Annotated in this window: 49 protein-coding genes, 1 tRNA gene and 3 pseudogenes; 25 read left to right on the top strand and 28 right to left on the bottom strand. The window is 35.4% G+C overall.

Annotated features, from left to right (window positions below):
* Positions 1-154: 154 nt before the first annotated feature.
* From purH to ACFEL3_RS05975, 5 genes are all read right to left on the bottom strand, one after another.
* Positions 155-1,666: a bifunctional phosphoribosylaminoimidazolecarboxamide formyltransferase/IMP cyclohydrolase gene (gene purH / locus ACFEL3_RS05995; protein ID WP_010082407.1), complete on the bottom strand. Its 1,512-nt coding sequence runs from the start codon at positions 1,664-1,666 to the stop codon at positions 155-157.
* 80 nt (positions 1,667-1,746) lie between these two features.
* Complete coding sequence (fmt, locus tag ACFEL3_RS05990) at positions 1,747-2,646, bottom strand: methionyl-tRNA formyltransferase (protein ID WP_010962892.1); 900 nt, start codon at positions 2,644-2,646, stop codon at positions 1,747-1,749.
* Positions 2,647-2,658: 12 nt separating this feature from the next.
* Positions 2,659-3,024 carry a 50S ribosomal protein L20 gene (rplT, locus tag ACFEL3_RS05985; protein ID WP_006279340.1) on the bottom strand — a complete coding sequence of 122 codons (366 nt, stop codon included), beginning with the start codon at positions 3,022-3,024 and terminating at the stop codon, positions 2,659-2,661.
* Between the two features lie 20 nt (positions 3,025-3,044).
* On the bottom strand, positions 3,045-3,251 hold the full coding sequence (rpmI, locus tag ACFEL3_RS05980; protein WP_007548610.1) for a 50S ribosomal protein L35: 207 nt from the start codon (positions 3,249-3,251) through the stop codon (positions 3,045-3,047).
* A 98-nt stretch (positions 3,252-3,349) separates the two neighbouring features.
* Positions 3,350-3,793: a PAS domain-containing protein gene (locus ACFEL3_RS05975; RefSeq protein WP_010962890.1), complete on the bottom strand. Its 444-nt coding sequence runs from the start codon at positions 3,791-3,793 to the stop codon at positions 3,350-3,352.
* Positions 3,794-3,958: 165 nt separating this feature from the next.
* Here ACFEL3_RS05975 and alaS point away from each other — a divergent pair, with 165 nt between their 5' ends.
* Positions 3,959-6,592 carry an alanine--tRNA ligase gene (gene alaS, locus ACFEL3_RS05970; RefSeq protein WP_265039583.1) on the top strand — a complete coding sequence of 878 codons (2,634 nt, stop codon included), beginning with the start codon at positions 3,959-3,961 and terminating at the stop codon, positions 6,590-6,592.
* A gap of 186 nt (positions 6,593-6,778) precedes the next feature.
* Entirely contained in the window at positions 6,779-6,922 is a 144-nt protein-coding gene (locus ACFEL3_RS05965; RefSeq protein WP_153801319.1) for a hypothetical protein, read from the top strand.
* A gap of 731 nt (positions 6,923-7,653) precedes the next feature.
* On the opposite strand, the gene ACFEL3_RS05955 is transcribed toward ACFEL3_RS05965, so the two are convergent.
* Entirely contained in the window at positions 7,654-9,189 is a 1,536-nt protein-coding gene (locus ACFEL3_RS05955) for a lysine--tRNA ligase (RefSeq protein WP_010082403.1), read from the bottom strand.
* Positions 9,190-9,297: 108 nt separating this feature from the next.
* Here ACFEL3_RS05955 and ACFEL3_RS05950 point away from each other — a divergent pair, with 108 nt between their 5' ends.
* From ACFEL3_RS05950 to rsmD, 8 genes are all read left to right on the top strand, one after another.
* The gene (locus tag ACFEL3_RS05950; protein ID WP_007548615.1) at positions 9,298-9,594 is read left to right on the top strand and encodes a type IV secretion system protein VirB3; all 297 of its coding nucleotides are present in this window, start codon (positions 9,298-9,300) and stop codon (positions 9,592-9,594) included.
* A gap of 9 nt (positions 9,595-9,603) precedes the next feature.
* Positions 9,604-12,009, top strand: coding sequence for a VirB4 family type IV secretion/conjugal transfer ATPase (locus ACFEL3_RS05945; RefSeq protein ID WP_010962886.1), 2,406 nt, complete (start codon positions 9,604-9,606; stop codon positions 12,007-12,009).
* Entirely contained in the window at positions 12,002-14,566 is a 2,565-nt protein-coding gene (locus ACFEL3_RS05940) for a type IV secretion system protein (protein WP_265017987.1), read from the top strand. The genes ACFEL3_RS05945 and ACFEL3_RS05940 overlap by 8 nt, the downstream gene beginning before the upstream one ends.
* Before the next feature lie 9 nt (positions 14,567-14,575).
* On the top strand, positions 14,576-16,963 hold the full coding sequence (locus ACFEL3_RS05935; RefSeq protein ID WP_375316755.1) for a type IV secretion system protein: 2,388 nt from the start codon (positions 14,576-14,578) through the stop codon (positions 16,961-16,963).
* Entirely contained in the window at positions 16,960-19,938 is a 2,979-nt protein-coding gene (locus ACFEL3_RS05930) for a type IV secretion system protein (RefSeq protein ID WP_208571614.1), read from the top strand. Before ACFEL3_RS05935 ends, ACFEL3_RS05930 begins: the two co-directional genes overlap by 4 nt.
* A gap of 89 nt (positions 19,939-20,027) precedes the next feature.
* Positions 20,028-23,756: a type IV secretion system protein gene (locus ACFEL3_RS05925; RefSeq protein ID WP_095742764.1), complete on the top strand. Its 3,729-nt coding sequence runs from the start codon at positions 20,028-20,030 to the stop codon at positions 23,754-23,756.
* Positions 23,746-24,378 (top strand): hypothetical protein, encoded by a 633-nt coding sequence (locus tag ACFEL3_RS05920; RefSeq protein ID WP_010082417.1) that lies wholly within the window; start codon positions 23,746-23,748, stop codon positions 24,376-24,378. The genes ACFEL3_RS05925 and ACFEL3_RS05920 overlap by 11 nt, the downstream gene beginning before the upstream one ends.
* A gap of 122 nt (positions 24,379-24,500) precedes the next feature.
* On the top strand, positions 24,501-25,049 hold the full coding sequence (rsmD, locus tag ACFEL3_RS05915; RefSeq protein ID WP_010082416.1) for a 16S rRNA (guanine(966)-N(2))-methyltransferase RsmD: 549 nt from the start codon (positions 24,501-24,503) through the stop codon (positions 25,047-25,049).
* Here the strand turns inward: rsmD and ACFEL3_RS05910 are convergent.
* From ACFEL3_RS05910 to ACFEL3_RS05895, 4 genes are all read right to left on the bottom strand, one after another.
* Positions 25,046-25,339, bottom strand: a complete 294-nt coding sequence (locus tag ACFEL3_RS05910; protein WP_010082415.1) for a hypothetical protein — start codon at positions 25,337-25,339, stop codon at positions 25,046-25,048. The genes rsmD and ACFEL3_RS05910 overlap by 4 nt on opposite strands.
* A 4-nt stretch (positions 25,340-25,343) precedes the next feature.
* Positions 25,344-25,934, bottom strand: a complete 591-nt coding sequence (locus ACFEL3_RS05905; protein WP_010082414.1) for a COQ9 family protein — start codon at positions 25,932-25,934, stop codon at positions 25,344-25,346.
* A gap of 6 nt (positions 25,935-25,940) precedes the next feature.
* Positions 25,941-27,494 (bottom strand): Mur ligase family protein, encoded by a 1,554-nt coding sequence (locus ACFEL3_RS05900; RefSeq protein ID WP_007549232.1) that lies wholly within the window; start codon positions 27,492-27,494, stop codon positions 25,941-25,943.
* A gap of 708 nt (positions 27,495-28,202) precedes the next feature.
* Positions 28,203-28,340, bottom strand: a complete 138-nt coding sequence (locus ACFEL3_RS05895) for a hypothetical protein (RefSeq protein ID WP_010962879.1) — start codon at positions 28,338-28,340, stop codon at positions 28,203-28,205.
* Between the two features lie 136 nt (positions 28,341-28,476).
* Here ACFEL3_RS05895 and ACFEL3_RS05890 point away from each other — a divergent pair, with 136 nt between their 5' ends.
* The 3 genes from ACFEL3_RS05890 to ACFEL3_RS05880 are packed head-to-tail and all read left to right on the top strand — an operon-like array spanning position 28,477 to position 30,240.
* Entirely contained in the window at positions 28,477-28,836 is a 360-nt protein-coding gene (locus ACFEL3_RS05890) for a ferredoxin family 2Fe-2S iron-sulfur cluster binding protein (protein WP_265017985.1), read from the top strand.
* A gap of 2 nt (positions 28,837-28,838) precedes the next feature.
* Positions 28,839-29,879, top strand: a complete 1,041-nt coding sequence (locus ACFEL3_RS05885) for a hypothetical protein (RefSeq protein WP_010962877.1) — start codon at positions 28,839-28,841, stop codon at positions 29,877-29,879.
* A complete protein-coding gene (locus tag ACFEL3_RS05880) occupies positions 29,863-30,240 on the top strand; it encodes a cytochrome c-type biogenesis protein CcmH (RefSeq protein WP_010962876.1) in 378 nt (125 codons plus the stop codon). The genes ACFEL3_RS05885 and ACFEL3_RS05880 overlap by 17 nt, the downstream gene beginning before the upstream one ends.
* 344 nt (positions 30,241-30,584) lie before the next feature.
* Here ACFEL3_RS05880 and ACFEL3_RS05875 read toward each other — a convergent pair whose 3' ends face one another.
* The 5 genes and pseudogenes from ACFEL3_RS05875 to ACFEL3_RS05855 form a co-directional block, all read right to left on the bottom strand.
* Entirely contained in the window at positions 30,585-30,803 is a 219-nt protein-coding gene (locus tag ACFEL3_RS05875; protein ID WP_182321042.1) for a transposase, read from the bottom strand.
* Between the two features lie 41 nt (positions 30,804-30,844).
* The gene (locus tag ACFEL3_RS05870; RefSeq protein ID WP_369408987.1) at positions 30,845-30,997 is read right to left on the bottom strand and encodes a transposase; all 153 of its coding nucleotides are present in this window, start codon (positions 30,995-30,997) and stop codon (positions 30,845-30,847) included.
* A pseudogene (locus tag ACFEL3_RS05865) lies at positions 30,974-31,155 on the bottom strand (transposase); the annotation flags it as partial. The gene ACFEL3_RS05870 and the pseudogene ACFEL3_RS05865, both read right to left, overlap by 24 nt.
* A 5-nt stretch (positions 31,156-31,160) precedes the next feature.
* A complete protein-coding gene (locus ACFEL3_RS05860) occupies positions 31,161-31,316 on the bottom strand; it encodes a transposase (protein ID WP_369408983.1) in 156 nt (51 codons plus the stop codon).
* A gap of 167 nt (positions 31,317-31,483) precedes the next feature.
* Positions 31,484-31,657: a hypothetical protein gene (locus ACFEL3_RS05855; RefSeq protein WP_010082315.1), complete on the bottom strand. Its 174-nt coding sequence runs from the start codon at positions 31,655-31,657 to the stop codon at positions 31,484-31,486.
* A 133-nt stretch (positions 31,658-31,790) separates the two neighbouring features.
* On the opposite strand from ACFEL3_RS05855, the pseudogene ACFEL3_RS05850 reads away from it, so the two are divergent.
* A pseudogene (locus tag ACFEL3_RS05850) lies at positions 31,791-32,063 on the top strand (transposase); the annotation flags it as partial.
* Between the two features lie 394 nt (positions 32,064-32,457).
* A complete protein-coding gene (gene uvrB, locus ACFEL3_RS05845) occupies positions 32,458-34,365 on the top strand; it encodes an excinuclease ABC subunit UvrB (RefSeq protein WP_265039582.1) in 1,908 nt (635 codons plus the stop codon).
* 201 nt (positions 34,366-34,566) lie between these two features.
* On the opposite strand, the gene ACFEL3_RS05840 is transcribed toward uvrB, so the two are convergent.
* The 8 genes and pseudogenes from ACFEL3_RS05840 to ACFEL3_RS05805 form a co-directional block, all read right to left on the bottom strand.
* A complete protein-coding gene (locus ACFEL3_RS05840; protein WP_375316754.1) occupies positions 34,567-37,026 on the bottom strand; it encodes a hypothetical protein in 2,460 nt (819 codons plus the stop codon).
* A 33-nt stretch (positions 37,027-37,059) separates the two neighbouring features.
* Positions 37,060-37,254, bottom strand: coding sequence for a hypothetical protein (locus ACFEL3_RS05835; protein WP_010962871.1), 195 nt, complete (start codon positions 37,252-37,254; stop codon positions 37,060-37,062).
* Positions 37,255-37,487: 233 nt separating this feature from the next.
* Complete coding sequence (locus tag ACFEL3_RS05830; protein ID WP_264374439.1) at positions 37,488-38,915, bottom strand: gas vesicle protein GvpG; 1,428 nt, start codon at positions 38,913-38,915, stop codon at positions 37,488-37,490.
* 382 nt (positions 38,916-39,297) lie between these two features.
* Positions 39,298-40,027, bottom strand: a pseudogene (locus ACFEL3_RS05825) (hypothetical protein); the annotation flags it as partial.
* Positions 40,028-40,143: 116 nt separating this feature from the next.
* A complete protein-coding gene (locus tag ACFEL3_RS05820) occupies positions 40,144-41,637 on the bottom strand; it encodes a DegQ family serine endoprotease (protein WP_265039580.1) in 1,494 nt (497 codons plus the stop codon).
* Positions 41,638-41,640: 3 nt separating this feature from the next.
* Positions 41,641-42,513, bottom strand: coding sequence for a protease modulator HflC (gene hflC / locus ACFEL3_RS05815; protein ID WP_010962867.1), 873 nt, complete (start codon positions 42,511-42,513; stop codon positions 41,641-41,643).
* Positions 42,514-42,515: 2 nt separating this feature from the next.
* The gene (gene hflK, locus ACFEL3_RS05810) at positions 42,516-43,550 is read right to left on the bottom strand and encodes an FtsH protease activity modulator HflK (RefSeq protein ID WP_010962866.1); all 1,035 of its coding nucleotides are present in this window, start codon (positions 43,548-43,550) and stop codon (positions 42,516-42,518) included.
* A gap of 82 nt (positions 43,551-43,632) precedes the next feature.
* Complete coding sequence (locus ACFEL3_RS05805) at positions 43,633-43,848, bottom strand: hypothetical protein (RefSeq protein WP_006279848.1); 216 nt, start codon at positions 43,846-43,848, stop codon at positions 43,633-43,635.
* Between the two features lie 155 nt (positions 43,849-44,003).
* Between ACFEL3_RS05805 and walE1 the strand changes: the two genes are divergently transcribed.
* From walE1 to ACFEL3_RS05785, 4 genes are all read left to right on the top strand, one after another.
* Positions 44,004-45,527 (top strand): actin bundler, encoded by a 1,524-nt coding sequence (walE1, locus tag ACFEL3_RS05800; protein WP_010082451.1) that lies wholly within the window; start codon positions 44,004-44,006, stop codon positions 45,525-45,527.
* Between the two features lie 441 nt (positions 45,528-45,968).
* Positions 45,969-46,304 carry a divalent-cation tolerance protein CutA gene (cutA, locus tag ACFEL3_RS05795; protein WP_006279213.1) on the top strand — a complete coding sequence of 112 codons (336 nt, stop codon included), beginning with the start codon at positions 45,969-45,971 and terminating at the stop codon, positions 46,302-46,304.
* Positions 46,295-46,369 (top strand) — tRNA-Gln (locus ACFEL3_RS05790). The genes cutA and ACFEL3_RS05790 overlap by 10 nt, the downstream gene beginning before the upstream one ends.
* 18 nt (positions 46,370-46,387) lie before the next feature.
* Entirely contained in the window at positions 46,388-46,963 is a 576-nt protein-coding gene (locus ACFEL3_RS05785) for a hypothetical protein (protein ID WP_010962863.1), read from the top strand.
* Positions 46,964-46,978: 15 nt separating this feature from the next.
* Here ACFEL3_RS05785 and ACFEL3_RS05780 read toward each other — a convergent pair whose 3' ends face one another.
* The 3 genes from ACFEL3_RS05780 to recG form a co-directional block, all read right to left on the bottom strand.
* Complete coding sequence (locus ACFEL3_RS05780; RefSeq protein WP_010962862.1) at positions 46,979-47,266, bottom strand: hypothetical protein; 288 nt, start codon at positions 47,264-47,266, stop codon at positions 46,979-46,981.
* A gap of 270 nt (positions 47,267-47,536) precedes the next feature.
* Entirely contained in the window at positions 47,537-47,737 is a 201-nt protein-coding gene (locus ACFEL3_RS05775; protein ID WP_010962861.1) for a hypothetical protein, read from the bottom strand.
* Between the two features lie 595 nt (positions 47,738-48,332).
* On the bottom strand, positions 48,333-50,354 hold the full coding sequence (recG, locus tag ACFEL3_RS05770; protein WP_038199133.1) for an ATP-dependent DNA helicase RecG: 2,022 nt from the start codon (positions 50,352-50,354) through the stop codon (positions 48,333-48,335).
* Positions 50,355-50,650: 296 nt separating this feature from the next.
* Here recG and ACFEL3_RS05765 point away from each other — a divergent pair, with 296 nt between their 5' ends.
* The gene (locus ACFEL3_RS05765) at positions 50,651-51,478 is read left to right on the top strand and encodes a hypothetical protein (protein WP_038199131.1); all 828 of its coding nucleotides are present in this window, start codon (positions 50,651-50,653) and stop codon (positions 51,476-51,478) included.
* 3 nt (positions 51,479-51,481) lie between these two features.
* Here ACFEL3_RS05765 and miaA read toward each other — a convergent pair whose 3' ends face one another.
* Positions 51,482-52,375, bottom strand: coding sequence for a tRNA (adenosine(37)-N6)-dimethylallyltransferase MiaA (gene miaA, locus ACFEL3_RS05760; RefSeq protein ID WP_010082478.1), 894 nt, complete (start codon positions 52,373-52,375; stop codon positions 51,482-51,484).
* Between the two features lie 75 nt (positions 52,376-52,450).
* Between miaA and ACFEL3_RS05755 the strand changes: the two genes are divergently transcribed.
* From ACFEL3_RS05755 to ACFEL3_RS05735, 5 genes are all read left to right on the top strand, one after another.
* Entirely contained in the window at positions 52,451-52,921 is a 471-nt protein-coding gene (locus ACFEL3_RS05755) for a hypothetical protein (RefSeq protein WP_010082479.1), read from the top strand.
* A 118-nt stretch (positions 52,922-53,039) separates the two neighbouring features.
* The gene (locus ACFEL3_RS05750; protein ID WP_006280292.1) at positions 53,040-53,627 is read left to right on the top strand and encodes an L-threonylcarbamoyladenylate synthase; all 588 of its coding nucleotides are present in this window, start codon (positions 53,040-53,042) and stop codon (positions 53,625-53,627) included.
* A 17-nt stretch (positions 53,628-53,644) separates the two neighbouring features.
* Positions 53,645-54,466 carry an AAA family ATPase gene (locus ACFEL3_RS05745; RefSeq protein ID WP_038199127.1) on the top strand — a complete coding sequence of 274 codons (822 nt, stop codon included), beginning with the start codon at positions 53,645-53,647 and terminating at the stop codon, positions 54,464-54,466.
* Positions 54,467-54,539: 73 nt separating this feature from the next.
* Positions 54,540-55,334 carry a hypothetical protein gene (locus ACFEL3_RS05740; protein ID WP_022626354.1) on the top strand — a complete coding sequence of 265 codons (795 nt, stop codon included), beginning with the start codon at positions 54,540-54,542 and terminating at the stop codon, positions 55,332-55,334.
* A gap of 68 nt (positions 55,335-55,402) precedes the next feature.
* Positions 55,403-56,065: a hypothetical protein gene (locus ACFEL3_RS05735; RefSeq protein ID WP_010082435.1), complete on the top strand. Its 663-nt coding sequence runs from the start codon at positions 55,403-55,405 to the stop codon at positions 56,063-56,065.
* Here ACFEL3_RS05735 and ACFEL3_RS05730 read toward each other — a convergent pair.
* Positions 56,062-57,558 (bottom strand): proton-conducting transporter membrane subunit, encoded by a 1,497-nt coding sequence (locus ACFEL3_RS05730; RefSeq protein ID WP_010962853.1) that lies wholly within the window; start codon positions 57,556-57,558, stop codon positions 56,062-56,064. The genes ACFEL3_RS05735 and ACFEL3_RS05730 overlap by 4 nt on opposite strands.
* Positions 57,559-57,671 lie beyond the last annotated feature (113 nt).

Here is a 57,671-nt window from a genome sequence, read left to right as displayed (position 1 = left end):
CGATAAGCTCGTCATCCCGCTACGTGTTAGCGGGATCTCTTGTTAGCGCCGCGGCGGTATATTTGTCATCCCGCTAGCGGGATCTATGTTGAGAGATACCGCGAATGAATCGCGGTATGACGGTTTGTGGCGGTATGACGATAAGACACAAAGCCTAATGGAAAAAACTGCGAACGCCAGTGAAAAACATAGCAATTTTATTTTCATTTGCAGCTTTTATCACATCTTGATCTTTCAGCGAGCCGCCGGGCTGAATTATAGCTGTAATCTCATGTTTTGCACTTTCTACTATGCTATCTGGGAATGGAAAAAATGCATCTGAAGCAAGCACTGCACCTTTACATTTTTCACCTGCTTTTTTCACTGCAATGTTCACACTATCTATTCTGCTTGTTTGCCCTGCACCGATGCCAATAGCACAACCATCTTTTGCTATAACTATTGCGTTGGATTTCACATGCTTACATATTTTCCAGGCAAAAATAAGATCTTTTTTTTCTTTGTCTGTTGCAGTGCATTCTGTTACTTGTTCTGCTTTTATTGTGTGGTCATTATTTTCTTGCACCAAAAACCCACCAACAACATTTTTAGTTTGGTATTTCACATTTTGTTGAAAAGATTTATGAATAATCACTCTTAAATTTTTCTTTCTTTGTAAAATTTTTAGTGCCTCATTGTTTACCGATGGTGCTATCACTACTTCCAAAAATATCTCGTTTAATTTTTCTGCTAGCTTTAAATCTATCTCCCGGTTTAAGGCAACTATACCACCAAAACTGCTTACTTCATCGCACGATAGAGCTTTTTCATATGCCTCCAAAGCATTATTACCAATAGCAGCGCCACATGGGTTATTATGCTTGATTATCACTGCTGCAGGTTCTTCGAATTCAGAAGTTATGTTAAGTGCGGATTCTATATCTACTATATTATTATAACTCAACTCTTTTCCATGTAGTTTTTCCAACGGATATTCTGTAAATTGATTACTATAAAATGCAGCTTTTTGATGGGGATTTTCACCATACCTGAGTTCTTGTACTTTATGCCCGTATAGAGCAAAAAACTCTGGTAACTCATTATTTTTACTCTGGGATAAAAACCAACTGTGAATATTAGAATCGTAGTGTGCAGTGAGAGCAAATGCTTTGGTTGCTAAGTGTTTTCTATATTCCAATGTTGTTTTATTGTTATTTTCTATCATCTCAGCTTTCAGTGCTTCATAGTCTTGAATGCTAGAAATAACTGAAGTAAAACGAAAGTTTTTTGCTGCAGCTCTAATTAACGCCACTCCGCCGATATCAATTTGTTCTATAATTTGCTCTTCATTTGAGCCGCTACTTACTGTCTCCCAAAATGGGTATAGGTTAGTTATAAGCAGTTCTATTGGCTCAATACCTAGATTTTGTATTTCCGTTTTGTGTTTTTCTCTATTGCAAAGTATGCCTCCATGAATTTTAGGGTGTAAAGTTTTTACTCTACCACCCAGTATCTCTGGAAATTGTGTGTAATCTGAGACCTCTTGTGTTTTTATTCCTGCACTAGATAGCACTTTATAAGTATTGCCCGTTGAAAGAATTTCTATTTGTTGCTGCGTTAAAAACGATGCAAGATCAATTATATTCGTTTTATCGTATACTGATATTAAAGCTCTTTTTATTTTCATTTTTATATGGAAAGTTTTTTAAGATTATATCTAAGAAAAGGAAATTTAGCTATTACATTTCTACACTAATTTAAAGCAGCCTATTCTATAAATTTTTTTACCATGCTTGATTTCAAGCCACGAATAAAATCTTCAATACTGCAAGGATTTCTCCCTTCCATTTGTACAACTTTAGGAATTAAAGTGCCACCTTTTAAACTTATGTGCATATTATCGTTAACAATCTTACCTTGTTCTGAAGCGAGAGCTTCAAAGTCAGCATCAAGTATCCTGATACGTTTATTTTCTATCTTAATGAATGCTTTTGGGTAAAACGCTTTAACTTTTCTATAAGCAACTTCACAAGCATCACTTGCATAAATTTTATAGTCTTCCACTTTGTCAGCGTAACATGCATCGTTATCGTTCTGTTTTAAGGGAAGCTGTTTTTCAATTTCGTTTAGCACTTTCAGCAGTAAATCACTGCCTAGCTTAGATAATTTATCATGCAATGTCTTGTAATTATCGTTCTTTTCGATAAGAAATTTTTCCTGTTTTAAAATAGTGCCGGAATCTAATCCTTCATCCAATTGCATAATGCTAACCCCGGTTTCTTGATCTCCTGCTAAAATTGTGTGCTGTATCGGGGCTGCACCACGCCACCTTGGTAGTAATGAAGGATGAATATTAATACAACCATATTTAGGAATATTCAAAATTTCTCTTGGAAGTATCAATCCATACGCGGCAACAACCGCAACGTCTGGCTTGAAATTTCTAAATTTTTCTTGCTCTGCCGAGAACTTTAGAGAGATAGGAGTACATACCTCTATGTTACTTTCTTCAGCGATAACATGTACTGGAGATTTCGTTGGCTTCTGTCCACGCCCCGAAGGTTTTGGAGCCTTGGTGTATACTGCCACCACTTCGCTCTTTGATTTCAGTAACAAGCTCAGAGAATTAACAGCAAATCCTGGTGATCCCATGAAAATAATTCTCATGGTGTTTTTGCTTTAAGAATTCTCCGCTAATTTACCACTTACAGTTTCTACTAATTTGGCAAAATCATCCTTATAATTAACTGCCATCTCAGCAAGAATTTTTCTATTTAAATCAATGCCGGCAAGTGTAAGACCATGCATAAACCTACCATAAGTAAGCCCATGCTCTCTTGCTGCTGCATTAATACGTATTATCCATAAGCTACGGAAATCACGTTTACGGGTTCTTCTGTCTCTGTAAGCATATTGCAGTGCTTTTTCAACTCTTTGTAATGCAATTCTATAACAGCTTTTTGCACGCCCTCTATAACCCTTTGCCAGTTTCAATATTTTTTTATGACGAGCGTGAGTAGTGACTCCACGTTTTACCCGAGCCATTTTATTTTACCTCCATTTTGTTAAATACCGTAAGGCATATGAAGCTTAACTATACGCGAGTCAGATTTACCAAGAATCGTTGTACCGCGCTGATTACGAATATTAGATTTACTTCTCTTTACCATGCCATGCCTTTTGCCTGACTGAGTAGAAATAACTTTACCCTTAGCTGTAAGGTGAAAGCGCTTTTTCACAGAAGATTTGGTTTTTAATTTTATTTTCTTCATATTCCAAATAAATTTACAAGCACTACTATTGAGTTCTTTAATAGTAATTAAGCATTAGTATAAATAATTTTATTAAAGAATCAAATTAAAATTGTATATTAAAGGAGTTTAAAAGTAATTACGCCCAATATGTGTGTTATACCTTCTTTATTCCCAAGTGGCAACAATACTTGCCTCATTTTAACACTTTCACTTTCTTCCTCTTCATTGATCGGGCATTTACTCTCTATTACAGTATCAAGTTTATCAATAACTGCATCTATTTTATATAGTCGCAAAAATGGTGCATCAATTGCATACTTATTATCAATGCGCGTCTTTTTCTCAAAACCATAGAATTCAACAGCCTTTTCTCCTGCATTTTCACAAATATAACCTTGATCCTTGACTTCAATGACAAAACAATGCTGCCATGATTCCATTATTTCTGCAGTGTCTATTTCATGCCTTTCTGGCCAATCTCTGTCTGATCCTTTTATGTCATTCCAGTGTTGAGTCACCACATTTGCTATTCTTTTTTCTTTGCCTACATAAATTTCCATTCCAATTTCCACATATAAAACACAGATATGAGGTAAATTTATCGTGAATATATTGATTTTTTCTTACCACAAGGTGCATGTCACTAGAAGTTCTGAGATCTAGAGAGTGGTATTGATTTTATTTCCATTACAACTTATTATTTATAGATAACCTCAATAAAAACGATGAAGCTAAACGAAATCAGAGAAAGATTTATAAAATTTTTTGTAAATAATGACCACGAGCAGGTTTCTTCTTCTCCTTTGATTCCAGAACATGACCCAACGCTCATGTTCACAAATGCTGGTATGGTGCAGTTTAAAAATATTTTTACTGGTGCTCAAAAAACTGAAATGAAACGTGCTGTCTCAAGTCAAAAGTGCCTAAGAGCAGGCGGTAAACACAATGATCTGGAAAATGTTGGCTATACAACTCGGCATCACACATTTTTTGAAATGCTCGGAAATTTTAGCTTCGGTGATTACTTTAAGGAAACTGCGATAGAATTTGCGTGGGAATTTATCACTAAAGAGTTATCTCTTGATAAAAACAGACTATCCATAACCGTCTACCATACTGATGATGAGGCGTACGAGATTTGGCGTAAGATAAGTGGCTTTTCAAGTGATAAAATCATAAGAATTACAACGGATGATAACTTTTGGAGTATGGGAAGCACTGGTCCGTGCGGTCCATGTTCTGAAATTTTTTATGACCATGGGAGTCCTAATTTACAAGAGGGCGATAGAATTGTTGAAATCTGGAATCTGGTATTCATGGAGTTTAACAAAGATGAAGAAGGTAATTTACACAAATTGCCAAAAAAATGCATCGATACTGGAATGGGCCTTGAAAGAATAGCGGCTGTTATGCAAAACGTCCATGATAACTATGATATTGATCTATTTTCTGCTCTGATAAGTAAATCACAAGAGTACTGTGGAAGAACGGAAAATAAAATAGCGCATAAGATCATAGCAGATCATCTTCGCGCGGCTGCATTTCTCATCGCAGAAGGAGTGCTTCCTGGAAATGAGGGCAGGAATTACGTATTACGCAGATTAATTAGGAGAGCCACACGTTATATTCACCTGCTTGGATATAATGATTCCCTACTCCATCGTATTTTTCCAGTGTTGATAGATAGCACGAGTTCGGCTTATATGGGAGCTGAATTAGTCAGAGCTAAAAGCTTAATAGAAACGACGTTAAAATCAGAGGAAGAAAACTTTAAAGACACTTTGATGAAAGGTATCAATCTCCTGGAGAAATTCACTACAGATTTAAAATCGGGCGATACTTTGCCTGGAGAATCAGCGTTTAAGCTATATGACACCTACGGATTTCCTTTGGATATTACACTTGATATTTTAAAAGAGAAAAAAATAAATTTTGACCAGAAGGGTTTTGATGATGCAATGGGAGAACAAAAAGAGAGAGCACGTGCTAAATGGGCTGGATCTGGTGAAAAATCTGTTGAGCAAGTATGGTTTGATTTGATCAATAAATTTGGCAAAACAAAATTTGTTGGTTATGAGTTCAATGAAGTAAGTGATGCGAAAATACTAGCTATAGTTTCCTCTAAAAATGAAGTAATTGATTCTGCAAAGGAGGGAGAAAAGATAACCATTATACTTGATAAAACACCTTTTTATGGCGAGTCAGGTGGACAAGTGGGAGATACTGGCAGTCTGATCAAATCTGATAGAAGTATTATTATAGTCGAGAATACCAATAAGGTTAATGACCTATATTTGCACAGATGCATAGTTAAGTTCGGTTCAATTTGTAAAGGTAACACAGTTGCAGCAAGCATTGACAAGGAAAGAAGGCAAACCTTAAGAAGAAATCATTCAGCTACACATCTTCTGCACTTTACACTCAGAAAAATTCTAGGTGATCATGTCACTCAAAAAGGTTCCCTAGTTGCACCAGATAGACTGAGATTCGACTTCAGCCATAACACTCAAATGACTCAAGATCAGTTGTTTTGGGTAGAGGATATGGTAAACTCTCTAATCAGAGAAAATCTTTCCGCATCTACAAAAATTCAAAGCATGAATCAGGCAATAGACGAAGGAGCTATGGCGTTATTCGGTGAAAAATATGGCAACCAAGTAAGAGTAGTGAAGATTGGAGATTCAAGGGAACTGTGTGGTGGCACACACGTTGAACATACTGGAGAAATTGGTTTGTTTAAGATAGTAACAGAGAGTTCTGTTGCTTTTGGAGTGAGGAGAATTGAAGCTTTAACTGGTCAGGAAGCAATCAATTATGTACGTGATAATGAAATTAACTTAAAAAAAGTTGCAGAATTCGTAAAAGCGCCAGTGAGTGAAATAACAAGCAGATTAAGTATTTTAAGTCAAGAACACAAAAAATCCGAAACCAAAATAAAAAACCTATATAAAAAGCTTGTGAGTGCAGAGAATATAAAAAGCACCGAAATAAATGGAATAAATTTTATAAGCCACACTTTCACTGATATTCCAGCAAATGTAATAAGAGAGTTTGTTTTGCAGCAACAAAAACCAAAAACGGTAATAGCTTTTACGGCAACAGAAAAAGATAAAACAGTCTTGATTATTAAAGTAAGTAAAGACTTAATCAATAAGATTAGCGCAAAAGAACTAATATCCATAGCAGTTAAAAAGAACTGTGGTGGGAATGCTGAACTTGCACAAACAGGCTGTGATAGCAATAAAATAGATGATGCCATTACAGCCATTTATAGCAAAATAACAGCTTCTAAGCACTCTACGTCATACCACCACGAACCGTCATACCGCCGCGGCGCTAACAAGCAGTGGGATACTTAACCATCGTCTACACCGTCATACCGCGATTCATTCGCGGTATCTCTTAGCCGCTAACAAGAGATCCCGCTAACAAGCAGCGGGATGACGAATTACTATGCCGCCGCGAACCGTCATACCGTTGCAAACCGTCATACCGCGATTCATTCGCGGTATCTCTTAGCATAGATCCCGCTAACAGGTAGCGGGATGACGGTTGTCAGGCTAGCTGTCATCCAAGTAGCTCGACTACTTGGATCCAGGAAAAAGAATGGTGTCATGAAAGTAGCTGACACTGATTCCTTTATGATGGTGTCATCCCAGTGCCCAGACACTGGGATCCAGGAAACTTAATTGCAAGTAATGCATTGGATTTGGTGAGTATGGGTTTTGCGTTATAGAATGAAGCACTTTTGGTGAATTTATAAAGAAAGCTGGATCCCAGTGTCAAGCACTGGGATGACAAGGTATAAACCTTATCTTCATGCCGCCGCGAACCGTCATACCGCGATTCATTCGCGGTATCTCAGCCGCTAACAAGAGATCCCGCTAACAAGTAGCGGGATGACGGTTGTCGTTCAGCCACAAACATTAAGAAATTTACCAAATGAAAAAAAAGGCAAAAGAAGCCCCGTGGTTATTATCCGCTTTAAAATATTGGCGTTTTTTATGTTTTAAACGCTTGACAAGCGAAATTCAGCTGCTTTTAATTGCAACTAACTTACGCTGCAAACGTTTAAGAAATTTACTAAGCAGAAAAAAAGACAAAGAATCCCCGAGTTAGCTAGTCTTTTACTATCTCTGTCGAGTATTGGCATTTTTTGATGTCTTGTAACGCTTTATAAGCGCGTTCAGCTTATTTAGATAAAAATCTAGATGTAGATGAAGTTTTGTAAAGACATACAGTATCTATATACTGCAAAAAATTGAACATAAGACGCCGATACATTAAGTAATCCTTACCTTTTAATCTGCAGATTGGCGAAAGCAAATACAATAGCTTCAGTTTCATGATAAGGGGGCTAGCGGAGTTTGTCAAGGAATTCTTATTAAAACTAAAGAGCTCAAATGAAAGGAGGTAAACTCTAAAGTATACATTTAGTAGCGCTTTCTATGAGAGAAATCGTATTACCTATTCCGTAAAGCTTTATGAAAGATCCCATTCTTGGACCGGTTTTTTGGCCAAGTAACGTTTCATATAATAGCTGAAACCAGTCACGTAAGTTGGTGTAATCATATTTTTTTCCAATAGAAAATACCTGAGATTGAATTTCTTCAGCAGTAGCAGTTGTAGATAGAGAATGTAAAGTGTCCTTCAAATCTAGTAACGCTGCTTTTTCTTTTTCATTTGGAGTTTTATATGATTTTGTTGGCTTGATAAAATCGTGATAATACTTTACTGCAAAGTCTGAAAGTCTATCAAGCATTTTATTATTTTCTGGTGTAACGTTTGGTGCATAAGAGGATATAAAACCCCATAGGATCTCTTTGTTTTCAGCATTACAAGCTGCTGCTAGGTTTAAAAGTAGTGAGAAATTTATGCCTGAAGTTTCTATACTGGGAACATTGCCCTGGTGAATGTGCCAAGCAGGATTATTTATATCCTTTTCTTTGTTCTCATGATAACGCTTTACAAATTCTAAATATTCATCAGTTGATTTTGGTATCACATCAAAATATAAACGTTTAGCTTTTTTAGGACTCTGAAAAATGTACAATGCTAAGCTCTCTGTTGGTGCGTAAGTTAGCCACTCTTCAATTGAAATGCCATTTCCTTTTGATTTTGATATTTTCTTTCCTTCTTTATCAAGGAAAAGCTCGTAGCAAAACAGAAGTGGTGGCTTTTCTCCAAGTATTTCACATATTTGACTTGAAAGCACAGCAGATGGAGTTAAATCTTTTCCGTGAGCTTCGTAATTTACTCCAAATGCGGCCCACCTCATTCCCCAATCAGGTTTCCATTGCAGTTTACATTTTCCTTTTGTCACTGGAACTTCTATTTTTTCCCCGTTTGGGTCTTCATATGTGATTGTTCCTTTCTCTGTATTTGTTTCAATTACTGGAACTTGTAAAACTTGAGAAGTTTTTGGGCATATTGGCAAGAATGGACTATAAGTCTGCTGTCTTTCTTCCCGAAATGATGGAAGCATTACGTCCATCACTTTATCATAATTTTTCAGTAAGAGTAAAAGTTTTTCATCGTAAACGCCAGATTTATAACACTCTGTTGCACTCCTGAACTCGTATTCAAATTCAAACATATCAAGAAATTTACACAACAATGAATTCATATGATGACCATAACTCTGATGAGTGCCAAATGGATCAGGTATCATAGTCAATGGTTTATTTAAGTGCTCTCTTAGCATCTCTTGATTTGGCACATTATCTGGTATTTTTCGCAAACCATCCATATCATCTGAAACTGCAATGATTTTGGTTTTTATACCAGGAGCTATTTTTTTTAATGCATTTACAATAACTGTAGTGCGGAAAACCTCTCCAAAGGTTCCTATGTGGGGTAAACCAGAGGGTCCATAACCAGTTTCAAATATTATTTCTTTTTTATTAGGAAACTCTTGCAATATTTTTTCTGCTTCTTGAAATGGCCAATTTGTCATTATCGGGATTAAATAATGTATCTTAACTTAAAGTGCTACTAGTTTCAATGGATTTTTAATATAATGATATAGTATTAGTGTTAGAGCTATTATTAGAAGGTTAAAGATATGTCCACAGGTAGTATACAAACAGATCAATTATTTAAAGGTCTTACAAGACCTGCAATGCTCTTTGGTGTGAGTTATATGTTTGCAATATTAAACGTCCTGATTTGCATGCTAATTTTCATTAATTCAAATGATTTAAGAGTGATTCTCTTAATGTTACCAGGTATACATGGACTTGGTTATATAGCTTCTGCAAAAGAACCGTTGTTTATTGAATTATTTATGGTAAAATTGGGAAAGTGCTCGAAATGTTTAAATCGTTTTTACCATGGAGCCAATTCTTATGATATTGCTTAACGTTGTGTGATGCTGAGGTTTAGGGCTATTCAATCAAAGAATAAATCTACTCTGAACAGGGAAGTTCACGCTGCTGAATTTATTCCTTATTCTTGCTATTGGAATAGCACAACCTTGATGACAAAAGAAAATTGGTTGGTTAAGGTTATAAAATTAAGTGGTTTTGCATTTGAAACTGCCGATGACGAGGATTTAGTCATACAGAACAACATCAGGAATCAGATGCTAAGAAGCATTTCATCTCCGGCATTTAGTTTGTATTTTCATACTATCAGACGTAAGAAAAATATTTTTTCTGATGAATTTGCAAGTCAAGGTTTGCCGAATTTTTTCGCTAATCACGTAAATCTAAAATGGAGAGAAAAACACGCAACAAGGCAATCATTTATTAATGACCTATACATTACGATTATCCGTAGAGCGGACACAAAAGGAGTAGAATTTTTGTCACATCTACTAAAAAAATTCGGACATGTAACTTCAAAACATGCTTGGGAAAGTGATATACGTGCCACGTATGAAGATTTAGAGGAAACGACAAATCGTGTAGTGACAAGCCTTAGAAATTATTCGCCTAAAATTCTTGGAGTAAAAGAAACTCCAGATGGTTTGTTCTGCGAAATAATGGAGTTTCTATCTAGAATCGTAAATTGTGGATTCGTTACAAATACGCTTTTTCCGCTAAGAACTGAAATATCAAGGTACTTACCAGTACATAGGTTATTCTTTGGCCGTAAGATGATACAGGTTGTGACTCATAATGAGAGTAAATATGCTGGAATAATTAGTATCAAAGAATATGGAAATCATACTTCTGCAGGAATGCTTGATTCGTTTTTACAACTTCCTTACGAGTTTATAATTACGCAATCTTTTCAATTTATAAACAGGCAAATGGCGATTGGAAAAATGCAGATACAGCAAAATCGAATGATACAGTCTGCAGATAAAGCTATTTCTCAAATAGCAGAAATTTCTCAAGCGCTTGATGACGCAATGAGTGGTAAGATTGCGTTTGGTCAACATCACCTGACTATTTTATGTATAGAAAAAAGTCCTAAATCATTGGATAACGCTCTGTCGTTGGTAGAATCAGAGCTTTCTAATTGCGGTGTTTACCCTATACGTGAGAGAGTTAACCTTGAACCAGCATTTTGGGCGCAAATTCCTGGTAATTTCGATTATATAGTGAGAAAAGCTACAATAAGTAGTCTTAATTTGGCTGGATTTGCATCTCAACATAATTATCCTACTGGTAATAAATTCAATAACCACTGGGGAGATGCCGTTACAGTTTTTGACACGACATCTGGTACTCCATTTTTTTTCAACTTTCATATAAGGGATGTTGGACACACTATGATAATTGGCCCAACTGGTGCTGGTAAAACTGTTTTAATGAATTTCCTGTGTGCCCAAGCGATGAAGTTTTCTCCAAGGATATTCTTTTTTGATAAAGATCGCGGTGCAGAGATTTTCTTAAGAGCACTTAGTGGTATCTATACTGTAATAGAACCAAGAACTAAAACAAATTTTAATCCTTTACAACTTGATGATACCTCTGATAATAGAACATTTTTAATGGAGTGGATAAAGTCTTTAATTTCGGTATATAATGATAAATTTACTTCAGAAGATATTGCACGAATTAATGATGCAATTGAAGGAAATTTTAAATTAAGAAAAGAAGACAGATTCTTGAGAAACCTCGTACCGTTTTTAGGGCTTGCAGGTCCTGATACTCTAGCTGGGGCAATATCTATGTGGCATGATAATGGTTCTCATGCTGCAATATTTGACAATAAAGAAGATTTGCTAGATTTTTCACGAGCAAGAGTATTTGGTTTTGAGATGGCTAGCTTGCTCAAAGATCCTGTTGCTCTTGGACCGGTCTTGATTTATTTATTTCATAGGATTAGTATATCTCTTGATGGCACTCCATCTATTATCGTTCTTGATGAGGCATGGGCGTTAATAGATAATCCAGTTTTTGCACCCAAGATAAAAGACTGGTTGAAGGTACTGAGAAAACTAAATGCTTTTGTGATTTTTGCTACTCAGAGTGTTGAGGATGCAAGTAAAAGTACTATTAGCGATACGCTTGTACAACAAACAGCGACACAGATTTTTTTACCAAATCTGAAAGCTACTAGTGTCTATCGGGATGTTTTTATGTTAACTGAACGTGAATATATATTAATTAAGCACACAGATCCGAGTACTAGATTCTTTTTGGTGAAACAAGGAGTCAATGCTGTAGTAGCTAGAATAGACTTAAAAGGCCTGGATGATATAATCAACGTATTATCCGGACGTGCAGAAAGTGTTCTATTGTTACACGATATATTAAATGAAGTTGGGGACAACCCAAAAGTATGGTTGCCTATATTTTATCAGAAGGTAAAAAATGTTTAAGACTAAGCTGTCATTGCTATTAATTGCGATATTTTTACTAAATATAGACTTTTTACTCTCATATCCAGTGCTTGCAGATGGAGTAAGTGGTACTGACAAGACAGAATTTGTTAGCAGATTTAATTCCACTGGCAGTTTTAGTCGTGCCTCTAATCCTGATTGTAGAGCGTTTAAAACAGCTGCAGCACTTGCTGGAATAGCGATTGCTGTTGGCGCAATATTTACTGGCATTGTTTTGATCGTTTCTTCTGCTGGTTTGTTTACCGCTCTTGTTATTGTTGGAATGATAGCTGCAATTGTTGGAGTCTGGAAAGCGATAGGAGGGCTTGTTGTTTGTGAACATAGTTTTGTTAAACACCCAGTTGCACGTGATCATGATGGAAAATACAAAAATTTTAAATTAGAAGACACAGGTTATAGTGGCTGCACCAATGAAAATTACCAAACAGAAGAGGAATATTTTTCTTGTTTGCAAAATAAAGCTCGGGAAGACGTGAACAAAAAAGATTATGACGGGAAAAGAGCAGAAAAAGAAGCCTTAAATTCTAACGTTCAGGAGAGTACAGAGAGTTATTACTGGCCAAAAAATGGTGTGCAATACAGTGAATATATAGAAGTATGTCATCGAAACCCTTTAACTTTTGGTAATCTTTTTAATAAGGTAGACTTTAATTCCAGAGGAAAACCTGGATACATAGACTTTGATGTCAGGGAGAAAGACACTGGATACGTAGATGGGTCATGGTCCTCGAAGGTTGATGGTGGTCTGGAATGTAGAGTTCTCAAAGCAGGACAGAGCGAACCCATACATGGAGCTACATTCAAAGCAGTGAGAAAAACGGGCAGATTATGTGTGGAGTTAGCCAGTGTTAGCATGCTTGGTATCGAAATGACTCCTTGGCCGCAAGGGGTTGATATGGGGTGCACGGAATTGCCACCTGACCCACTTGCTCCTATGTGTGAAAAATCTGTGATGATATTCAAAAATAAAGATGGTACAGGAGAGGAAAAAGTTCCTATTGGTAATAATGATGACTATAAAACTATTATCAGATCTAAAGAAAAAAGACTCAACGGACAAGGGGGGAAAATTTTTGTAGGTTATGATAATGCTGGCTGTTTTAGCTCGTATGTTTCTGAAGCTTGTTATAACCAGGCAGGGAGTAAATCATTAGCTCCTATTCCCGTAACTTCTATGATAGTGCAATGCATTAAGGAATCGTTAGATAATTTAGTTGCAGGTAAAGGTGCACCAAATGGTGAGAGTTTTATATCTGTAGCACAGAAAAGGCTGAAAAACACTGTAACTGCTGTTTTAGTTTTAGCTTTAATACTGTTCTCTATAAAAGCCATGTCTGGTGGAGTTCAGAGGCCTCAAGAAATGTATATGTTGATCATAAAATTCGCTTTAGTGATTTACTTCACAACAGGCAGTACCATGTCTCATTATTATGGAGAATTAACTCGTCTCTCAAATGGTTTGTCAGAGATAGTGCTAAAAGCATCATCTGAAAGTAAAGGCATATGTAATTATAAAGCAGGTACAGATTATGAATATACTCGTGCAGGAAAGAGGGTATCTTACAGTTATCTTGCACCTTGGGATAGGCTTGATTGTAGAATTTTATTTTATTTAGGTGCCCCTTTAGATGGAATTGGTGGCAAAATTGGTACTGGAGGTGTTGCAACGTTAGCAGTCTTGCTTGGTGCTGCTCCTGTCTTATTAGTTGCAGGTTCGGTAATCGGTATTATTTTTGCTGGTGGACAAATTTTAGTAGCTCTTGTCTGTATATTTATGGCCGTTCTGATGATGATGGTTATTTTGTGGCTGTGCTATGTATTTATTTTATCTCTAGTTGCTTTAAGTGTAATCATCATTTTATCACCTTTGTTCATTCCTATGGTTTTATTCCAACACACCAAAGGATATTTTGAAGGCTGGGTGAAAGAGTTGATTACCTATAGCTTATACCCGGTTATCCTTTTTGCGTTTTTGTCCTTTATGTTCATAGCATGTGATAAAATCTATTTTAAAAATTTAAATTTTGAACTGGACGAGTCATATAAAAATGAACAACCGGACAAGTCATATGAAAAGAAACAAGCAGAAATCTCATATAGTAAGAAAAAACAGTGGTTTAAATTGAAAGATGGGGAATGTGATAAAAATGAAACTACTCTTGCATGTATGATGCAAAATTATAGCTTTAAAAAGAGCAGCATACTTGGTCTATTCGACTTTACATACATGGAGTTTGGCAGCTCTCTCATCGGAGAATTATTAAAATTGTGTTTAGTATTATTCCTCTTTTACCACTTTTTAAACATTCTTCCTGGCATGGCTGCTGAACTTGCTGGTAACCATAGAGCAGCACTTGGCTCAGGTCAGACACCTGGACAAATAGTGGGCAAAGCTTTATCTGCTGCCAAAGCTGCTGCTGGGGGTGTTGCTGGAGTTGCTGGTGCTGCTGCTAAGAAGTTGAGTGGTGGAGACAAGAGTAAATCTCGAGGTTCTGGTTCTAGTAGCTCCGAGAGTGTTAACAAAAGCACTGAATGAGTTGGATTTATGCTAAAATTTTTGCTGATAATACCGTTTTTTTTTCTGTCAGGCTGCGGGGAACATCACTGTATTAAGCCAGAAAATTTATCAGGTTTGCGTGAAAAACTAGATATAGTGTCAACAGAGCAGAAATGGGTTGATTCTGGTGTTAATATCTCAGATAGAATAAGAGTAACAGAGATTGATATAGTGCCTAGTAAGGTTAATTTTTGTCCTAAGCAGTATGCAGATTTTGCAATTGGGCCTGGGAGAAATGACGTTGCATTACCATTTGCACTTAAAAAAGGCGATACGATAAGCTTTAGTGTGATTGGAAGTAAAGTGTGTAAAGATAAAGAGAGTGAGACAAAAATCAGGTATTTGAAAATCGACGAAAAGTGTAGCGAGCAAGAAACGGAACATTTTGCACATGTTTTAAATCAAGAGAAATGCCAAGGTGGCAAGGATGGGATATGTCCTAATAAATATATAATAGGCGATGCGCAATGGTTGAGTGGAAGAGAGTACTGGTTTTCGAAGTTAGATCAAGATGAAAGAAAAAAGGAAATTGAAAATATTATTAACTCTATAGAACAAGGAGAGAATATAGATTGCAGTAAGCTTTCAGAGAGCAGTGCAAGTAAGATAGATACGCACATTTTAAATTCACTCTGTAGACGTATATGTAAATTTTCTTCTGGTCGTAGAGGCGAGGATTGCGTGTATATTGAATATAATAATATAGAAATTGAGCTATTCAATGCTTTAAATTCTAGTGGTGAATCTGTTGTTGCTGAAATTATTAGTAACGTATTAAAGGGAAAACAGGTAAAAACTGACATTACATTTCTAAAAGTTGGTATGGATAATGAAACTCTTGAACACATTCCAGGTGGTGGTTTATGTACTAGTTGTGATCATAAGATGGAGAATGACCATCAAATACCAAGTTTAACTTTTAGTCTATGTAGCAGAAATGACAAGAGCTGCTACAATACAAATGACAAAGGCGGGTTCAACATAAGAGTAACGAAGAACCATAGTCTGGAAAATAGCTTGTATATAAGTGTTTCCGATAAATTCCCTGAGCATAAGCCTGGTGAAAATCAAGCGGATATATCTGTAGATATCAGCAAAGTTCATGACATGGAAAACTTGAAAGGAAAATTAAAAGACAAAACAGGCACCATATATTACGGAATAAGAGACCATGGCTGCGATTACAAAAATGAAGGTCAATTTAGTATTAACCTAACAACTAAAGAGCCACCTACAAAAACTTTTAGTGCAATATATAATTTCTTTGATGAAAAAGTGAAAACTGCATTTTTCGGCTCTAATTATAAAGACCCTAACGCAATTCACTCTGATACTAGTCCTGTAAAGTCTCTTTACGAAAGTTTTATAAAATCAAGCAGAACAAATACCATTAGATCTACTATAATATCACTATTAGTACTATATATAATCTTATATACTCTTTATTACTTTTTTGGATTAACTCATATTTCTATATATGAGTTTTTAATTATATGCGTAAAGATAGGAATCATCGCCCAGCTATTGCAGGATAATAGCTGGGACTTTTTTTATAACAACGCATTCTCTATATTTATTAACACTCCAAAACAACTAATAGAAATAGCAAATTTTAGAGGCACTACTTCAAATGTTTTTGAGTTTCTTGATTTGCCGCTCAATAGGTTCTTGTCATCGCATTCAGTATTGTTAATAGTATCTCTTATATTTTCTGGCCCTTTGGGCATTGTATCTTTTTGCTTGGTGATTTGGGGTTTAATCACAGTGAGCTTATCTATTTTTAATGCCTTATTTTCTTTTATTACATCTATAGCAATAGTTGCGTTATTGCTTTCTTTAGCACCTATTTTTATTATTTGTCTTTTATTTGCGTATACTAGGCAGATGTTTCACAACTGGGTTAAAAATTTAGCAAGATTTGCGATTCATCCAGTAGTGCTTTTAATTTTTATATCACTGATAAGCCAGGTTATGGATTATATTGTGTATTCAGTATTTGATTTTGAGGTCTGCTCTACATGTATACTTAATATTAACTTAAAGATTTTTAACCCTTGTATTTTTTATGGTTATGCTTCCAAATATACACCTAATATTACCGCTATGATGGCTTTTGTTATTTTGGGACACGCTATGAAAGCTTTAGTTGAAGCTTCTTCGACAATATCTGACTCGTTGTTTGGTGCTTATGTAGCAAGCGAACCTGGAAGACAGTATCAACAAAGCTTAATGGGAACAGTAGGGTTAGATGAACAAAGCGTTCAAAGAAGAGAAAGAGGAGGTGCTTCTCAACAGTCAGGTACGTCAAGACCTCAAATACCACAAGGGACTCAAAGGTCAACGCCTCAGATACCACCACCAGGAAGACAGCAATGATAAGTAAAAGATCACTATTGTTGATACTGTGTCTTGCAATCACTGGTTGTAACATGGATTGTGTCGAACCTGGGTTGCAGAGCAGAAACACTAGTGTTAACGTGGATGTTCCAGTTCATAAAGCTGGTGAAGAAGTTAAAATTCATTGGGTTGATTCTGGTCAAGTAATTAGTAAGGGTGAGGAAATCAAATTCACCCTCGATGGATCAGTAAATTTTTGCCCTTTTAAAGAAGACAAAAATCCAAGGAAAGTACTTGTGCCAGCTAGCTTTTGTGCTGATGGCTCAGAACCAAATTATAGTAAAGCTGCAAATATTAACGATGTGCCTAATAATTATGGCGTTGATGAAAAAGGCGTAAATAAAAACGAATTGTGCGGTGGTAAAGGATTTGGCAGCAATAGACGTTATGTAGACACTGGAATTAAAGTAAATCCTGGTGATAAGTTAAGCTTTAGCTTAGTTCCCAGAAAAATAACAATTGATTATGACAATCCAGGAGGGAAAGGTATCAGCTTTGATGACAATTGTTATAGAGCTGAAGAAGGAGGTGAAAAAGTGTCAGAAAGTGAAATATTGAATGTTAGCAAGCAAGAGGGAGAGGAATTTTTTTGTGAGGGCAAGGATGGAAAGAGAAATAAAATAAAATTTTTACCTCTTGATAAAACAAAAGCAAAGGAAAGCAAAGTGCTAGTTGGCAATGGGTACACTCCATATGATAATAAGGTACATTTTAATAAAGGTTATGTTAAAAACAACGAACCATGGATACATGGCTCGCTGTTCGATTTACGCCGAGCTAAAATAGGATTGAATGAGTTATGTGATGGAAAAAACTGTAGTTTGGATGAGAAAAAAAAGTACAGTTCTTATGAGCTTAATTGTTACTATCAGAATATATGCTATACTAGAAAAGGTATATGGAGCTATGATTCAGGTCGAGCAGGAGAACGGAACTGTGTCTCCTCTATAAGGTATAAGAAGTACGATAAAGGAAATAAATGTGATATGTATTCTTATCTAGAAAAAATGGAAGGGAATGTTAAAGCAGGTAGTTTTACTGAAGATGATAAATCTTGGGCTGAGGCTCTTGTTGCAAAAATTGGTGATCTTGGTGATCAAGATACTGATAAAGGTATGCAATGTCTTCCAGATAATGAAGTAGGTGCAAGAAAGGATAATGTGTGTTCGCAAATTAGTGACAATTTCGAGGATTTTTCTCTGAAATTAAATAGTGACTATGCAGTAAATGACAATGTAAAATATGGTAGTAGTGTGATGCTTGCTATAGCAGATTATGGTTACTATGGAGCTAATAGGGGCGGGTACCATGTTAAAGTGACTAGATCGTGTGAATATATCAATGGTGAAAAACTGTATGTGTATTTGGGTGATAACCCGCCAGGGGATCCATCTGCTCCAAAGACTAATGATTTCAAAAAAGTAGAGCACTTAGATAAAACAAAGGATAAGGTATATTATATAATAGATGGAGGTCTTTTAACAGATGAATGCAAAGACAAAAAACCTATAACAGATGAATGCAAACCTAAGAAGATATATTTCGGCATCAATGTAAGCAACGTAGAGAAAGATGACATTACGGACAAAAATGGCAAATATTACGAAAACAATAAGTATAGTGTAACTTTATTTGTCAAAAGAAAAATTAATGATTTTATTTCATCGAATGTAAACGGGGTATTTAAATTTATAAAAGAAGAAGTAATTGGGGACAGCGTTAAAGATTCATACAAAGGATATGCAAGAGGTCTTCTTCAGGGGGTAAGAGCTTTACTTACTCTATACGTTATATTTACTGTCATTGGCTATATGCTTGGAACAATACAGCTAAGTAAATTTGATTTCATTGTAAGAATGTTCAAGATAGCATTTATAGCTTTTGCCTTTAGCGATAGAAGCTGGGAACTTTTTGGTACAACTTTATCCAGACTTTTTATAGATGGTAGCACTTATTTGGTTGATAGCTTTTCTGGCTATATAGGGGAAGGGGGGAGAAAATTTGCATTCTTAGACTTGACAGCAGGAGTATTATTCACAGCAGAAACTTGGTTAAAGTTTTTATCATTGATGCTCTCTGGTCCTTTTGGCTTTATTGCATTTTTGGCAATACTCTACGCTACTTTTATGTTCTTAAAATGCATTATTAGCGCTACGTTTAAATATGTAATATCTACTGTTCTAGTGGCGTTTTTACTGTCATTAACACCTTTATTTATCGTATTTATTCTATTTCAAAAGACTAAACCCTTGTTTGATAATTGGATAAAAACGTTGGCTCATGTTTCATTAGAACCAGTCATTTTATTTTCATTTTTATCTCTTTTAAATCAGTTGATGTATTCAGTTTTATATAACCTCACAAATTTTTCTGCATGCTATCAATGTTTAATTAGCGTAAATTTCTTATCGTATGATCTGTGCTTGATGAAATCAATACTGCCTCTTGGATACAGTCCTGGCACTAGCGTTGATGTTGCACTCAGTACCGGAGAAAGGGCTGGTGGACACTTTGCAGCATTACCTATAGACCTAATCCAGGCGTTTATATACCTCATTATTGCCGGTGCAATGGAAGCTTTTGTTTCTATATCGGAAACTATGGTACAAACACTATTTAGCTCTGGTTATGGAGTTACTGGCGGTGTTGGTACAGTTGCTAAGAGCGCATCGCAAGCTATGCTGTCAACCGTTGGCCTTGATGATAAGACCCAAAGTATGATACAGAGTATCAAGCAGAAAATGAGTAAAGATCGGGGAAAAATTGAGGCTAAATTACCTAACACGCCAAAGCAACCAGACAAAAAAGAAGATTCTAAAGGAAGTTCTGATAAAACAACGAGTGATAGACCTAAAACATTAAAACAATCAGATCAGCAAAAAAATTCTGATGAAACAATAAGAAGTGATCCTAGTGCTAAAGCTAAAAACAAGGAAGAAAATGGAGAGGAGTAAGATATAAATGATATTATGGAGTAACTAATTAAAAAGATATTTTAAGTAAAGTTTTAGAAATTTATTCTGTATTTGGAAAAAGTTTAGATATGCAATCACGTTTAGGCAAATGTTGGTTTAGGGTATTACTTCTTGCAGCTTATGTGCTGATCACAGGTTGTAGTAAAAACGATATGCCTTTTCCAAGGTGTATATCTGCTGACTATTTTGGTCCTAAACCTATTGCAGTAAGCGCTCATTTTTCAAGCGACCACGATGCGTTTATTCCAGGAGATGGAGAAGTTATTGATCCTGAAACTGGCGAAATTAATTATGGTTTTCACCATAACCAAGTGGTGAAGTGGGAGGATACCGGACTCGAAACCAATGGAGATAGTTTAAAAGTGCGAGTTAATGGTGCATGGACATCTTGGAGTAATAATAACAAGAAGGAATCTAAAAAAGGCAGTTATACCTTACAAAGCTTGGAGCAGTTAAAATATGCAACTAAATTTGAAGGTAAACAAAGTGATAATAGTTTACCTAATTTTCACTTAGTTTGTAATGATTATAAACCTAGCATACAAAAATTTTCAAGTAAGCCTAATGCAAGTTGCACTGTAAATTGCAAGTGCATTAATGAAGATGATAGTGCAAATACAGTATCACGTGGTGCTCCATGTTGGTTTACCAACGGTCATGGTGCTTATCTTTTGTTTCAAACGGGGAAAGATGATCCTAACGAAAATCTAAAGTTAATGCGCGATCCTCAATATCCTACTGTACATCTAGGTTATAACTCCACAGCAGAGGGCGACAATGGATTTTTTACTTTAGACAGAGATAACACTAAATTAAAGGACAGAAATTGTAATGAGTTGAAGTTAAAAAAGGGATGGAAAATATATGTAAAAATATTAGATAGATATTACTTAGATAATGTAGGTGGCTACTCTTTTGAGTTCTTAAGTGGAGTGCAGCAGCCAAGTAGTTTTGGGTTTTTTGATTACATTTATAACTATCTAAAATGTGTATTATTGATTAACGAAAATTGCAAAGAACATTTTAATAGCAATGATCCTGCAGTTGCACAAGCTATGTTCGAAAATATAGCTGAAAAAAGTACGAGCTTTCACAATTTTGTTCTTTCCTTGCTTGTTCTATTTGTAATGATTTCATCGCTTCTTTATCTTTTTGGCATGATACGAGAAACTAAGCATGATATGCTCATCAGAATGATGAAAATCACTCTAGTAATAGTGCTTATATCTCCTGGAAGTTTTAGATTTTTCTATGATCATTTTCTTGTTTTATTCGTTAAAGGTCTTGAACAATTGATAAGTGTAATTACTAACTTTGCTCCCAACATGAACACCGGAAGTATTGCTCAAGGAGATGAAGCTAAGTTGTTTAGCTTCATGGAGGACATGTTCAATAAATTTTTTGCTTATTCTGTTTGGAAAAAGTTTGCAGCGTTTTTACATTACCAAATGTGGGCAAGCCTTCTTATGATACCGGCAATTTTCATAGGGATTGTACTATACTTCTTGTTGTGCTTGTATGCTTACATAATATTTCTCTCTGGCTTTATGGGTATAGCTTTTCTTATAGCTATCATGCCACTGTTTCTAATTTCTATTTTATTTTCACCGCTGAAAAGTCTATTTGAAGGTTGGATAAAATTCTGCATCAGTTTTTGTTTACAATCGATTATGATATTTACTCTCTTGTCATTGTTGGCTTCAATGATAATGAACACCTTTTATAGACAACTAGGTTTTACTGTATGCTACAATAAATGGTTCGAGGTAAAGTTATGTGCTCCAAAATGGGTGTTTGGCGGTTTTTGTATCGTTGATAAGCAGTACTTTGGTTGGACCCCAGGGCAAATTTTTGTACCTTACACTCTTGGAGAAGCTTCTTCTCTTAACATAGATAAAAGTATAGAAGGTATAGAAAAGATAAGCAGAGAAGGTGGTACAATAAAATTTACTGGTGGTGCTGGATATATCCCGCTTCCACCAGATTACCCTAAAGATAAAAATGGTGAACATATAAAAGGGTTTCGTTATATAGATTATCCTTTCTTTAATCCAATTCCTGGAACTAAAGATAATCCAGCAGACCACTATATTGCAGAAAGTGATATGGTAGTTAGTAATGGCTGTAGTGAAAAAGATCTAGTGCGCTTAACAAATAGTTTATCTCATGCATCAGAGAGGGCTGACATTATATTACTGATCAACAATATAGAGAAAAGGATAGGTGATGTTAGTGAAATAATAAAACGCTACTGTCAAGATATAAATAAATGCAATAGTTATAGGGAAATAATTAATGAAATAAGATCTTTAGTGCGGAGTGCGGTAGAAAAACAAGGTTGTAGAATACTGAAACTTCATGATTTATATAAGGATCCCAACAGTGAATACTGTCAGAAATGTAAAGATTGTGAGGATTGCAAAAATTATCAAGAAAATAGCGATTACCAAAGGGTGCAAGACATACAGAGAGGTTATTTAATCAATGCAGGGGAAATCTTTATACTATTCTTGCTTTCATTTTTAATGTTCTCCTTACGCACGTTCGTACAACAAATGGGCTCAAGTATCGCTGGTGGTGGATTCAGCGTTTACAATATATCTAGTATGTATCAGGCATCGCCTTTGACTGGCATAATGGAAGGATTCAAACAGCAGTGGCAAAATTTTGCTGGTAGAGGACTTGAGTCTTTAGGCAGTTGGGCTACTCATTTACCGGATAGATTAGCCGGAGGTGCAGCTAATCTGCTGGGGAGAGTACCAAGAGTTGGAGGAGTGCTGAAATACGCTATTGATGTGCCACGTAAATTTGTAGGTGCTACTATTGAAGCAACGAAGTTTGCAACATCGCCTGAAAATGATGTTGATAAGCTCGAGGAAAAAATTTACAGGGCATTTGGAGTTGATAAGGAAGATATTACACACAGAAGGATCGGTAAATATTTAGATTATTATAAAGGATACGTAGGATCACATTTGGGCTATACAATAGAAGATGCTATGAAGTTTACTTGGGAGCATGGTCTTGACTCTATAGGAAAGCATGGCTATGATCATAACCTACTCTATAGAGCAAAAGAATATAGGCGAGATTTCTTAGAGAAGCTTCATGATTACACTATCGGCCGTAAGAGAGAACCAGAAAAAGACAATCCTGATCAATCAAATAAGGTAGAACGAGAGTTAGGCACGGAACTAGTAAGAGATAACCATGATCAGCCACTAGAAGAAGGCGACCCTCTTCGACTACGAGGGGGAGGTCAGCCAGATAAGGTAGTACGAGAACTAAGCACAGAACAAGAAGACAAGCCTAATCAACTACAGCATGATCAGCCAACAGAAGAAGATAAGCCTGATCAATCAAATGAAGTGACACGAAATTTAGGCACGGAACCAAAAGGTTCAGATGAAATTGATGATTTTGGATCTGCTTTTGAAGGTATGGAAAAACGTGCTGAAAGAGAAGGCAGAAGAAATCAAGATAAAGTTTACAACCTCTCACCACTTTTTGAAATGAACACTCCAGAAGCTGTAGAAAAACGTGCTGAAAGAGCTAGAAGAAAAGAAGAAAGAGATCGAAAAGACGAAGTTTATAATCTTAAGCCTTTATTTAAAGAACCAAAAAATCCAGAAGAGTACGTTAAGGCACTTTTTGAAATGAATACCCAGGAAGCTATAAAAAAACGTGCTGAAAGAGAGGAAAAAAGAAATCGAGAAGACAGTAAAAGGAAATTACCGGAACCAATGAGGAAACCAGATGCAAAAGGAGATGAGAAGAGGATTGAAGATGAAGACTAATAAAAATTTCAAAGGCCTTGATTATTATAAATTGCAGCAAGACAAAGATGGCAACATAAAGTTAAATGACTACGACGACATTTTAAATGCGCGTAGGGCAAGGGTAGACTTGTTGCGGGATAACACATCACTTGACAAGGATGTCAATTTTGCTAAATTGAATAAAGCTTTGAGTGAGAAATTTGTAGATAATCATAGTTTATTGTCTGAATTTGATAAGGAAGACAAAGAGATTGTACAAGAAAGGATTAAGGTGTTTAGTATTTTAGAAAGTCTTGAAGACCTTAAAAGCGTGAAAAGTGAAGATCTGTTAGAGGTTAGCTTACTGCTGTCAGATCTTAGCTTCATAGAGAGAAATGTTGTACTAAATACCGATCAGAATTCTGATCTAGCAGGATTTAAAAACCTATTTATTGAAAAAAAAGCATCTGGTGAAGAGTATAGTGAAGAAGAATGTAGAGGCTTTCTTGATAATATAGATAAAATCAATACTATAATTAAGTTAGAGTTAGAAAGCAGAATTGAAGGGCTAAATCATGATGAAAAAAATGATCATGATGATTTACAAGATGAGATTGGTCAAGCAATTAATGCAGCAGGCAAATCAGAAAAAGATAACTGATGAGTCTTGTGTTTGTGTTTTTCTTACAAGCGACTCGATAGCTTCTCTCTATTAAACTGCTAAAGCCATATTGACATTAATCATATAGTATAAATAATTAATTATTTTGGAGCTTATTTAATATGCTACGCATCATTGCAGGCAAATATCGCGGAAGAAAAATAACTACAGGTAAGCATTTAGCTGCACGACCAACTATGAGTATTGTTCGAGAAGCAATATTTAGTATACTTTCCTCAAGAAAACCTATTTATAACTTGAATGTACTTGATTTGTTCTGCGGAAGTGGCTCTTTTTCATTTGAAGCGCTTTCTCGCGGCGCTAAACATGCATTCATGGTGGATTCAGATTATTACAATTTGCAACTGCCTAAAAAAACAGCAGAAGATTTTGGAATTACGGACAATGTTACGCTAATTTGCTGCAGTGCTAACTGCTTACCAAAACCTATTTCAAAATGCGACATAGTTTTTATAGACCCACCTTACAATAGCAATCTAGTTGAATCAACGTTGAATGGACTAGCTAACTCAGGCTGGTTAAGTGATGATGCATTGATAATTCTAGAGATTAGGAAAAACGAAGGTTTTGAGTGCAATAAAGACTTTAGTATAATCTTGGAACGTATTTACGGTATAGCAAGAATAATTTTTCTTTCTCTATCAACTTAAACTTGCATATACTTTTCATTGATGAGTTCCAGTTCTATTTTCGTCAAGTTTCCGGAGAAATTACTTATTCTGTACTGCCCTAGATCAAAATTTTTATTAAATTCAGAGTCTATTAAATATTCATGTGCTTCTTCAATAAATTTATTTTCTTTTTCTTCGTAACTGGTGTATTTTGTTGTACCATTATTATCCTCACAATAAACTAAATGTTCTTTATGATCAGCATGAATATTTTTATTTTCACAAACCTTTTCAGGATCGTGCTCAAGTACTTTTCTACCAACAATCAATAGCTTATAAGAAATTTCCTATGATTCCTTTTAAGCGAGTTTTGAATTTTTGAAATGTCATGACATTGTTGATACGGTTATCAAGAAACGATAAAGTATCCACAAAATCTTCTGAATAATCATTGATAAAAAAAAGTATCGTACTTAAGTACACTCCAGCTAATATTGCTCTTTTTGTATAGTAGTTAAAATCTGTTGATTGGTCATGAATGCCATACCAAATCGCACTAATAGTTCTGTATAAAAGTTTACTAGAAAAATATGTATTTTTTGGTGATACGGAGAATGATAAAACATTTTTTAAAAGTTCTCTATAATTCGGTAGCTTAGCATAGTTTGAAAGGTGTATTTGAATAGCTAACTTTACTCGCTCTCGCACTTTCATATCTTCTAAATTAGAATTTCTTAATTCAGCTTCCATTGAGCTATTTAAGTCCTCTGCTATGTGCTCCAAAGCGCTATATATTCCATTCTGAAATTTGCAAAAGCTATTAGCTAGATTAAGGTCAGTGCACACCTTTAATAGGGTTTCATCGCTTATCCCTTCAAATGGAATAACCCTAATTAGCTTATCTATTATTAACTTTTGTTCCACGCAACATCATACTAAACAGCATGTGTGATTGTACCTGAGATTTTCAAACATTCTACAAAATGCTTCACCACGTTCCTCGAAATTTTTCCATTGATCAAAAGAAGCACACGCGGGAGAAAGTAATATTGTTACTTCTTCTGCGCTATTTAAGGCCTCTTCAAAAGCCAATCTGAATGCATCTTCTAGATTGCAACATTTAACATAATCTACTTTATTCTCCATAACATTTGCAAAAGCTTCGGTTGATTCTCCAATAAGAAAAGCTTTTCTAACCCTTGTAAAATGCTTGCTTAATGATTCTATTCCACCTTTTTTGCTTCTTCCACCAGCGATCCAATTTATGTTTTCATAAGATAAGATCGCCTTTTCGCTCGATTTTGCATTAGTTGCTTTGCTATCGTTCACGAAAAACACATTTCTTATTTTGCCAAGCAGTTCATTCCTATGCCTCAGTCCTGAAAAGGACTTGATTCCATTGATAATAGTGTTGCTATCTACTCCAAGTACCTTACATACGGCATATGTGGCTGCTATGTTTTCTGCGTTGGATATTAGGTTTATTTTCACGTCGCTTACTGATAAGCTATGATTCTCTAGTTTTAACGAGATCTTCTGGATCCCAGTGCCCCTTTTGTCATCCAAGTAGCTGACACTGGGATCCAGATAATTTCGATCTATACCAGTAATCTGTTCACTATAATCAAGCAAATTGTTACCTGCCAATGATATTAGATCTCTTGCACCACCCTCTGTCATCTGAGTAGTTGGCAATGGTTTTTCTTTTCTGGATTCCAGCGTCACGCGCTGGAATGACATCGGGGAATATGTTACTGAGATTGGAATTTTGTCTCCAGTGAATTTGTTGAATATATCAGCAGTAATCTCATTGTCACATCCTATTACGGCAACCTCACTACCGTTTATCAGTTTTAATTTAGTTGCTATGTAGTTCTCCATACTTCCATGCCTATCTATGTGATCTGGTGTAATATTGAGCAGTGCTGAAATGTCCACGTTAATTTCATTCATCAACTCCAATTGAAAAGAGGAGAGTTCGATTACATAAATTTCTGCATCTCTTTCTAGATCCAAAACAGGAACGCCTAAATTTCCACCAATAGCTACTTTTTTCCCTGCAGATTTTAATATGTGCCCTATTAGTGATGTAGTGGTTGATTTACCATTTGTTCCTGTGACGCCTATTACCTTCTGGTTCGTAGTTTTAGCTTCAAGAAATAGCTCAATGTCTGATTTTATTTTGCAATCAAATCTCCTTGCAAGTTTTACTATCCAATGTGGCTCTGTTGGCACTCCAGGGCTTAAAACCAATGCACTGATCTCATGCCAATTGTATTCCTTGGGATGAATAAAATTACATTTTTTATACATCATTTTTGCATTTGCTATTTGCTCTTCATGATCATCCCATGCATATATTCTTGCACCACTCTTTGTTAGAGCGTTAATGGCGGATAAACCAGTTTTACCAAGACCAAAAACCGCGACGTTTTGATTTTTGTATTTGTTTAGTTGCACTGCTAGATAACTTATGCGAACCATTTTATAAAGATATCGTACAAATTACAACAGACTTCTTTCGTAGGTTACAACTGTCATTCAATAGAAACAAAAAACTTACTTGACAAACTCCGCCAGCGCCCTTATCATGAAACTGAAGCTATTGTATTTGCTTTCGCCAATCTGCAGATTAAAAGGTAAGGATTACTTAATGTATCGGCGTCTTATGTTCAATTTTTTGCAGTATATAGATACTGTATGTCTTTACAAAACTTCATCTACATCTAGATTTTTATCTAAATAAGCTGAACGCGCTTATAAAGCGTTACAAGACATCAAAAAATGCCAATACTCGACAGAGATAGTAAAAGACTAGCTAACTCGGGGATTCTTTGTCTTTTTTTCTGCTTGGTAAATTTCTTAAACATTTGCAGCGTAGGTTAGTTGCAATTAAAAGCAACTGAATTTCGCTTGTCAAGCGTTTAAAACATAAAAAACGCCAATATTTTAAAGCAGATAATAACCACGGGGCTTCTTTTGCCTTTTTTTTCGCTTAGTAAATTTCTTAACGTTTGTAGCTAAACAACAACCGTCATCCCGCTACTTGTTAGCGGGATCTCTTGTTAGCGGCTGAGATACCGCGAATGAATCGCGGTATGACGGTTCGTGGCGGTATAGCAGTTCGTCATCCCGCTACGTGTTAGCGGGATCTAGAGATACCGCGGCGGTATGACGTAGAGCTCGCGTTAGCTATACTTTTATGCTTACTAACTTAATAAAATTCCTGGATCCCAGTGTCTGGGCACTGGGATGACAAGAAGAAGGCACTAGGATGACAAGAAGAGGGCACTGCCGTCTTGGATGGAAACCAGTGTCAGCTACTTGCATAACACCCTTTTTTCTGGAAACCAGTGTCGGCTACTTGGATAACAAAAAATAGGCACTGGAATTGTAAAGAGTTTGCAAATATTAGTTATTACCTGTAGGATATAGAGAAATTAGTAAGGATTTTAATAGGAATAATATGCCATCTGTTACTTTTATTTTATCTGATGGGAGTAAGAAAAGCTATGAAGCTGCAGAGGGAGAAACTCTGCTCAATTTAGCCCACAGAAGTGATCCAGATCTGCTTGAAGGTGCATGTGAAGGTTCTCTTGCTTGCTCTACATGCCATGTAATTGTTGATCCAAAGTTTTATAATGCTGTAGAAATACATAACCCTATATCTGATGAGGAAAATGATATGTTAGACCTAGCTTTCGGCTTAACAGAGACATCAAGACTTGGGTGCCAAATAAAAATCACAAAAGATATCGACGGCTTGTGTGTAACCATACCAAGGGGTACAAGAAATATATCATTGGATAAACAGGGGAGTGATTAGCTATGCGTAAGATTTTTATCTATATTATCATCTCTTTACTTTTGTTTATTCCTGTAGCGTATAGTGGTTTTTGGTATTTTTCTGCATGTAAGGTAAAAAATCTTTTAGCTGAAACAATACTATACATTAACGACGAAAAATTTGATATTTCACATGATTTTAGTGGATTTCCTTCTAACCTAATTTTTCGTGTGACAAACCCAAAATTTTCCAATGAGCAATTAACCATCTCATCTGATGCTTTATTGATAAAAAATAGATTGTTTGATAAATCAGTATATATCTACATACCAAGCAATGAAGTCAATATTGCTGTTCATGGTGATGAGAAAAAGAATATAAAATGCCACACAAACGATAGCAGCCACTTTGTTGTTAGACTAAACGATTTACCATCTTCATTGCGATTCAACAAAAATAGTACCGTGATAGACTATATAGATACACTTCGTTACGAAGATTATGGATTAAAATGTGATGTTTTAGAAAATCAGCAAAGTGTTATAACTGAAGTGAATGATAAAAGCAATTACATTCAATTTCACCTCGATAAAGAACTGAGTGGAAATGCTAAGCTAGGATTTGATTTGTATACTTATCGGTATAAAAATACTGCAAGTCCTGAAAGTTACCTTAGTATCGACATTAAATTTGATTATGAATTTGTAAACGACATCTCGGCTTCCAGAATTAATTTCAATATAGAGAAATTTTTGATTCAAAGTAATAATTTTTCTTTTGCTGCAGATGGTGGGGTAAACAATTACAACTTAGTTACATATTCATTTAAAGACAAAATCAACGTGGCTATATCAAATTATAAAGAATTAATCTCGTTTATGATTGGTGACTCAAAAACTTCAGATGCGTTCGAAAAATTAGTACCTTCCTTATCAGAAAAAACAACTGATAATGGCATTCAATTTTCAATAAAGTACGATGATGATGTAGGGTCAAGCTTTATTGGAAAGTTATCCATCACTGATTTTATGAACCAACTCAGTAAAATAATCCAATTAACCAAGAATGAGAATAGTAATTAGCTTACTTTTCATATTGATATTCCACTCAGGCGTAAACGCTTTTACTCTGGATAATAAACTCAGAGATAAAAGCATGGAAAAACGAGCAACCAGTTTATTTGAAATAATAAGGTGTCCAATATGTTCTGGCGAATCATTGTCTGAATCTGGATCTCAGATCGCGTATGATATGCGAGAAGCAATTCGTAAAAAAATCAATGATGGATACACTGATGAAGAGATAATCTCAGAGTTAAAAAATTCTTACGGCAATTCAATTATAATCGTACCACCTAGCACTTACATTTTGTGGTTTATTCCACTTACAACTCTGCTTATTGGGTGTTTTTTAATACAAAGATACATCAATACAACCACTTAAACCTTTTATATATAGCTAAAGTGACTTAGGTTCTCTAATTGCACATAAGTCAACAATAATTTTCACACAAATCAAAACAGCATATCTTCTCCATAATCCTTGGTAATTTTACATAAGTTAAAAGTAGCATATGGTTCTCTCCGCGGTCTGAGATGACAATAAATTTGTCAAGCCGCATTATACTTGTTAGGCGGAAGTGGACGGCAACATGTTTACCACGAAGTCTAACTAAGTTCTTGCTTGTCCCTTCCATCGGCATTGCTATCTTTATTTTCAATAAAATTATTGTCCTATGCTCTTTTGATGTTTATTGATAATAAAATTCTGTTTTATCAACCAACATCCTATGCATAATTACAGCTAATTTTCTTGCTACTGCTACAATTGCTTTTTTCATTCCTTTTTTCTTCGCAACCCCAGTTTTTTAATTTAAATGTCCTCTTGGTAACTGTAAGCATTGTTTGTGCAGCTTCATATAACATACTTCTACATTCCGCTGGTCCCATCTTTGATATGCTGCCATGCCGATCAACTTTTCCAGAAGAATATTGCCTTGGTGTCAACCCTATATACCCCAGTTGCGGATTAGCCAACGAAGTAAAGCTTAGAAATGCAGCGGCTGCATGGAATATGAAACAAGCGTAGAAAAAATGTGTACCAAAAAATTTATCGGTGATCTGTGGCGAGTATGCTCAATCTCAAATTTGTTTTTCAGAGAGCCAAAAACTGTCTCAATAATCGATCTTTTTCTTAACAAAATCTTCTCATTTAGCACCATTAATGAGTTTTTCATACCCTTTTTATACTGGTTACAAGCTTTAACCCTCTATCGAATAATTCGTGAAAAAGATCTTTTTTGATATATCCTTTATCTCTAAACAATAATCCAGTCAATTTCTGAGTTAAATTTGGCACAGGTATCAACGTTGCCTTTTGTCACCGTAACCCCTTGAATTTCGCCAGTTTCGTTGATTACTAGATGTACCGAAAAACCACCCATAAGTAGTCTTTCCAATCTTTGCCAACCCTTTGAAAACTTTGTTTCTCGAGGTCCTTTTTGGATGGCAAACAGCGATAGATTATGTACGAAATCCCTGTCACTTTTGACTGTTCGCAAAACCATTGCATTAAGAGCGCTAAATACCATAAAACCTGCGATTTTAGCCTGATAAACCTACTATAGGATGGCAATTTTGGAAACGCTGATTCGTATAATAATTTCAAATAATGCACATAGAAAATTTTAAAATTGTCGCACTTGATATAGCAATATTATGGTAAAAATCTCTGAATGCGTAATCTCTGGCGTCCTGGTTGGTTTTTTGCCACTTGGTAGAAGTTTTTCTGCAAAATTTTCATCGACTGTATTGCAAAAATCATCGACTATACAAAAGATTTCTGTTACTTTCTCTTTCATTGGTAACCTCCTATTTTAGGAATGAATATCAAATACCTCGGAGTTTACCCTATTTCCTTACCTTTTCTATTTTTTCTAATTTACAACTGGGGTTAGCAGTGCTGTGAGAATGGTTGAAAGCGCAAAAGAAAACCTCTCGGAAGTTAAAAATATACTGGTCGATGCAGGTTATACAGGAGAAAATTTTGCAACTCAAATAAAAACGATTATTGGAGCAACTGTAGAAGTAATAAAACGAAGTGAATTACATTCCTTTGCTGTATTGCCACAAAGATGGGTTGTAGAGCGATCTTTCGCTTGGTTAGAAAAATGCAGACGATTGTGGAAAAATTGCGAGCGAAAACTTAACACTAGCCTACAAATGGTCGTTCTTTCCTTCATTTCTCTTCTATTGAGAAGATTTTAAACAGGTTCTAAATCTTTATTTTAAAAATGTCATATTGACCACCGGTACCTGAAAATACTATTCCAATTGATCAGAGCTATCCATTTCCTTAATTTTTGTAACGTTGTCATAGGAGTACTATAATTTAGTATCAACTATGTTTTATTGTTTTTGCATCTAAAAAAATTTAGCTTATTCAAGCAGCATTTTGCCTTTTTTTGGATGTAGGGATTTTTTAGGAATTGTCTTCTTGAATTCTATGGTATTTTGTTTAACATTGAAACAAGATTCCAGTGTCAGCTACTTGCATGACATTGTTGGTTAATGTTTTATGGCTTTACGATAGCTATACAACTTATCTTAAAAGCAATATAGTGTTCACTATGCAATGAATCAAAGATAGTAAGTAAAGTCTATGAAATTTCAAATCACTACACATTTTCAACCTGCTGGAGATCAACCGCAGGCAATCGATAGTTTAATTGCGGGGCTAAATAGCAATAAAAGAGACCAAGTTTTGCTTGGAGTTACTGGTTCTGGGAAAACTTTTACTATGGCAAATGTTATTGCAAGGACAAACAGGCCTGCATTAATTATGGCACACAATAAAACTTTAGCAGCACAGCTTTATGAGGAAATGAAAGGATTGTTTCCCCATAATGCTGTTGAATACTTCATTTCTTATTATGATTATTATCAACCTGAAGCCTATTTACCACAAACTGATACTTATATCGAAAAAGATTCTGCAATTAACGAAAGAATTGAGATGCTGCGTTATTCCACCGTCTGCTCCCTTTTGGAGCGCAGGGATACGATCGTAGTTGCCAGTGTTTCCTGCATATACGGTCTTGGTTCGCCTGAGAGCTACCGCAGCATGATCATACCGCTTAGTGTTGGAAATAAAATTCGTATTAATGATTTCCTGAGCAACTTAACTGATCTTCAATACAAGCGCTCTGATGCCAGGTTTGAGAGAGGATATTTCAGAGTGCGCGGCGATATTGTTGATATATTTCCTTCCCATTATGAAAATAAAGCTTGGCGTTTATCGTTATTTGGCGATGAAATAGAAGAAATTTCTGAAGTTGATGCTATAACGGGCAATGTTACCAAAGGCGTAAATAAAATCACCATTTTTCCAAATAGCTATTACATAACCCCGCGTGAGGCTTTGTTGCAGGCAATTGAACTAGTCAAAAAAGAGCTGCATGAACGCTTGGATTATTACTACTCGCAAAACAAGATTGTTGAAGCAAAGCGCCTCGAGCAACGCACTAATTTTGATATCGAAATGATGAGAACAACAGGAATATGTAAAGGTATTGAAAATTATTCGCGTTATCTCTATGGAATGGAAGCTGGGGATCCACCACCTACTTTGTTTGAATATTTACCTAAAGACGTAATTTTATTTGTTGATGAGAGTCATGTCACCGTTCCTCAGGTTGGTGCGATGTACAGTGGTAATGAGGCGCGTAAAAAGAAATTGATTGACTATGGCTTCAGGCTCCCTTCCGCTTTTGATAATCGTCCATTAAAATTTGAAGAGTGGGAGGGAGTTAGGCCGCAGACTGTTTACATTTCAGCCACTCCCGGAAAGTATGAGTTGGCAAAGACCAGTAATGTATTTATAGAGCAAGTTATCCGTCCAACAGGGCTTACGGACCCAATCTGCATTGTAAAACCAATAGAGAGTCAAATTGATGATGTAATTCATGAGGCACAAGTGACAATAGGGAAGGGATTTTGTATTTTAATCACTACATTGACGAAAAAAATGGCTGAAAATTTAGCTGAATATATGAGTGAAATGAATATGAGAGTGAGTTATTTGCATTCTGATATTGCTGCGCTGGAGAGAATAGAAATTATATACAAATTGAGATCTAAAGAAATCGATGTTTTAGTAGGTGTTAACTTGCTGAGGGAAGGTCTTGATATTCCAGAGTGTGGGTTGGTTGCAATTTTGGATGCTGATAAAGAAGGATTTTTGCGATCGGAAACTTCATTAATTCAAACGATTGGTCGTGCTGCGCGTAATGCTGAAGGTAGAGTAATTTTGTATGCAGATAAAATCACTGGTTCTCTGGACCGTGCATTAAGAGAGACCGAAAGAAGAAGAAAAAAACAAGAAGAACATAATATATTGCACAATATTGTCCCAAAGACTATAATAAAACCTATATCAAACACCTTACAGGAGAGGGCAATAGCAGAACCGAAAGTAAATACTAATAAGGATGATTTGAGAAAGCAAATGATAGAGCATGCTGAAAATTTAGAATTTGAAGAAGCAGCAAGAATAAAAAAATTATTGTAAGGTTAAATAACACATGATGTAATGTGCATAGTATAAAAATGTAAATAATTTTATTGATATCTTTATATTAATACTTTTTAAACATTTAGTACCGCGCAATATCTGCAATGGATGAGAAAAACTAACACCAGTGCCTTTAGGGTCAGGGACTTTGCCCTAACCCTAATAAAACGCTTAGGTGGCTGAGAGCGGTGGATTAGATCAATTGCTTCTAAATTTTTTTATGGGAGAGTGCTGCTCGGCCTTAGTGGCATACAGGTCTGTGGATATTGTCAATTCTTCCATTCCCACACTCAACTCTAGAGTACGTTTTGGCGATCCTCCTCTAGTATTCTCACAATCCATAGACTCATAACCACTTGTTGTTGCCTCAGCTTTAGAGCTTACGTTTTCAGCATCAGTCGCCTCCGCTGAAGAGATACCGCTGTCTTTATTATCTTCGGACTTCATCTTTTCAGCTTTTGACGTACCTTTAGCAGGCCATTGCTCTTTCCTAAACGACTCTACTTCCGAACCATCATAATCACGGTTAATCCAGTATCCACCTTTGTCTTTTGTAATTGAAATATATTCTAATACGCTTTCATCGGGATAACAGGTTTTAATTGCTTTTTTAGGGGATAACCCATGTTCTTGCACCTGAAAATTTACCCATTTGTCCTTTTCAGATTTCACTGCCTTTTCGACGATGTTAATGTCGATATCTTTTATTTCTACTTTTCCCTCATGCTCCCGACTAAAAAGTTCTTTTAAGTTAAGTAAGGCACCACGACTTATATTAGCAACAACTGTTGTTTCTTGGTTTTTCTCACAATTAGAAAGAAATTGAAATGGAAACTCATTGAGATCATAGGCTTCTTCCTTATTGACACGATACTCTTCTTTCGTTTTATCTATTATCTCCTCTAAATACTCTTTTACATCAACACTATCATCAATTAAACTAGCAATCTTCCCATTTTTTACAATAAAGTTAGTATGAGGAGGATCCAAAGCATAATTATTTAAGTTAAACCAATAAAGCAATGCTTTAAACAACTTTTCTTCTTCCTTTTCCTTAGTAACTTGCTGTTTTTTAGGTTCCTCATTAGAAACCTCAGGATTTAAGAATGTTGAATCATCCCATGCTATAGGAGAAGAAATCGATGATGATCTACTCAAAGATAGCTGTGATTGATCACCAGTGGATTGACTTGAATCTATTTCCCCCGGCACCAACTGAAACAGCCCCCCTTTTCCTTCCTCTCTTTCTGATCCTTCCCTGGGAGGCCTCTCTAACCCTTCACCACGACTTCGCTTGAGAAACTCCTGTGTCGGTGATGACAATTCAGTTAAGCCAGAACTTGGACCACCACTTGAAGAACCAGAATCCTTAAGTTGTGGAGGTGAATCACCAAGACCACTATCTCTGTCTCCTCTAGATTCAAAAAACCTAGCTCCAGTTTGTTCAAGCGGTGTTCTTGGTGGCTCTGCATGTGTAGGAGAATTGAGTGGAGAAGTTACCGTTGAGGAGGATCGACTCGAGCTACGTCTCTTAAAATTCTCAAGATCAACTGCAAATTCAAAACGTCCGTTTATTTGATTATATGCAATTGGAGACCCCATAATTTTAGGAAGTAACTGAGCAATCTGCTTATTAGAGAAAGCATAAACTGGCTCTTTACAATTAGCAAATTGTGGATTTGCAGTTTTGCCTCTAATATCACTTATACAATGAAAACCATTAAATATTCCTCCATTAATCTTTGATGCATCCCTAGAACTTAAAGATTTCAACTGACCATTCTCTTCTATAAAAGGTATAAGAGCAAAACTATGCCCATTCTTTATTTTGTTTTTGTTTGTAAAGTCATCATAATCATACCCGTCAACAAACTTTCCTGTCGCTTTAAGAATTAGTTCACTCAAAACATTTTTACAATTTTCAACTTTAGACTCTACGCTGCCTGGAGTTCTAAAATCAAGCGCTACTCGCCCTTTAACATATTCTGTTACACTCCTGACTACCTTATCACTCACATTTTTAATGTATAACATACCATCTTTATATTCATAAAAGTCTGAACTCTTAAGACCACACGCCTCTAATCTTGAGTTAAATTCACTGATATAAAGACTCTTCAATAGCTCAAAAATCCTCGAATTATACCTTTTTTCGAGGTACTCGTTGCTAAAAGCTATACAGTATAGATAAGGACTACCTATCGCTCCTGTTCCAACAGTTCCATTGACCCATTCATATGCTTGTTCCTTCGTTATTCCTACTAATTCTTGTAGAAGTGCAGCCACTTTAGATCTCACAGCCCCCTCAAACTCATTAGCAAAATGAACCTTCAAGTTACGAATTACTCCATTATCTGTAGAATCTGCAAGCTTTACTTTCACTATGCCATTACCTAAATCCTCTTTATCAGGATTAGCATCTAGAACAAATGGAAAATAGTTTAAGTTATAATATTCACTTGCTACCTCAGTTCCATCACTGTAGTGCTGCTTTATTATCTCCTCTCCTATTCTTCGCAGATATTCTTTTGTATTAGTACCACTAGCAAATAAACCAACAATCTTTTTACCTTCTACAGTAAAATTAGTATTGACCTTATCAATACCATAATTATTTAAGTTAAATGCGTTAACTAGCTCTTTTGTAGAATTACCCATAACTCCCCCTACTAAAATTGTGATGAAACAACATTACTTACTTTTACCTTTACTACTGCCAGCACTAGTAGAGCTACTACTCTCCATTTGCGAGCCAGGCTTGCTACTTTCACGTCTCTGTCTTTCACGTGCCTCAAGCATTACCGGATTAGAACCGCTATACTTTTCATACCTGCTGCTTGGAGTAAACCCTTTATCGCTATCTTTTTTATCATTATTACTATACATATTGACCCCTAAGTAAAAATATTATGTAACTAGTATACTAAAAATAAATTGTAGTGCAAGCACTTTTTTTATATTTTTTAGTATAAATTTTATTCGTCATTTTTATACTCCTGGATTCCAGCGTCACGCACTGGAATGACATGGTGAGGCGTCATCCAAGTAGCTGACGCTGGTTTCCATCCAAGAGGGTGTCATCCCAGTGCCCAGACACTGGGATCTAACTACCTTCACGATTATGTCTTTCCTACTGATTGACCTTCTACACATTTCTCAACTTTTACATCATTAGTCAATCCTCTTGGTGATTGAGCATCATTCACAGAACCTTCATTCTCAGCACCATTCCAAACACCTATTTTAAAATTGGCAAGTTCTTTTGCAAGTTCGGTGTAAAGGTTATCCGCTTCTTTCTTATTAACATTACCATTCAGACGGCTTGCTGCATAACTAGCAGACTCGTTTTTCTTCCCATTATCAAGCTTGTTTCCTTGTCCATTAGTGGGTGGCGTGGTTCCTCTTCCATTAACACTAGTATTCGCATCCCTTTCTCGGAAACCAATATTCTTTATTTTATTAAAATTAATTTTTATCCCACTTGCCACAGGCTTCTTGTCTGGAAGTTTCGGTGGACACACCTCTTTCTTCGGTTCAGGCTTCGCTTTTTTCTCTTCATTCACTTTTTCTGGTTTTTGTGAATTTTCATGATATTTTCTTTCAAGCTCAGCAAGACGCAATAGATGTTTCAAAGGATCTGACGCAATTTCAAGTTCTGGTTTGCTCAGAACAACCGGTCTTACAAATCCTGGTGAAATTTCAAAAAGGAAAACTGGCACTTTAGGTTTTTCTCTTTCATCCACTTTCATTTCTACGTTTTCGCAAACTTCTTTAGTTGCTTCTAATGATGTTTTTTCTGCTTTTTTATCTTCTTTTTCTGTAGATGCCTCTACCGCAGCCGCCAACTCAACTCCAAACATCTCTGCGAACATTGTAACAATCCATCCGACAACGGCCATTTGTAACCTGAGTTTCAGATCTTGCAATGCAGTTAATCTTTCTAACGCCCTTGCAAACTCTTCTTCTGATAACTCACCACTGCCTAATTTTTCCTGCAATTCTTTTATCTCTTTGTCCAACTTCTGATTGAAACTTAAATCGCGTGCAAAAATCTTCTTGATTAACTCCTTAAGCTTATCACGCAAAAACTTCATTATCGCAGCAATCAGGTTTTTTTCTTTCTTCTCCTTGAGCATTTGGTAGATTTTCGGATCATCTACATCTACTTCAAAAAGGTTGAAGAGAGATTCAAAGAAATTCCAGAAATCTCCGAGTACTCTTCCTTTTTCACCAGTGAAGTAATCCTCATCATCACCTTCTCCGATATGTAGCTCTGCTTGAGATGATATTTCATCGATACAACTAGAAGCCTGACGCTCACACTCGAGCCTCCTGAGCAAATCTTGTCTGGTAAGCTCCTCTATGGCTGCTTTTAGTTCATTTAGCTTCTGCTCTGCAGAGAAATCTTGCTCCCTGATTTTTCCTTGGAAGATTGAGCTACCGTTTCCGTTATTATCTGAAAAATTTTCCATTATTTTTGCCTCCTCAATAAAATTACTGCCTTTGTTGTTACCTGAAAAGCTTTCCACCATTTTTACTTCCTTCATAAAACTTAATAATTTAATTCTACAGTACTAAATATTTAAGAACTATTAATGTAAAGATGTCAATAAAATTATTTACATTTTTACACTATATATATATATTATATCATGTGCTATTTAACCTTTCAATAATATTTTTTATTTTTACTGCTTCTTCAAACTCTAGTATGCGCTTTTCTTAAATTATCCTTATTAATATTTGCTTTTGCCTCTATCCCACTTTTTCTTGTAAAGTATTTGATATAGATTTTATTATACTCTTTGGCATAACATTTGCAACATACTTTATCTATAAATGGAAATTATTATACTTGCAGCTAGACACAATTTGAAATAATTTACACTATAAAGTTAAGGAACGAGATCCCAGATACAAGTGTCTGGGCACTGGGATGACAGGAGGGGGGGTTGGAATGACACCAGTATGGTTATTAATTGAATAAATAACCTCCTTATTTTCAGAAATCATTGGCAAACAAATGTGATGCCATATGTTTTTTGGCTTAGATAAGAGGTGCCCAGTTAAGTCTTCCAGGTGGAGCCTATGCATCACAAGCACAATTACTCCTTTTTTTCTATCGTTGAGTCTCGTTACTAAAGTCTGATCGAACCAGTTTGTGGCACGTTTTCTAAATGTTTCACTCAAAGCTTGAGCAGGGTTAAGCGGATCATCCACAATAATAGAGTCACCACCTTCACCGGTTAATGTTCCTCCAACTGATGTTGCGATTCTGTATCCTCTCTGCACTGTTTGGAATTTATATTTAGTGTTCTGGTCTTTGGATAGTTCTACCTCTGGAAATAGTTCTTTATAACAATCAGATTGCATTATGCACCTGGTATCAAGCGAATGTTTTTCACTAAGCAACTTAGAATAACTTGCAACTATTATTCTTGCAGTTGCCCAGTATCCATGCGGGCCACGCAACACTCATACATATGGACTTCATTGAACGCGGAGGCATATTGAATATTATGCGCCTTACTTCGCCAGCATTCGCTGCTTCCAGCCTTTCTGCTATGACTTTTATGTACTGATAATCATTATACTCACATCCCGGCACCACTGTTTGAAAGCACAGTTCAATGAATTTTAGAAAATTTATATTATCCATATGTGTATTTTAGTGAATGGAATGTAGACTTTAATAGTTTTGATTTGTCTTGTAAGATTGAGGTGTTACAGTGACAGGCTTACAATGCTGCTAATTTAGTAAATAACCTACGAGTGCTATTTCTTCAACTTTATCGAAGTAAAGAATTGATTTCCATTGCGGTAAATGAGCAACATTATTGAATCTTTACCGTTTTTCTTTACTGCTGAATCAACTTGTTTTTGAAAATCATTAGTATTTTCTATATCGGTTCCATCTAATTGGATAATAATGTCTCCTTTTTTAATACCATGCAACGTGGCATTACTGTTACTATCTACATTGGTAACTATCACACCTTTTGTAGGTACATTATTTTTACTTTCTTTTGATTCTTTTGGCAGATTTGAAACAGTTAAACCGGTTACATAATCAGATGTTGATTTATTTTCTTCTTGATTGTTATCTTGGCCATCATTTGTAGATTCTCCGATCACAACTTTAATATTAACCTCTTTGCTCTTTCTAAGTAACTTAACTTGCACTTTTTTCTCAGGTCCAGCTCTTGAAACCATTTGAGGTAATTGTGTCATTCTATCGATTTTTTTACCGTCAAATTCTAATAATATATCACCTACTTTAATCCCACCTTTTTCTGCAGGACTATCCTTTACTATACTTGCAACCAATGCGCCTTTTATATCTTTTAAACCCAAGGACTCAGCAAATTCTTTCGTTATAGGCTGAACTTGCACACCAAGCCAACCATGTTTTATTTTTTTGCCACTTTTTAATGTGTCAATAATTGACATAGCTAAATTAGATGGTATGGCAAAACCTATACCCACGTTGCCGCCAGACTCAGATGGAGAATAGATAGCAGTATTAATACCTATAACTTTTCCATTTAAATCAAATAACGGTCCTCCAGAATTACCCCTATTAATTGCAGCATCAGTTTGAATAAATTCATTCATAGTGCCAATACTAATGTCCCTGGACCTTGCAGATATAATTCCTGTGCTTACAGAGCCACCCAAACCAAATGGGTTACCTATTGCCATAACCGTATCACCAACCCTTGCTTTATCAGAATCACCAAATGCAACAGAAGAAAGATCTTTATCAGAATTAATCTTAAGCACAGCAAGATCAGTTCTTGCATCATAGCCTAAAACTTCTGCTTTGAAATAAGTATTATCGTTCATAGTAACTGTGATATCTTTGGCGTTTTTAATAACGTGATAATTGGTTACTATAGTTCCACCTTTATCTATAATAAACCCAGAACCAAGCAACACCACCTCTTTGTTAACACTAGGGCCCCTATCCATAAAAAACTGATCAAAATGCTCAAAAAACTCTCTAAAATCATCAAAAAAATTATTTCCTGGCATAGATGGAACTCTAGTTCTGCTGTTATTTTCTTGTTTGATGATTTGTTCGCTTGAAATATTTACAACCGCAGGAATGAGTTCTTCCACTAAATCGGCAAGTCCTTGATTACAGTTGCATGCAGTAGTGCTAGCATCAACGACCTTTTTTGCATTCCAATCAAACATATTAGCATACGAAGAAAACGCAATTAGAAAATATGCAAATATAGATAAAATAAATGCCTTACTTTTCATAGACTATTTCCACCCCTTATTTAAAATATCTAAAAAGTTATTGTTTGGTGAAAGTACAAATTTAGTATTATTTTCGGCAAATGATTTACTGTAAGCGCTCATAGAGCGATAAAAGTTAAAGAACTCTTCATCGACCTTAAATGCCTCATTATAAATTCTAGTTGCTTCAGCATAACCACGGCCCCTTATTTCGTACGATTCTTTTACTGCACTGGAGATAATTTCCCTTTTTAATTTATCAGCTTTTGATCTAACTTCCTGCCCAGCTTGCTCTCCTTCTGCTCTAATTTCTTTTGCTTCTTTTTCCCTTTCAGTTTGCATACGGCGAAATATTGCAGAACTATTTTCTTCTGGTAAGTCTGCTCTCTTAATTCTTACATCTATTATTTCTATGCCAAATTTTTCAGCTTCAGAATAAACTCCACGCTGAATCAATTGCATAACCTCTGATCTTTTTTCATTCAACAAGCTAATCAACGAAAATCTGCCTATATTTTCTCTTATGTGTGCTTCTATAACCGGATATAATCTTCTAACCAGACCTGATTCATTCCTCACAGCCTGGTAAAAAGTAACAGGATTTGTTATTTTATATTTTGCATACGCATCTACTATAATACGTTTTTGATCCGCTGTTATCACTTCCCTTGGGATCTTATCAGGACTTAAATCTAAAACTCTTTTATCAAGAAACTCTACACTATTTATGAATGGCAACTTAAAATATAAGCCACTTTCCCTAACATCCCTTACAACTTTACCGAGTTGTATAACTATCGCTTGCTTTGTTTCTTGCACAACAAATATTGAATTAAATAAAACAATCAATAAAACAACAAATACAGAAACAAAAACAATTTTAATATTACTACTCATGGTTATTTTCCTAAATTTGTAAGAGGTAAATAAGAAAACATACCTTTCAGATCATCAGTTACAACAACTTTGTCTACCTTACTGAAAATATTTTCCATAGTTTCAAGATAAATACGATTCTTAACGAGAGAAGGATTCTGTCTATATTCCTCATAAAGAGATAAAAAGCGATTTGCATTACCTTTTGCTTCATTTATTATTTCATTTTCATATGCTTGTGCATCTAATTTTATCTTTATCGCTTCACCCTTTGCTCGAGGTATAATATCATTATTATAAGCATATGCTTCGTTTATAGTACGCTCTTTGTCTGCACGAGCACTTTGTACATCTCTAAACGAACTGATTACTTTTTCTGGTGGATCAATTTTTTTCATTTGAACAGATAAAATCTCTATACCCATTTGGTATCCATCAAGAATCTGCTGCAATAGAATTCTAGTATCTCTAGAAATTTCTGGTCTGCCTTGACCAAGTGCAAAAGAGATCGTATTTTTACCTATTATTTCTCTCATGGCACTTTCAGCAGCATTTTTAACACTGAAACCGGGTTTGTAATCCCGCACTTTGAATAAATAGTCCTTAGCATCTCTAACGCGCCACTGAACCTCGAAGTTAACGTTGACTATATTTTCATCTCCAGTTAGCATCACGCCTTCACCGCGATCTGTATCTCGCCCATAAGAACTACTTACCCCAATTTCTTCACGATTTACTTCCTTAACGTTCACTTTAAAAACCTTGCCAATAGGGTAGGGGAAGTGATAACGCAAACCAGGTGTTTCTGTATTAGAATATTTACCAAAGGTAAGTTCTATACTTTCTTCACTAGGATGGACAATATAAAAGCCAGTGCAAGCATAGAACAGCAAAATAATGAAAATGATGAAATAAGGTTTTTTGCCCCTGTTTCTGGTTAATCCATTAAGAAAGAACCTTATATCAGATACAGCTTTACTTAAAATATCTTCATTATTAGGAGTTTTGTTCCCTACCGGTTTCTTTCCCAGATTCCAAGGATTATTATCATCAAACATAATGATTGATTCTATAATTAATACGCTAATATTACTTCTTTAATAAGAAAATGCAAACATAAATTGCTATTTTATTTACAAATTAATCATCAGGATGGAAAACATGATCGTACACTTCCTTTTCTCTATGTAATATGGTCGACTCTATGGAATTTTCTGGCTTTTTTTTGAATTCTTTGTTGTCACTCTTTAAGTGCACTACGTCTTTGTGAAAATGGGAATTATACCTAAATAGTAAAGCTATTATTATTAAAGTTATAACAGCCAAAAAGATGAGTGTTCTTTTTCTATACTTCATAAATGCTGCAGCTTCTTGACCTAATTTTCTATGTTACCACAAAACACGTCAAGCGAAATTATTTGAAGACAAATAAATACTGGCAATCAATTTAACACTAACTTAAGAATCAAGGAATACAATTATAATATATTTAATTAATAGTGAGGTTTAAAATGTTACATAATGAAAAAAATTCAAATTCTGTTGGAACTCAACAAAACCAACCAGAAGATAGTTTTGATTTGAATAAAACGATGCAAAATCTACCAAATTCAGATATTGCTAATGATCACAAGAAGCTAAAAGAAAGAATGACTGACCTGTTAAAAGGAGATACAGAATTCTCTAAGATGAAACAAGGAGATAAGATTCTTGTAGTAAGTACAGCAAGTGGATTATTTACGGCAGTACTACCACTTTTGGCAGTTGGTGCAACACTTGCTATACCGGGTGCTATAGTTGGTCTTGCTTTATATTTCGCTGTAAAAGTCGCTGTAAAAGCAGTTCAATCTGGATATAAAGGGCTCAAGTGGTCAGCAGAAAAAACAGTTGATGGGGCGAAATATACTGCTGGGAAAGTTAAGGACGCATCAACATACGCTGCCGGAAAAGTTAGAGATGGTGCTATGCATGTTAAAGATAAGGTGAAAGAAGGTTATGAACATTCAGTAGATTCACTGAAAAAAGGCGCTAGTTTTGTAGGCGAAGGAGTGGCAAATAAGTTCCATAAGGCATCTGGTGAGACGGACTATTTAGATAAGGTAAAAAGGTTTACTCCAGATGCAATTAAGAAATCTGACGAAATAAGAAATGATATGAAAGCAATTTTTGCTGATAAAGGAAATAATTCTGGGTTAGTGAAAAATATACTTTCTGGAATATCGTCAGAAATTGATTTAAAAATGGCAGAGAAGGCAAAATCAGGGGAGATTGAACATACTTCTGGATGGCAAGTACAGAAAGAATTCATTAATAATTTAAATGAAAAAAGCTTGCATAACTTGTTAACACAAAGGTCATTACCTAAAGGTAGTTATTTCATCGACAGTGTTTTCTCTGAACATCACGATGAAATTAAGAAGGTTATTAAAGAATGTAGAGAAAATCATTTGTACTCAAGCGTAAGCAATATGTTTGACAGAGCAGAGAAAAAAGCTAACAGGCCTTCTGTCAAAAGTTTAACTAGGTCTGTGTCATCATCATTCTCTTCACTGGGAAGAAAAGGCTCTGAACAATCTAACAGCTTGTCAAAAAGCAATTCACTAAATTCTATAGGAACTGAAAGTACTGCTACTGTCTCTGATTCAGATTCTCAGAACTTTGCAACAGTCCGTAGAAGCAATTCATCTAGTAGCTTAACTCCTAAGCTTACTCCAGTTGCTCCACCAGAACTACCTAGAAGCGCCTCATTGACTAACTTAAATGGACAAAGTTCTTTCAGTGAAGATGTTCTCAGTGATCCTATTGTGGAGCAAAACCTGGATAGTTTGAGTAACAGAACTCTCACTCACAGTAATTCTACTGATAGTGGAATGGGTTCTGGTTCTTCTACGCTAACAAGAAAACAAGTTCTTCCTTTAAAAGAAGAATTTGACAGAGAACTCGAAGAAAAGTTGGCAAAACGACGCGCATCTCTAGATCAACCTAGTGCAGAACCTGTCAACTCAAGAGCTACAGCAACTCCAGGAACAGTGTAATAAGTAAAACTTCTACCTTCTCCAAAAGGATGTTACTCAATGAGTAACGTCCTTTTTTTGTTTTTAAACTATAGAAAAATCCTAGATCCCAGCGGTATGCGTACAACCGTATGAACATTGTGATTTCTCTGCTAGGAAAGGTGTCATCCGAGTAGCTGACACTGGGATCCAGGAAAGTTTGCTTGTTTACAAGCAAACTAGCATAGGAAGTGGTTACAACGTTTTCGATGAGATTATATGGAAAACTGGATTCCAGTGTCAAGCACTGGAATGACATCACAGGGGCACTGGGATGACACCTTTACGTTTGAGGCAAACTAGCTATAACACTTAACATACTACCTTTGCAAACAAATGTTCATACAGTACGCGCTGGCGTTATTTTCTCTTGATGAATAAATCTCGGTAGAGTATAGTAGCAATGCATTTATGTAGCTACTAATGAATAATTTAGTTTTGGTTTATACAACTTTTTCAAATTTTGAGGAGGCTAAAACTGTTTCTGAAGAATTGTTAAACGAGAAATTAATTGTATGTGTAAATATATTTCCCGAAGTGAATTCTCTGTATTTATGGGAAGGTAAAATTAGTAATAGTTGTGAAGTAGTGGCAATTATGAAGAGCAGGAATGATCAAGTTGATAAAATTGTAGAAAAAATCGAAGCAATGCATTCTTATGATCAGCCAGCTATTGCTGTGATGCCCATAGAAAAAGCAAATAAATCTTTTACTAATTGGGCTAATAGTGTTATTGATGTAAGTAGTATTGGGGTGTAGCCAAGTGGTAAGGCAGCGGTTTTTGATACCGCCACGCGAAGGTTCGAATCCTTCCACCCCAGCCATATTGAAGTGGGTGTGAAATGATATCACTTTTCTATAAATTAAGATTATTGAATTATATATTAGGTAGTCTAAAAGATATAATTGTGAAACTGTTTCTCTTCACAATGTATCTTTACACATTCAGCATTGTGCTCATGTTTCTCAGCAATGGTTTTTGGTATGCTGTAGAATTTTGCTCTTTCAAAAATGCGTTTTACCGTTTGTTTCAATATTGCAAGTGGTATTATGAAAATAGGGAAGATCTCGGTTACGGAATTTCTATTCGAATATTAGTGGCGTTTCTTACTCCGCATTTTCTCTATAAATTATTACTTGGCACAGGCTGGAAGTCCTTTTTAAAGGAAAAGATAATACAGATACTCAACACAAGAAGAAAAAAGGGTAGTGAGTTCAGTAACAGTAGCAAACCAAGTGGCAGTAGTTATAGTGATAAGAATAATTACAGCAATAACAGTGGTAACAATGAGCGTCAAGCTCAAGATGCAAAGCGAAAAGTAAACATGATAAAGCAGCTATTAATCAAAGATATAGAGGCAACTATAGATAGGAGATTGAATTATATTTTTTTCGGTAAAAGGAGTAAACCTCATTAAGTATATAAAAAGGCTTTATCTAGTAAGGCTTTTTAAGGTTGGCTGTATTTTATTTTTTACGTATACCGGATCACAATCAGCCAATATACATGTGTGCACAAAATCTTGACTAAAGTCTGACAACCAAGAAATTGCCTTACGTTTTTCTACCAAGCTTTCTGTTTTTTTACAGTTACTTGCTGCATCAATCATTGCCTGCGCTATTACTGATTTCCACAGCAAATAATACCTTTGTATATCATCTGACGTACTATTTGTTTCATAGTGGTTAAAAAATTCTTTAAAATTGAAGTTGTTTGACATAATGATACCTCTTTGGATTGAAATTTGAAATGATTTGAGTTTATGTCGCCACAGCAGATTCCGCTAACAAGCAGCGGGATAACGAATTACTTAACCGTCATTACACCGTCATACCGCGATTCATTCGCGGTATCTCGCTAACAAGCAGCGGACCGTCATACCGCCGCGGCGCTAACAAGCAGCGGGATGACGGTTGTCAGGCCAGCGCCCCCATGATGTCATTCAAGTAGCTGACACTGGTTCCTTTATGACGGCAGTGCCCCTATGGTGTCATCCCAGTGTTCCTATGATGTCATCCCAGTGCCCAGACACTGGGATCCAGGAATTTTGATTGGACACTGGGTTGGTAAGCATAAAAGTGTTATGTAAAATACAACGTTCTTGATGGGATTGTGTGAAATGCTGGATCCCAGTGTCTGGGCACTGGGATGACACCATAGGAGGCTGCTTGGATGACAAAAAAAGGAGCACTGGAATGACAGCAATCTACGTCATACCGCGATTCATTCGCGGTATCTCAGCCGCTAACAAGAGATCCCGCTAACAAGCAGCGGGATGACGGTTGTCGTTTAGCCATAAACATTAAGAAATTTACCAAATGAAAAAAAAGGCAAAAGAAGCCCCGTGGTTATTATCCGCTTTAAAATATTGGCGTTTTTTATGTTTTAAACGCTTGACAAGCGAGATTCAGCCGCTTTTAATTGCAACTAACTTACGCTGCAAATGTTTAAGAAATTTACTAAGCAGAAAAAAAGACAAAGAATCCCCGAGTTAGCTAGTCTTTTACTATCTCTGTCGAGTATTGGCATTTTTTGATGTCTTGTAACGCTTTATAAGCGCGTTCAGCTTATTTAGATAAAAATCTAGATGTAGATGAAGTTTTGTAAAGACATACAGTATCTATATACTGCAAAAAATTGAACATAAGACGCCGATACATTAAGTAATCCTTACCTTTTAATCTGCAGATTGGCGAAAGCAAATACAATAGCTTCACTATCATGATAAGTGGGCTGGCGAAGGGTGTCAAGTAAGTTTTTTCGTTTCTGTGGGCTACCTGGTTTTCCTACTGAAATTTTGAAAAATGTAATCTACTCCTATATTCAAATATATCAAGCAGTAATTCAAAATCAGCCATTGCGCCTTTTGCGTTATTATACGCGAGATTGAGCAGCTCTTTGTCCTGATATAAATCAGCAAATTTAAATTCCATACATCCTGATTGTTTTGTGCCTAAAATATCTCCACTGCCTCTTAGCATCATATCCCTTTCAGCAATGTAAAATCCATCTTGTGACTCACACATGATCTTTAACTTTGAAGATGAGCTTTTACTTAAATTATCGTATAATAATACACAAAAAGATGGCTTGTTTCCTCGCCCTACTCTGCCTCTTAACTGATGCAATTGTGATAACCCAAATTGCTCTGCATTTTCTATAATCATGATGGTTGCATCTGGCACATCTATACCAACTTCTATCACAGTGGTTGCAACAAGCAGAGAAAATTCATTCCTTTTGAAGGAAAACATAACTTGATCTTTCTGCTCCTGAGTCAATTTTCCGTGTATTATCCCGACTTTATCAAGAAATGTTTTTTGTAATTCCTGAAAACGCATCTCTGCTGCAGCAATATTGGTCTCTTCGTTTTCTTCTATATATGGACAAATCCAATATGCTTTTTCGCCCCTGTTTATAGCACCTTTTAGCTTTTCAATAACATCTGGCACCCTACTAATGTTCATAGTTACAGTTTTTATTGGCAATCTGGATTTTGGTTTTTCTTTCAAAATTGAACATTCAACATCACCATACATAGCTTGCTGCAAGGTTCTTGGAATGGGAGTTGCAGTAACGAAAAGTATATCGGCATTTTCTCCTTTTCCTACCAAGCGATTTCTCTGCATCACTCCAAATCGCTGTTGTTCGTCTATGACTGCAAGCCCTAAATTTTTAAATGTAACGTTAGCTTGAAATAGTGCATGAGTGCCAATCACTATATTTAAAACACCACTTGCAAGTTCGTTCATGATAATCTTTCTTTCCTTGCGCGAAGTTTTACCAGTAAGCAGCGCAACTTTTATATCGGTACAGGATAAAACTTCCTCAATCCAATTATAATGTTGCTCCGCCAAGATAGTAGTCGGTGCCATTAGAGCTGCCTGCATGTTGTTTTCTACCACATTTATCATTGCAAAAAGTGCAACTACGGTTTTGCCACTACCAACATCACCTTGCAGCAAGCTTATCATGCGATACTTGGATTTTTGTCTCTCTGAGATCTCATCTATTGCACGAGTTTGATCATTTGTTAATTGAAACGACAATTCATTTAAAACTTGCTCTTTGTATTTACTCAATATTATAAATTCTCTTCCCCTTTCTTTCACATGATTTTTTCTTGCAAGTTTCAGCGCTAGCTGATACGCAAACAATTCATCATAAGCAAGCCTTTTTCTACAAACCTCAGCTTCCACCAATGAGCTTGGTCTGTGCAACTTTATGATGCTTTCCCTCCAACTTAACCATTTTTTTTGCTTGATTAATGTATCATCTATCCACTCTGGTAAATCAGGCAATTCCTTTAGATTAGAGCTTATTATGTTCCCAATGCGCTTATTGGTAATGCCACGGCATAATTGGTAAACTGGCTCTATGCAAGCTATTTCTTTAAATTGGTTGATGTCAAGCGACACGTAATCTGGATGAGTAATTTGCCAATGTTCAGCAAATTTTTCGAGTTTGCCACTGATGATCACATTCGCTCCAATTGGAAATAGTTTATATAAATACTTAACTGAGTAATTAAAAAAGACTATGAATATATACTGACTCTCACTTTCAACGACTATTTTATATGGTCTACCTCTAAAAGTGGGCGACTGATGCTCATAAACTTTTGCAATGAAAGTTGTAAATTCTCCAACTCGAGCATCAGATAGTAACTTGCTTCTATCCACATAACTAAGTGGCTTATAAAACAGCAGATCCACCACCTTGTCCCCACCACAAAGTTTAGGCAATATTGCGGAATGGAACTTAGGTATATTCTCCAGCCTGCTATTTAGAAAAATCTGATTGCTCATTGAGATTCATACATGTGTAAAACTGTTATAGAGCCTTTTTAAAATCTTGTCACCTTATGGTCAGGTATGCACTATAGCTAGCACAGCTCTCTAACGTTATACCGCGATTCATTCGCGGTATCTCAGCCGCTAACACGTAACGGAATGACGAATTTGTTGTTTTTAAAATCGTCGGTAAGCCTAAGTTACCCCTAACTATATTTGCTATCATAGGGCTTATAGTAGGTATTTTATTAACTTATTAATCATTTTTATGTATTATTATACCATTAGCAGTCTATATCAAGGTATTAATGATGAACGGCTCTACACCAAAAGAAAAGGAAAATCCAATAGTTACACTAAGAGCTCAAGCAGAAAAGTTTGGTTTTAGCAGGTTGAGGGCTGGTAAAGATAATGCTGAAGCGAATTCTGGTGCAACTATGTACGTAGATCTTCCAAGAATGAAACTTGTTATTCAGAACAAAGTTATAACAAAAGAGCTTGTTGATGAATTATATAATAAACATACCAACCTCATTTCAAATGACAAAAATAAGTACCGCCAATTTGTAAAACAAGTTTTTACAGAGCTATTTGAATATGCTGAAGCAGAAGTTCCAAATGATTCTATTCTAGAAGAACTAATCACTAATTGTAACCAGGCTGCTTATGTGGGTGCATTGTATGGTAAAGGAGGACCTATCCTTCATTTAGCTGAAACATATGGGTTATTGTTTCAGTCTAATCATGTAACACATATTAATTGTAGTGATCCAAGTCATGCGGCAATCAGAATTGAAGAAAAAATTGCAGTTCGCACTTTTGCAGAACTGGAAGAAGAATTATGTAAATTGGATAGCTCGCTAGAATTCACACTTAAGTCTCAAGGTGATAAAAATGTAACATATGAAGATGGTAAATTGTCACTTACTGTTCCTAAGAGACTGAAGGACTATAATATAGGTGATAAAAACTTGTTTGACGTTATAAAAGAGTGTTTTCAGAAATTTTGCGAGAGGCTTGGATTTTTTAAAATAAAAATAGAGCATGGCTTGGATAAGCCACCAAAAGTGAACAGCCATCTGGAAAATATGGAACCGCCCATTCATAGCAATGAGTATGGAAATACACCTGGAAACTAACAATTAAAATATTTCAAGCGCTGTTAGCTCATTTGCACAATCAATGACTTCAGAACTTGGGAACTGGTTTTTAAACCAAGTGTACTGGCGTTTTGCGTAGTGTCTTGTGTTTGTTTGAGCAATCTGTATCGCTTCGTCTAAAGTAATCTCACCTTTCAAATACTTTACAATTTCTGGCACTCCATGTGCTTTCATAGCTGGCAAATTTGGAGCTAAGTTCATACTAAGTAGCTTTTTTACTTCATCAATTGCTCCATTTTCGATCATTTTGATAAAACGAGAATTTATTTTTTGGTATACATCCTCACGTTTAGGCAAAATTGTATATATCTTAAAATTATCGAATAAAGGAGGCTGTCTATTTTCTTGCCATACAAAGATTGTCTTACCAGTTTCAGTGATAACTTCAAGTGCTCTTGAAAGACGGTGCGAGTCATTAATACAGATTTTATCTTGAACTTTTGAGTCTTTGCTTAATACTAATTTATAGAACTCCTCTTTACTTAAATTTTTCCTGAGCTCACTTACGTTTTTTCTCACTTCCTGACTTATTTGTGGCATTGATGATAAGCCTTTGATGAAACTGCTGATGTAAAGCCCGCTTCCTCCAGTGATGATAGGTATTTGAGCATTTTCTAATGCGTGATTAACTTCTTTTTCTAAATCCTCTAACCATAGACCCACGGAATAATTTTCTTTTGCTGAAACATAACCATATAATTTATAAAATTCTTCTTGCTTTAGTGGTTGAGCAGTAATTATGGGAATTTCTTTGTATACCTGCTTTGAATCACAATTTATTATACTAATATTTCCATATTTTTCTCTCAGGTTATCGCATAATTCTGATTTACCTGAGGCCGTAATTCCTGTAATAATTACTATATTATTTTTCATTTATATTAATTTAATTAACATATGATAAAGTGTAGTAAAAGTTTGGATTCTACAATCTAAAGTTTGGAGATTTTTATGGCAGAAAACAACGACAATAATTCATTTACTAAGCGTTTCACAAACAGGACTCCTGGCGGTACAGGGGAAGGTTTTTCCAGTAAGTATTCGTCTCAAAACACCAAAGAACGGGCATTAGGGGAAAAAGGAAAAATTTCTGAATTAGCAGGCAAAAAAACCGAATCCAAGGAAGCTTTTTCTGAAAGTGGCGGCATAAAAAGTAAAAGCAGAACTGTCAATGAAAGATCTTTTGCTGATGCAACAAAAAGAAGTAGGTCAGATCTTATATACTTAGTCCGTGGTAAAGATCGTGGAAAATCAGCGTGGCATTATGTATTAGTTGATAAAGAGAAAAGAGAAATGTTTCTAGCAAAAAGCAGAACTGGCTCTATAGATGTTGCAGACTATGGAGAGATTTTGTATTCAGGATGGGGAGAGGATCCACCACAGGCAATAATTGATAAAGTCAATGAAGAGTTTGGGTTGTAGCAAATCTGCATAACAAATGGTAAGCTGCGTTGCATTACGTTTACAAAAACTAGCAGTTACTATATAAGATACAGTGCAACAAAACTGATCTAGTTGTTATGAATAAGTTTTTAGCTATATGGTATCTAAAATAATAAATGCAATACAGAACAATTTATTAGTGTGTTTTCCAACAGAAACAGTGTATGCTCTTGCTTGTAATGCACTAGATAATGAATCTATAGGAAAAATATATCAGATAAAGAAACGCTCTCAAAATAAACCACTGTCTATATTTGTTAGTGATATTTACAATTTGACAAAAATAGCAAAGGTAAAGGAAAGATATATTGATTTAATAAACCACTTTTCTCCTGGACCAATTACCTATATTTTACCACTTAAAAACAACAACATATTGCCAAACGAATTCTTTAAAGATAGTATAGGTATCAGAATTCCTGAGCATCCTATTGCAATTTCAATACTAAACAAACTGAAAGTTCCAATAGTTGCAACTAGTACAAATATTTCAGGAAAAGAAAGTGTATGTAAGGCAAACGATATACCACAATCCATTAAGCAACATTTATCTGTAGTGATTGAAGATGACGAACTAGTTTCTGGTATAGAATCTACTATTATTGACTTAACCGAAGATAAGATTAAGGTTTTAAGGGAAGGTGCAATTTCATTACAAACAGTAAACAACGCATTTTCAAACTAAAATCTATAGGAGAAAGAATGAAAAAAGTAATAGGCCACAACCAAGCCAAAAAAAAAATAATGAACAACTTATCTGTTCAGTCTTGGCTGATCTGTGGTAAAAAAGGTATAGGAAAAGCAACACTTGCAAAATCCTTCTCCAATTGGTTACTCATAAAAAACTATAATGAAGTAGCATTGGACTTACACATTGTTGAAGGTGATACTATCGGAATAGAAAAAGTCAGAGAAATGAAAAACTTTCTACACTTAAGTCCCATTCAATCAGAACACAAAATAGCTATAATAGATAGCTTAGAGGCAATGACTAATAACGCTAAAAACGCAATATTGAAAATATTAGAAGAGCCGCCAAAAAATTCTAAGATATTTATAATTAGCCATAAGCCATATGATATACAAACCACTATCCGGTGTAGGTGCTTTCAGCTAAATTTACTCCCATTAACTTATGATGAAACAAAGCAAGTTGCTTCATCTCAATGTAAATTTGATAATCAAACGTTTGACGAAATGATTACTTTATTTCCTGGAATGCCAGGAATGATAATAAATACAATAAGTAGTGATGCTTATGAAGCATACAAATGCTTTTATAAATTTCTTCATGATTTAAAGAATCCCAATATGATTAATAAAGTAATTAATAGCGAAATCGAACTAGAACTAGCATCATATATAATTCAGGCCTTCATTTTAGAAAGCATAAAGAGAGAGGTAAATGGTGTTGAAATTCTGCTAAGTCAGTGGAAAAAAATAGATGAACTTTTCGTTGCCGCAAAGCAACTCCACTTAGATAAAAAGCATGTTTTAGCTAATGTAGTTAATATCATGACATAAGTTTACAAAGTATAATACTTTTAACATAAATTCATGATAAAATTCTGTTAATTTAATACTCGAAGTATATAATTTGACTGATAATAAATTAACTGTATGGCAATCAATAGAAGTTTTGACGAAAGCCATATTGAACATGCAGAAAAAATTAAGCTTAATTAAGAATATAGCTTCAGATCAAGACATAACCCTAGAAAAAGGAAAGGAGTTGTTAAGTGGCATTTATGAAGCAAATTTTAAGCTAAACAAGACAATCAATATAGCTACTTTGCCAAAAATTGGCTATCATATGCTAAATGGTGAGCTTGTTGTACGTAATCATATTACGGAAGAGGAAGTAAAGATTCCTGGAGATTTTCATTACCTTAAAGTCGTAAAATCCGATCATGATAATTATAAATTAACGTTTTGTAATTTTTTAGGTAATGAGTTTTTTGAATATAAAAAGTATGATCCACAATATTCTGGTATTTCAGATGAATATAAATTTGTGGATTTTGGTAGTGTAAAAAAGACTCATAATCTAAAATTTAAGGAATACATTGGTCATGCACCTAAATTTTTTGCTGCAGAAGGGCCTATTGAGCCTGGATCCCAAAACCATGTAATTGATCTATTTGAGCTAGTCAAAAGTGGTAAAGGTAGAAAAGTGGGAACCTTTGCTGATGAATTTGGTTATTTTGATGATCAAAATAAATTACATTATTATAATTATCACAAAAGTGTAGAAAGTAATACTTATGATCCTGAAAATTTCAGTGTAAAAATGATAAATATAGATGTGAGCAAAATCGATAAATTCTACCTCATTGCAGAACAAGGTGATATAATCATTCATCCTATTTGGGAAAATTTAGACATATTTTAAAGTTTTTTTTAGAGTATCTAAGCTTATTGTTATTATAATGATCCGATTAGGTCTGGTAGTATTGTGTTATGGAAGATAAATTGCTTGAATCAGTAAAAAACAAAAGTTATTTCAGTAAAGCAGTCGAATGGTACTGCCATAGGTATCTGTTTTGTGTAGCAGAAAGATCTTGGATGGCATTAATAGTATCGCTTCTCCTAGTATGCTTATGTTTATTAACATTAAACATATACCTGTTATTTCCTATTAAAAAAGATTTAAATTTTGTGAAGTATATGAACCACACAGAAGATGAGTTCTCTGCAATGCATAAGCTTAGTTTCAGTAAAAAGGAAGATGAATACACTTCCACAGCGAGGTACTTAATAAGTAAATACATTGAAATATACGAGTCCATTAAGATCGTTGAACCGAAGTACCAAGAAAATTTTATAAGAAACAATTCTATACATAAAATCTATCAAGGCTTTCAGGAAAAAACGAATAATGAAGCTGGTAATTTGTCTTTATCTAAAAGAAAAATCGCCAACATAAATGTAATAACATTATCTATTGATCGATCGACCAAGGACTTAGTTACATTTGCTGGAAATGCTACTGTAGTTTTTACAACCGAGCAAAATAAGGAGGATACTGTGGAGATTAGCTTCACTTTGTCGAATATAAAAGCAACTCTGGCTGGTATAATACCATTTAAATTTATTGTTAATGGTTATAAATACAGATTTTAAAATATTACTTGGTAGCTAAAAAAAATAACCAAAGTGCACATAGCAGTAATAACTGGAGGTAAAACTAGAAGAATTGGTGTTTTTTTAATAAAGTAATTCTGAGAAGGTTTTAAGAAAAAGGCGTTGTAAATTATCGGTAAAAAGTACAGAGCGTTGAGTATAGTACTAACAATTAACACTAGAGTTACAAACACAGAAAGTATTACATTGCCAGAGTTGAAAACAGCTTGAAAAATGAGAAATTTACCCCAAAAAGTCGGAGCAGGCGGCACCCCTATCATAGACAATGCACCTATAGCAAATGCTGTCATGCTAATTGGCATACTGCGTCCTATACCGTAAATCTTATCTATATATTTCTCACCTGCTCTCGTTATTATTGCTCCGGCAACGAAAAACAAAGTGATTTTTGCAAATGCGTGGCAAACTAATTGAAAAATTGCAACCCTCATGCTGAGATCACTAAAAATTGAAGCGAATAATATAATATACGACAATTGAGAGATGGTAGAGTAAGCAAGCAATTTCTTTAATTCTTTTTGCTTTAGTGCAATCAATGATGCAGTAATAATAGTAAATCCAGCAGCGTACGGAAGCCACCCTCCAGCAAACCAATTTTGCTGCACAAAACGTTGCATATTATCGACGCCGAAAGTGTATAATATAACTTTTATGATGATGAAAACTCCGGATTTCACAACAGCAACAGCGTGCAGTAGTGCACTCACAGGAGTTGGTGCAACCATTGCTTTTGGTAACCAAAAATGCATTGGCATTAATGCAGCTTTTCCTATTCCGTAAATCAGCATAGCAAAACACACTGCAATGAAAGTGATGAGTGAAGTATCAAATTTGAATATTCCACCGCTTACAAAGTCTAAAGTATGAAATTCATGATATAAAAGGCCTATTGCAGGAAAAAATAATACCAAAGAAGAGAAAAATAGCACGCCAAAGTAATAGCGTCCTGCAATCATTGATTCATTTGTTGAGTTGTAAGTAACCAGAGGGTATGTACTAATAGTTAGAAGCTCATAAAAGACAAATGTAGTGAGCAAGTCTCCAGAAAAAGCAATAAACATTGCACAGCCAATCGATATTGAAAAAAAGCATAGAAAACTTGAGTGATTGCTATCAGCATAGTTATTCTGCATATAACATATTGCATATATACTGGTCAGCACCCATAAAAACGATATTAATAAACTGAATATTACTCCGGTAGACTCTAGCTTTAAACTAATGTGCAAATTATTACCAAAATCCATGAGAATAAATTGAGAATGATCACCATATACCCAATATAAAGTGCACAGACACGTATACGTAAACAGAAGTACAGAAGAAGTGACAGTAATACTATTGTTCACTCCGGGCCATTTACCAGTAAAAAAAATAACTAACGCACTTAAAAGTGGAATCAACGCAGTAATTAATAAATAATTCTCAGTAATTGAAAATGGTAAGGAAAGAGACGTTAAAACACAGTCCATTAAATAATTCATCTTTTTGTTTAGGTAAAGCTAGAATTATACTAAAATCATAGAAAAACCGCTATGTTTTTTTGGCAAACTAGTCGTTTGTGTATGCTATAGCTATACTGCGA

The organism is Wolbachia endosymbiont (group A) of Opomyza germinationis (genome assembly GCF_964264765.1).
Classification (GTDB): domain Bacteria; phylum Pseudomonadota; class Alphaproteobacteria; order Rickettsiales; family Anaplasmataceae; genus Wolbachia; species Wolbachia pipientis.
Note: the sequence above shows the minus strand (reverse complement) of the source record. Positions and strands in the feature narration are given on the sequence as shown.

Bases quoted from the DNA above. Each gene is read 5' to 3' on its own strand.
- purH (WP_010082407.1), bottom strand. From the start codon at position 1,666: ATGAAAATAAAAAGAGCTTTAATATCAGTATACGATAAAACGAATATA.
- fmt (WP_010962892.1), bottom strand. From the start codon at position 2,646: ATGAGAATTATTTTCATGGGATCACCAGGATTTGCTGTTAATTCTCTG.
- rplT (WP_006279340.1), bottom strand. From the start codon at position 3,024: ATGGCTCGGGTAAAACGTGGAGTCACTACTCACGCTCGTCATAAAAAA.
- rpmI (WP_007548610.1), bottom strand. From the start codon at position 3,251: ATGAAGAAAATAAAATTAAAAACCAAATCTTCTGTGAAAAAGCGCTTT.
- ACFEL3_RS05975 (WP_010962890.1), bottom strand. From the start codon at position 3,793: ATGGAAATTTATGTAGGCAAAGAAAAAAGAATAGCAAATGTGGTGACT.
- alaS (WP_265039583.1), top strand. From the start codon at position 3,959: ATGAAGCTAAACGAAATCAGAGAAAGATTTATAAAATTTTTTGTAAAT.
- ACFEL3_RS05965 (WP_153801319.1), top strand. From the start codon at position 6,779: ATGACGGTTGTCAGGCTAGCTGTCATCCAAGTAGCTCGACTACTTGGA.
- ACFEL3_RS05955 (WP_010082403.1), bottom strand. From the start codon at position 9,189: ATGACAAATTGGCCATTTCAAGAAGCAGAAAAAATATTGCAAGAGTTT.
- ACFEL3_RS05950 (WP_007548615.1), top strand. From the start codon at position 9,298: ATGTCCACAGGTAGTATACAAACAGATCAATTATTTAAAGGTCTTACA.
- ACFEL3_RS05945 (WP_010962886.1), top strand. From the start codon at position 9,604: ATGCTGAGGTTTAGGGCTATTCAATCAAAGAATAAATCTACTCTGAAC.
- ACFEL3_RS05940 (WP_265017987.1), top strand. From the start codon at position 12,002: ATGTTTAAGACTAAGCTGTCATTGCTATTAATTGCGATATTTTTACTA.
- ACFEL3_RS05935 (WP_375316755.1), top strand. From the start codon at position 14,576: ATGCTAAAATTTTTGCTGATAATACCGTTTTTTTTTCTGTCAGGCTGC.
- ACFEL3_RS05930 (WP_208571614.1), top strand. From the start codon at position 16,960: ATGATAAGTAAAAGATCACTATTGTTGATACTGTGTCTTGCAATCACT.
- ACFEL3_RS05925 (WP_095742764.1), top strand. From the start codon at position 20,028: ATGCAATCACGTTTAGGCAAATGTTGGTTTAGGGTATTACTTCTTGCA.
- ACFEL3_RS05920 (WP_010082417.1), top strand. From the start codon at position 23,746: ATGAAGACTAATAAAAATTTCAAAGGCCTTGATTATTATAAATTGCAG.
- rsmD (WP_010082416.1), top strand. From the start codon at position 24,501: ATGCTACGCATCATTGCAGGCAAATATCGCGGAAGAAAAATAACTACA.
- ACFEL3_RS05900 (WP_007549232.1), bottom strand. From the start codon at position 27,494: ATGGTTCGCATAAGTTATCTAGCAGTGCAACTAAACAAATACAAAAAT.
- ACFEL3_RS05895 (WP_010962879.1), bottom strand. From the start codon at position 28,340: ATGCAAGTAGCTGACACTGGTTTCCATCCAAGACGGCAGTGCCCTCTT.
- ACFEL3_RS05890 (WP_265017985.1), top strand. From the start codon at position 28,477: ATGCCATCTGTTACTTTTATTTTATCTGATGGGAGTAAGAAAAGCTAT.
- ACFEL3_RS05885 (WP_010962877.1), top strand. From the start codon at position 28,839: ATGCGTAAGATTTTTATCTATATTATCATCTCTTTACTTTTGTTTATT.
- ACFEL3_RS05880 (WP_010962876.1), top strand. From the start codon at position 29,863: ATGAGAATAGTAATTAGCTTACTTTTCATATTGATATTCCACTCAGGC.
- ACFEL3_RS05855 (WP_010082315.1), bottom strand. From the start codon at position 31,657: ATGAAAGAGAAAGTAACAGAAATCTTTTGTATAGTCGATGATTTTTGC.
- uvrB (WP_265039582.1), top strand. From the start codon at position 32,458: ATGAAATTTCAAATCACTACACATTTTCAACCTGCTGGAGATCAACCG.
- ACFEL3_RS05840 (WP_375316754.1), bottom strand. From the start codon at position 37,026: ATGGGTAATTCTACAAAAGAGCTAGTTAACGCATTTAACTTAAATAAT.
- ACFEL3_RS05835 (WP_010962871.1), bottom strand. From the start codon at position 37,254: ATGTATAGTAATAATGATAAAAAAGATAGCGATAAAGGGTTTACTCCA.
- ACFEL3_RS05830 (WP_264374439.1), bottom strand. From the start codon at position 38,915: ATGAAGGAAGTAAAAATGGTGGAAAGCTTTTCAGGTAACAACAAAGGC.
- ACFEL3_RS05820 (WP_265039580.1), bottom strand. From the start codon at position 41,637: ATGAAAAGTAAGGCATTTATTTTATCTATATTTGCATATTTTCTAATT.
- hflC (WP_010962867.1), bottom strand. From the start codon at position 42,513: ATGAGTAGTAATATTAAAATTGTTTTTGTTTCTGTATTTGTTGTTTTA.
- hflK (WP_010962866.1), bottom strand. From the start codon at position 43,550: ATGTTTGATGATAATAATCCTTGGAATCTGGGAAAGAAACCGGTAGGG.
- ACFEL3_RS05805 (WP_006279848.1), bottom strand. From the start codon at position 43,848: ATGAAGTATAGAAAAAGAACACTCATCTTTTTGGCTGTTATAACTTTA.
- walE1 (WP_010082451.1), top strand. From the start codon at position 44,004: ATGTTACATAATGAAAAAAATTCAAATTCTGTTGGAACTCAACAAAAC.
- cutA (WP_006279213.1), top strand. From the start codon at position 45,969: ATGAATAATTTAGTTTTGGTTTATACAACTTTTTCAAATTTTGAGGAG.
- ACFEL3_RS05785 (WP_010962863.1), top strand. From the start codon at position 46,388: ATGATATCACTTTTCTATAAATTAAGATTATTGAATTATATATTAGGT.
- ACFEL3_RS05780 (WP_010962862.1), bottom strand. From the start codon at position 47,266: ATGTCAAACAACTTCAATTTTAAAGAATTTTTTAACCACTATGAAACA.
- recG (WP_038199133.1), bottom strand. From the start codon at position 50,354: ATGAGCAATCAGATTTTTCTAAATAGCAGGCTGGAGAATATACCTAAG.
- ACFEL3_RS05765 (WP_038199131.1), top strand. From the start codon at position 50,651: ATGAACGGCTCTACACCAAAAGAAAAGGAAAATCCAATAGTTACACTA.
- miaA (WP_010082478.1), bottom strand. From the start codon at position 52,375: ATGAAAAATAATATAGTAATTATTACAGGAATTACGGCCTCAGGTAAA.
- ACFEL3_RS05755 (WP_010082479.1), top strand. From the start codon at position 52,451: ATGGCAGAAAACAACGACAATAATTCATTTACTAAGCGTTTCACAAAC.
- ACFEL3_RS05750 (WP_006280292.1), top strand. From the start codon at position 53,040: ATGGTATCTAAAATAATAAATGCAATACAGAACAATTTATTAGTGTGT.
- ACFEL3_RS05745 (WP_038199127.1), top strand. From the start codon at position 53,645: ATGAAAAAAGTAATAGGCCACAACCAAGCCAAAAAAAAAATAATGAAC.
- ACFEL3_RS05735 (WP_010082435.1), top strand. From the start codon at position 55,403: ATGGAAGATAAATTGCTTGAATCAGTAAAAAACAAAAGTTATTTCAGT.
- ACFEL3_RS05730 (WP_010962853.1), bottom strand. From the start codon at position 57,558: ATGGACTGTGTTTTAACGTCTCTTTCCTTACCATTTTCAATTACTGAG.